The sequence below is a fragment of the Streptomyces sp. NPDC042346 genome (assembly GCF_055581845.1).
The window spans coordinates 1-55,325 of record NZ_JBVJEH010000013.1 but is presented as its reverse complement, the minus strand read 5'-3'; the positions used below and the strand labels follow the sequence as shown (position 1 = coordinate 55,325).

General features: G+C 72.9%; 56 protein-coding genes, 1 tRNA gene and 1 pseudogene (1 of these 58 running past the window's edge). 10 read left to right on the top strand and 48 right to left on the bottom strand.

Features of this window, described 5'->3' with window-relative positions; genetic code table 11:
* Together ACZ6K0_RS37285 and ACZ6K0_RS37280 are read right to left on the bottom strand one after the other, a co-directional pair.
* Positions 1-183, bottom strand: the start of a protein-coding gene (locus tag ACZ6K0_RS37285) for a hypothetical protein (protein WP_469577854.1). The gene continues 681 nt to the left of window position 1, outside the view; the window shows 183 of its 864 coding nt (coding positions 1-183); the start codon lies at positions 181-183; its stop codon lies off the left edge, out of view.
* Between the two features lie 78 nt (positions 184-261).
* A complete protein-coding gene (locus tag ACZ6K0_RS37280) occupies positions 262-534 on the bottom strand; it encodes a hypothetical protein (protein WP_469577852.1) in 273 nt (90 codons plus the stop codon).
* Positions 535-946: 412 nt separating this feature from the next.
* Here ACZ6K0_RS37280 and ACZ6K0_RS37275 point away from each other — a divergent pair, with 412 nt between their 5' ends.
* Positions 947-2,959, top strand: coding sequence for a hypothetical protein (locus tag ACZ6K0_RS37275; protein WP_469577850.1), 2,013 nt, complete (start codon positions 947-949; stop codon positions 2,957-2,959).
* A gap of 149 nt (positions 2,960-3,108) precedes the next feature.
* Here ACZ6K0_RS37275 and ACZ6K0_RS37270 read toward each other — a convergent pair whose 3' ends face one another.
* The 17 genes from ACZ6K0_RS37270 to ACZ6K0_RS37190 all read right to left on the bottom strand — a co-directional run bounded on the left by ACZ6K0_RS37270 (position 3,109) and on the right by ACZ6K0_RS37190 (position 18,725).
* Positions 3,109-5,640 (bottom strand): hypothetical protein, encoded by a 2,532-nt coding sequence (locus tag ACZ6K0_RS37270; RefSeq protein ID WP_469577849.1) that lies wholly within the window; start codon positions 5,638-5,640, stop codon positions 3,109-3,111.
* A gap of 289 nt (positions 5,641-5,929) precedes the next feature.
* On the bottom strand, positions 5,930-6,160 hold the full coding sequence (locus ACZ6K0_RS37265; RefSeq protein WP_469577847.1) for a hypothetical protein: 231 nt from the start codon (positions 6,158-6,160) through the stop codon (positions 5,930-5,932).
* A 158-nt stretch (positions 6,161-6,318) separates the two neighbouring features.
* Positions 6,319-6,618, bottom strand: a complete 300-nt coding sequence (locus ACZ6K0_RS37260) for a hypothetical protein (protein ID WP_469577845.1) — start codon at positions 6,616-6,618, stop codon at positions 6,319-6,321.
* 58 nt (positions 6,619-6,676) lie between these two features.
* Positions 6,677-6,850, bottom strand: coding sequence for a hypothetical protein (locus tag ACZ6K0_RS37255; protein ID WP_362486457.1), 174 nt, complete (start codon positions 6,848-6,850; stop codon positions 6,677-6,679).
* Positions 6,851-6,942: 92 nt separating this feature from the next.
* A complete protein-coding gene (locus ACZ6K0_RS37250) occupies positions 6,943-7,257 on the bottom strand; it encodes a hypothetical protein (protein WP_386119274.1) in 315 nt (104 codons plus the stop codon).
* Positions 7,258-7,358: 101 nt separating this feature from the next.
* Positions 7,359-7,832 carry a hypothetical protein gene (locus ACZ6K0_RS37245; protein WP_469577843.1) on the bottom strand — a complete coding sequence of 158 codons (474 nt, stop codon included), beginning with the start codon at positions 7,830-7,832 and terminating at the stop codon, positions 7,359-7,361.
* A gap of 99 nt (positions 7,833-7,931) precedes the next feature.
* Positions 7,932-8,387: a hypothetical protein gene (locus ACZ6K0_RS37240; protein ID WP_469577841.1), complete on the bottom strand. Its 456-nt coding sequence runs from the start codon at positions 8,385-8,387 to the stop codon at positions 7,932-7,934.
* A 555-nt stretch (positions 8,388-8,942) separates the two neighbouring features.
* Positions 8,943-10,238, bottom strand: coding sequence for an ADP-ribosyltransferase (locus ACZ6K0_RS37235; RefSeq protein WP_469577839.1), 1,296 nt, complete (start codon positions 10,236-10,238; stop codon positions 8,943-8,945).
* A 509-nt stretch (positions 10,239-10,747) separates the two neighbouring features.
* The gene (locus ACZ6K0_RS37230) at positions 10,748-12,076 is read right to left on the bottom strand and encodes an ATP-grasp domain-containing protein (RefSeq protein WP_469577837.1); all 1,329 of its coding nucleotides are present in this window, start codon (positions 12,074-12,076) and stop codon (positions 10,748-10,750) included.
* Between the two features lie 301 nt (positions 12,077-12,377).
* Complete coding sequence (locus ACZ6K0_RS37225; protein WP_469577835.1) at positions 12,378-12,671, bottom strand: hypothetical protein; 294 nt, start codon at positions 12,669-12,671, stop codon at positions 12,378-12,380.
* A gap of 80 nt (positions 12,672-12,751) precedes the next feature.
* Entirely contained in the window at positions 12,752-13,570 is an 819-nt protein-coding gene (locus ACZ6K0_RS37220) for a toxin glutamine deamidase domain-containing protein (RefSeq protein ID WP_469577833.1), read from the bottom strand.
* Between the two features lie 172 nt (positions 13,571-13,742).
* Positions 13,743-15,791: an NAD-dependent DNA ligase LigA gene (ligA, locus tag ACZ6K0_RS37215; protein ID WP_469577831.1), complete on the bottom strand. Its 2,049-nt coding sequence runs from the start codon at positions 15,789-15,791 to the stop codon at positions 13,743-13,745.
* Between the two features lie 38 nt (positions 15,792-15,829).
* On the bottom strand, positions 15,830-16,213 hold the full coding sequence (locus ACZ6K0_RS37210; protein WP_469577829.1) for a hypothetical protein: 384 nt from the start codon (positions 16,211-16,213) through the stop codon (positions 15,830-15,832).
* 121 nt (positions 16,214-16,334) lie between these two features.
* Positions 16,335-16,787: a hypothetical protein gene (locus tag ACZ6K0_RS37205; RefSeq protein WP_469577827.1), complete on the bottom strand. Its 453-nt coding sequence runs from the start codon at positions 16,785-16,787 to the stop codon at positions 16,335-16,337.
* Positions 16,788-17,007: 220 nt separating this feature from the next.
* A complete protein-coding gene (locus ACZ6K0_RS37200; RefSeq protein WP_469577825.1) occupies positions 17,008-17,247 on the bottom strand; it encodes a hypothetical protein in 240 nt (79 codons plus the stop codon).
* Positions 17,248-17,281: 34 nt separating this feature from the next.
* The gene (locus ACZ6K0_RS37195; protein ID WP_469577823.1) at positions 17,282-17,611 is read right to left on the bottom strand and encodes a hypothetical protein; all 330 of its coding nucleotides are present in this window, start codon (positions 17,609-17,611) and stop codon (positions 17,282-17,284) included.
* Between the two features lie 94 nt (positions 17,612-17,705).
* Positions 17,706-18,725: a DUF932 domain-containing protein gene (locus ACZ6K0_RS37190; RefSeq protein ID WP_469577821.1), complete on the bottom strand. Its 1,020-nt coding sequence runs from the start codon at positions 18,723-18,725 to the stop codon at positions 17,706-17,708.
* A 278-nt stretch (positions 18,726-19,003) separates the two neighbouring features.
* On the opposite strand from ACZ6K0_RS37190, the gene ACZ6K0_RS37185 reads away from it, so the two are divergent.
* The gene (locus ACZ6K0_RS37185) at positions 19,004-19,192 is read left to right on the top strand and encodes a hypothetical protein (protein WP_469577818.1); all 189 of its coding nucleotides are present in this window, start codon (positions 19,004-19,006) and stop codon (positions 19,190-19,192) included.
* A 551-nt stretch (positions 19,193-19,743) separates the two neighbouring features.
* On the opposite strand, the gene ACZ6K0_RS37180 is transcribed toward ACZ6K0_RS37185, so the two are convergent.
* From ACZ6K0_RS37180 to ACZ6K0_RS37055, 26 genes are all read right to left on the bottom strand, one after another.
* On the bottom strand, positions 19,744-20,058 hold the full coding sequence (locus ACZ6K0_RS37180) for a hypothetical protein (protein ID WP_469577816.1): 315 nt from the start codon (positions 20,056-20,058) through the stop codon (positions 19,744-19,746).
* Positions 20,059-20,131: 73 nt separating this feature from the next.
* Entirely contained in the window at positions 20,132-21,118 is a 987-nt protein-coding gene (locus tag ACZ6K0_RS37175) for a hypothetical protein (RefSeq protein ID WP_469577814.1), read from the bottom strand.
* A gap of 421 nt (positions 21,119-21,539) precedes the next feature.
* Positions 21,540-22,109 (bottom strand): hypothetical protein, encoded by a 570-nt coding sequence (locus ACZ6K0_RS37170; RefSeq protein WP_469577812.1) that lies wholly within the window; start codon positions 22,107-22,109, stop codon positions 21,540-21,542.
* Positions 22,110-22,195: 86 nt separating this feature from the next.
* Positions 22,196-22,702 carry a hypothetical protein gene (locus tag ACZ6K0_RS37165; RefSeq protein ID WP_469577811.1) on the bottom strand — a complete coding sequence of 169 codons (507 nt, stop codon included), beginning with the start codon at positions 22,700-22,702 and terminating at the stop codon, positions 22,196-22,198.
* A 108-nt stretch (positions 22,703-22,810) separates the two neighbouring features.
* Complete coding sequence (locus ACZ6K0_RS37160) at positions 22,811-23,149, bottom strand: hypothetical protein (protein ID WP_469577809.1); 339 nt, start codon at positions 23,147-23,149, stop codon at positions 22,811-22,813.
* Positions 23,150-23,345: 196 nt separating this feature from the next.
* Complete coding sequence (locus ACZ6K0_RS37155) at positions 23,346-24,530, bottom strand: hypothetical protein (RefSeq protein WP_469577807.1); 1,185 nt, start codon at positions 24,528-24,530, stop codon at positions 23,346-23,348.
* Between the two features lie 67 nt (positions 24,531-24,597).
* Positions 24,598-25,254: a hypothetical protein gene (locus ACZ6K0_RS37150; RefSeq protein ID WP_469577806.1), complete on the bottom strand. Its 657-nt coding sequence runs from the start codon at positions 25,252-25,254 to the stop codon at positions 24,598-24,600.
* Positions 25,255-25,315: 61 nt separating this feature from the next.
* On the bottom strand, positions 25,316-25,636 hold the full coding sequence (locus ACZ6K0_RS37145; RefSeq protein ID WP_469577804.1) for a hypothetical protein: 321 nt from the start codon (positions 25,634-25,636) through the stop codon (positions 25,316-25,318).
* A gap of 664 nt (positions 25,637-26,300) precedes the next feature.
* On the bottom strand, positions 26,301-26,999 hold the full coding sequence (locus ACZ6K0_RS37140; protein WP_469577802.1) for a hypothetical protein: 699 nt from the start codon (positions 26,997-26,999) through the stop codon (positions 26,301-26,303).
* 247 nt (positions 27,000-27,246) lie between these two features.
* Positions 27,247-28,254: a hypothetical protein gene (locus ACZ6K0_RS37135; protein ID WP_469577801.1), complete on the bottom strand. Its 1,008-nt coding sequence runs from the start codon at positions 28,252-28,254 to the stop codon at positions 27,247-27,249.
* A gap of 89 nt (positions 28,255-28,343) precedes the next feature.
* The gene (locus ACZ6K0_RS37130) at positions 28,344-28,550 is read right to left on the bottom strand and encodes a hypothetical protein (RefSeq protein ID WP_210977327.1); all 207 of its coding nucleotides are present in this window, start codon (positions 28,548-28,550) and stop codon (positions 28,344-28,346) included.
* Positions 28,551-29,157: 607 nt separating this feature from the next.
* Positions 29,158-29,754 carry an LPD29 domain-containing protein gene (locus ACZ6K0_RS37125; protein ID WP_362487809.1) on the bottom strand — a complete coding sequence of 199 codons (597 nt, stop codon included), beginning with the start codon at positions 29,752-29,754 and terminating at the stop codon, positions 29,158-29,160.
* Between the two features lie 173 nt (positions 29,755-29,927).
* Complete coding sequence (locus ACZ6K0_RS37120) at positions 29,928-30,341, bottom strand: hypothetical protein (RefSeq protein ID WP_469577798.1); 414 nt, start codon at positions 30,339-30,341, stop codon at positions 29,928-29,930.
* 179 nt (positions 30,342-30,520) lie between these two features.
* The gene (locus ACZ6K0_RS37115) at positions 30,521-31,048 is read right to left on the bottom strand and encodes a hypothetical protein (protein WP_362487815.1); all 528 of its coding nucleotides are present in this window, start codon (positions 31,046-31,048) and stop codon (positions 30,521-30,523) included.
* A 297-nt stretch (positions 31,049-31,345) separates the two neighbouring features.
* Complete coding sequence (locus ACZ6K0_RS37110) at positions 31,346-31,753, bottom strand: hypothetical protein (protein ID WP_362487818.1); 408 nt, start codon at positions 31,751-31,753, stop codon at positions 31,346-31,348.
* A 61-nt stretch (positions 31,754-31,814) separates the two neighbouring features.
* On the bottom strand, positions 31,815-32,117 hold the full coding sequence (locus ACZ6K0_RS37105) for a hypothetical protein (protein WP_362487821.1): 303 nt from the start codon (positions 32,115-32,117) through the stop codon (positions 31,815-31,817).
* A gap of 307 nt (positions 32,118-32,424) precedes the next feature.
* A complete protein-coding gene (locus ACZ6K0_RS37100) occupies positions 32,425-32,907 on the bottom strand; it encodes a hypothetical protein (RefSeq protein WP_469577796.1) in 483 nt (160 codons plus the stop codon).
* Between the two features lie 134 nt (positions 32,908-33,041).
* Positions 33,042-33,533, bottom strand: coding sequence for a hypothetical protein (locus ACZ6K0_RS37095; protein ID WP_469577794.1), 492 nt, complete (start codon positions 33,531-33,533; stop codon positions 33,042-33,044).
* Between the two features lie 71 nt (positions 33,534-33,604).
* On the bottom strand, positions 33,605-33,817 hold the full coding sequence (locus ACZ6K0_RS37090) for a hypothetical protein (protein ID WP_362487907.1): 213 nt from the start codon (positions 33,815-33,817) through the stop codon (positions 33,605-33,607).
* A gap of 76 nt (positions 33,818-33,893) precedes the next feature.
* On the bottom strand, positions 33,894-34,085 hold the full coding sequence (locus tag ACZ6K0_RS37085; RefSeq protein ID WP_210977318.1) for a hypothetical protein: 192 nt from the start codon (positions 34,083-34,085) through the stop codon (positions 33,894-33,896).
* Between the two features lie 215 nt (positions 34,086-34,300).
* Entirely contained in the window at positions 34,301-34,870 is a 570-nt protein-coding gene (locus ACZ6K0_RS37080) for an LPD29 domain-containing protein (RefSeq protein WP_469577791.1), read from the bottom strand.
* Positions 34,871-34,954: 84 nt separating this feature from the next.
* Entirely contained in the window at positions 34,955-35,251 is a 297-nt protein-coding gene (locus ACZ6K0_RS37075; RefSeq protein WP_469577789.1) for a hypothetical protein, read from the bottom strand.
* 64 nt (positions 35,252-35,315) lie between these two features.
* The gene (locus ACZ6K0_RS37070) at positions 35,316-35,570 is read right to left on the bottom strand and encodes a hypothetical protein (RefSeq protein WP_469577787.1); all 255 of its coding nucleotides are present in this window, start codon (positions 35,568-35,570) and stop codon (positions 35,316-35,318) included.
* A gap of 534 nt (positions 35,571-36,104) precedes the next feature.
* The gene (locus ACZ6K0_RS37065) at positions 36,105-36,278 is read right to left on the bottom strand and encodes a hypothetical protein (protein WP_469577785.1); all 174 of its coding nucleotides are present in this window, start codon (positions 36,276-36,278) and stop codon (positions 36,105-36,107) included.
* Positions 36,279-36,326: 48 nt separating this feature from the next.
* Positions 36,327-36,500: a hypothetical protein gene (locus ACZ6K0_RS37060; RefSeq protein ID WP_469577783.1), complete on the bottom strand. Its 174-nt coding sequence runs from the start codon at positions 36,498-36,500 to the stop codon at positions 36,327-36,329.
* A gap of 325 nt (positions 36,501-36,825) precedes the next feature.
* The gene (locus ACZ6K0_RS37055; protein WP_469577781.1) at positions 36,826-37,212 is read right to left on the bottom strand and encodes a hypothetical protein; all 387 of its coding nucleotides are present in this window, start codon (positions 37,210-37,212) and stop codon (positions 36,826-36,828) included.
* A gap of 209 nt (positions 37,213-37,421) precedes the next feature.
* Here ACZ6K0_RS37055 and ACZ6K0_RS37050 point away from each other — a divergent pair, with 209 nt between their 5' ends.
* From ACZ6K0_RS37050 to ACZ6K0_RS37035, 4 genes are all read left to right on the top strand, one after another.
* On the top strand, positions 37,422-37,685 hold the full coding sequence (locus ACZ6K0_RS37050) for a hypothetical protein (RefSeq protein WP_469577779.1): 264 nt from the start codon (positions 37,422-37,424) through the stop codon (positions 37,683-37,685).
* 562 nt (positions 37,686-38,247) lie between these two features.
* Positions 38,248-38,323: transfer RNA gene (locus tag ACZ6K0_RS37045), tRNA-Glu, on the top strand.
* A gap of 222 nt (positions 38,324-38,545) precedes the next feature.
* Positions 38,546-38,842 carry a hypothetical protein gene (locus ACZ6K0_RS37040; RefSeq protein WP_469577777.1) on the top strand — a complete coding sequence of 99 codons (297 nt, stop codon included), beginning with the start codon at positions 38,546-38,548 and terminating at the stop codon, positions 38,840-38,842.
* Between the two features lie 87 nt (positions 38,843-38,929).
* Positions 38,930-39,298, top strand: a complete 369-nt coding sequence (locus ACZ6K0_RS37035; RefSeq protein WP_469577775.1) for a hypothetical protein — start codon at positions 38,930-38,932, stop codon at positions 39,296-39,298.
* A 2,424-nt stretch (positions 39,299-41,722) separates the two neighbouring features.
* Here the strand turns inward: ACZ6K0_RS37035 and ACZ6K0_RS37030 are convergent.
* On the bottom strand, positions 41,723-42,235 hold the full coding sequence (locus tag ACZ6K0_RS37030) for a DUF6283 family protein (RefSeq protein ID WP_469577773.1): 513 nt from the start codon (positions 42,233-42,235) through the stop codon (positions 41,723-41,725).
* Between the two features lie 326 nt (positions 42,236-42,561).
* On the opposite strand from ACZ6K0_RS37030, the gene ACZ6K0_RS37025 reads away from it, so the two are divergent.
* Positions 42,562-46,245, top strand: coding sequence for a hypothetical protein (locus tag ACZ6K0_RS37025; RefSeq protein WP_469577771.1), 3,684 nt, complete (start codon positions 42,562-42,564; stop codon positions 46,243-46,245).
* Between the two features lie 2,743 nt (positions 46,246-48,988).
* On the opposite strand, the gene ACZ6K0_RS37020 is transcribed toward ACZ6K0_RS37025, so the two are convergent.
* The gene (locus ACZ6K0_RS37020) at positions 48,989-49,471 is read right to left on the bottom strand and encodes a hypothetical protein (protein WP_469577769.1); all 483 of its coding nucleotides are present in this window, start codon (positions 49,469-49,471) and stop codon (positions 48,989-48,991) included.
* Between the two features lie 213 nt (positions 49,472-49,684).
* Positions 49,685-49,987: a hypothetical protein gene (locus ACZ6K0_RS37015; RefSeq protein ID WP_469577767.1), complete on the bottom strand. Its 303-nt coding sequence runs from the start codon at positions 49,985-49,987 to the stop codon at positions 49,685-49,687.
* Between the two features lie 106 nt (positions 49,988-50,093).
* On the opposite strand from ACZ6K0_RS37015, the gene ACZ6K0_RS37010 reads away from it, so the two are divergent.
* From ACZ6K0_RS37010 to ACZ6K0_RS37000, 3 genes and pseudogenes are all read left to right on the top strand, one after another.
* Positions 50,094-53,807: a hypothetical protein gene (locus tag ACZ6K0_RS37010; RefSeq protein ID WP_469577766.1), complete on the top strand. Its 3,714-nt coding sequence runs from the start codon at positions 50,094-50,096 to the stop codon at positions 53,805-53,807.
* Positions 53,808-53,851: 44 nt separating this feature from the next.
* Positions 53,852-54,061: a helix-turn-helix domain-containing protein gene (locus ACZ6K0_RS37005; RefSeq protein WP_469577764.1), complete on the top strand. Its 210-nt coding sequence runs from the start codon at positions 53,852-53,854 to the stop codon at positions 54,059-54,061.
* Between the two features lie 93 nt (positions 54,062-54,154).
* Positions 54,155-55,325 (top strand): annotated as a pseudogene (locus tag ACZ6K0_RS37000) (hypothetical protein); the annotation flags it as partial.

Sequence of the window (55,325 nt, the reverse complement as noted above, 5' to 3'; positions counted from 1 at the left end):
GCCGGCGTCGACGGGGCTGTCCGCCTCAAGGAACAGGCGAACGGTCAGGCCGCCGGCGGGGGAGGAGCCGACGGAGGCGTCGTAGCGGGCCAGGTCCTCGTGGATGGTGGTGATGACGGTGTCGGGCGGAGTCTCGCGCACGCCGGCGAATTCAGCGCGCACGTTGTACATGGTCTGGCTCATGGCTTCCTCGTCTGGGGGGCAGGGCGGTGACGGCGCGGTCGGCCGGGCGCCGGGAGTGTCCCCGGCGCCCCCGGCCGGTCAGTGAGTGCGCTGGGGCTTGGGCTTGCCCTTGCGTTCGGTCTCGTAGACGAACCCGAAGCGCTTGAGAGCCGCCCTCGCGTTCTTCAGGCCGCGGTACTCACTTGGGGTGCTGGGCATCGACGTGACGAACTTCAGCACCTCCTCCTCGGTCTCGGTGGCCTCGGAGACGACGAGGAACACCATGTAGTGGCTGCTCTTGGCTTCGACGAACCGGAACCCCTGCTTCTCCGCCTTCTTTCGGAGCTGGGCCAGATCTTTCTTCGCAGACATGTTCTCCCCTAACGCTTAACGCCGTCAAGAAATATGATCTCACACATCGCTAAACATCGTCAATCAATACGAAAAAGAGGCGGGTTCGGTGGGGGAGAACGACCAACCGAGGCCGTCACACGGCCGTGTCGTGGCCTCGCGTACCGCCCTGGACCCGGCAGGATGCGCCACTCCCGAACACGCCGCTCCGCGAGGCGTGCCGGCCGCCGGTTGGCCGGATCGGCACAAGCACGCCGGAGCAGCCGCTATGGTGTCCCCGGGCAGAGACTGCTGCCTTCGTCCGCACCCAGTGGCCCGGACCTACCGGTGCACCAGCGGCGAGAAGAGACGAATCGTCACGTCAGTTGCACAGCCTTCACTGCGTCTGCCGGTACGCCGGTCCGGGGAGTCGTGCCGCGGAACGGATGCCCTTATGTCCAGGGACAGCAGCAACATCCTGCTGCGACAGCAGTACACCGGCGAGCCCCGCCAGGCCGCCCACGCCTTCTACCAGGCCCGGGGCCTGTACTTCGGCCTCGTACCCGACACCACCGACCCTGCCCAGCAGCTCCTTGAAGCCGTCCTCGTGAGGACTCTGGCCCGGCCCCACCCGCAGGTCCCCGTGCCCGCCGACGCCGGCACCTTCTTCGGGCTGCGCGGGGTCTCCCCGGACCTCGACACGCTCGTGCTGTGGCCCCACCCCGACCATCTGCCCCAGCTGCTCGGCTGCATCCTGCCGGTCCGTACCGACAGCGGGATCGCTGGCGTCCCGGGACTGCGGGCCCGCCGCCACCCCAGCCGCACCGACACGCTGCTCCTGGCCCGCCCCGGGCATCGCGCCCACCTCATCCTTCGCGCCCGGCCGGCGACCTTGCAGCAGGCCGAGGAGCACATCCTGGCCGCCGGCCTCGAACCGCTGTGGTCTGCACGCACTCCGCAGCCCGGCGAGCGGCAGGCATGGGACCGCCTGGCCGGCACCCTGCCGCCCGAGGAGACGGCATTGTGGAGCCGCGCTCTGCGCCGGGCCGGCCTGCACACCGCCCAGACTCCGGACTGGTCCCGGACCGCGCCCGAGCCCGGGCAACTGGACGGGCCCAAGCCCCAGCGCATCGCCGCCCGCCCTGTCGGCCCGGCTGGCGGCCCGGCCCGCGGCATCATCGCCGTGACCAGCTCCCGCGGGCAGGGCGGACTCGGCTGCACCACCACCGCGCTCACCCTCGCCGGCGCCCTGGCACGCACCGGCGCCACGGTCGCCTTCCTCGGCGCCGACGACCCCAACGGCCTGCACCGGACTCTGGGTTCGGCGACGCTGCAGCCGGGACAGTGGCACGACCTGCTGCCCGACCTGCCCGGGCCGGGCGCCCTGCGCGGCATGATCCTCTCCCCGAGCGCGCCCGACGCCCCAGCACTGCTCGCCGACGCCGCCCGCCGGCACGACACCGTCGTTCTCGACGCCGGCAACGTCTACCAGCTGCGGCACCTGGCAGGACAGGCCGACGCAGCCGTCGTCCTCACCGACCTCGACCCCGCGGTGTGGGGAAGGACCGAGACCCTCGACCGGCGCCCCGCCTGGGTGCAGATGTGGGACTGGCTCAACGCCCGCTACCTCACCGCCCGCGCGCGGGCCCGCGACCCGCACTCCCAGCTCCTGGGCTTCCTGGACGAAACGTTCGAGACCTACGTCTGGGACCGGCTCTCCGACGGCAACCCCGACGTCTACGACGCCGACGACCCCGCGGACACCGCCGCCTGGTGGGATGACTTCCAGCCCGACTTCGAAGACGAGGACGACGAGCCCCTGCTGATGCCGCAGGACATCGACGCCGACATCCTGGACCTCTGGCGGCAGGACTTCCTGGCCTTCCTCGCCCGCGAAGGGGCCGCCCGCCACCCGGACACCTGGGACGCCGTTGCCGCCGTGTGGATCAACCACAACCGCAATCTCGATCTCCCGGGCGGCGGGGACGACGAAGCCCTCACCGACACGGTCCTGCGCGAGGCAGCCGCTGCCGCCGCCGCCCGCTGGGGCGAGCAGACGTGGCAGGAACACCACCCCCGGTGGGCGGCGGCCGACGGCCGCACCCGCAAGGACTGCCTCGTCCCCTGGCGGCACCTGATCGAGGAGGCGATCCAGCCCGCCGACCCGGCCGCCACGGCCCGGTTCCTGCTCGCCCACCTGGACGCGCCCGAGGACACCCCCATCGCGGTCGCGATCGCCCACGTCGACAACACCCTCGCCGACGAGCAACACCACCTCGCCGACGTCCGCGACGCCCTGCGCGCCGAGGGCATCGGCGCGCTCACCGTCCTGCCGGACCTGCCCGCACCCGCCGAACGAGAAGACGACCTGCAGGCCCTGACACGCCCCTCGGCTCAGGAAGCCGCCGCCGCCAACCATCTGGCCCTGGTGGTGGCCGACCTCCTCGCGGCCCGGACACCCTCCTGAGCCCGCATCGCGCCCCCGCCGGGCCTGTCCGGCGGGGACGCGGCTGCATACCTCCGACTGACTGACCCGAACACTCCCACGGCGTACGCCGTCGGACGACCGGGGGACGTCCTGGGAACCCTCCACGGCGTCCCGGCCGAAGTTCGGCGTCAGCCTCGCCCGGACGCCGCCTTCCGGGCATCCTTCAGCGCGGTGCTCACCACCACGCCGAGCTCCTCCTGGACCGGCCTGACCCGCTCGTCGTTCCATGTCGAGGGTGAGAACAGGAGCTCCTCGAAGGCCTGGCGCTGGGGCACCGTGCACAGGGCGACCACGCCGTGGCCGCGCAGAGCGGCAGCCGTCTCGGCGACCGCTTCCGGGCCGCCCATGGGCCGGTACATATTGGTGATCATGACCACGGGCATCTGCGGGGCGAGGCCCAGGGCACGCACGCTACGCAGGAGGGCGGTGGCGGTCTCCTTGCCGGTGCCGGGCCGCTGGCGGTTCTCGATGAGGTTGTCGAAGGCACGGACCCGCGCGGCGTCGCTGCGCTTCCCGGTCACCCACCGGCCGATGAGCGAGTCCCAGTCCACCCCGTCGGTCCTGGCCGGGGCGAGGGCGGCGGCGAACTGCTGTCGCAGTACGGGAAGATTGTCCTCAGCGGGCGCGAACGGTGCACGTTCATCCTGCTCCAGGCGGCGGTGGTGCTCCACCCAGTGCGCGCGGACCTCGGACCACACCTCGCCGTGGCGCCGGGCTCCCTCGTCCTCGACCGCCGCGAGGAAGACGGCCCATCCGTGTTCGCGGACGTCCGCGTTGTCGTCAGGGCCGGGCGGGAGCGGGAAGGAGGAGTCGTTCAGGGCCCGGGTGGCCGCGGCCGCATCCCACCAGTCGTCGCTCGTCGCCTCATCAGCCAGTGCTGCGAATCCCTCGGCGTGGTGCGGTCCGTACGCGAGGAAGCGGGCATCCAGAACCGCCATCACCGTCTCCGCCGCTGACCGGGGCAGGTGCGCGGCATCGTGGCGCAGGTGTGCGTTGAACTGGGCGTCGAACCACTGCATCAGCTTCGCGGTGCGCCAGATCTCCTGCTCCTCCGTGGTAGAGGCACGCGGCTGTGAGCCGTGCTCGGTCGCCGCGGTGGCGAGGAATTCCGAGGTCCGTACGGCCAGGTCCTCGATGGGGTCCCCGTCGGCGCTGAGGCGCCGCAGGTTACGCAGCCGGTTGTGCGCGATCCAGGAGTCGCGCACCTCGTCCCAGCTGTCCGGGTGCCGGCGCTGCCCCTCGGGGGTGATGAAGTCCAGGAAATGGCGACGCCACAGGTCCAGAGGTGCCCCGTCCTCGGGGGACAGGACGTCGTCGGGGTGGCCGGCCGACCCGTCGGCACCCAGGTCCCACCACTCCTCGACCTCCTCGGCGTCGTCGACGTCGTACACGTCGACCTCGTCAGGGGCCTCCAGCCTGAGCATGGCGTAGTAGAAGAACTCCCGGTCCAGTGCCGTACGCAGCCGGTCGGCGTCGGCCTGTTCCGTCAAGGGGCGCCACCACCGGGCGAAGTGCTCGTCGAGCGCGGCGAAGACACGAACCTGCTCGGGCCTGCGGTCGATGACGTCGACCCGGACCCAGTCCCGGGCGCGGTAGTTGTCCGCCACCACGGTCAGGTCGGCGGCCGGGAGACCGGCGAGCTCAGCGGGCGGGCGACCACCCACATCCAGGACCACGACCTCACCGCGGCTCGTCGCCTCCGCGGCGCGCACGTCCAGGTGCTCCCCGTAGTAGCCGTGCGAGGCGGCCAGCAGCTGGCCGCCGCCGACCGGGGCGAACGGCTCGTGCCACAGCGCCGTGTCGTCGGCCGCGTCCTTGGCCACATGGCGCAGCATCGCGTCGTCGGTCACCAGGGCAACGGTGCGCCCGGCGCGGGTCAGCCCGTAGGCGATCTGGACGCTCAGGGTGCTGCAGCCGGTGCCGCCGCGCGTGGAGCGGACGTGCACGATCTGCGGGCGCCGGGAGGCCGGCCAGTGCGGCCGCGGCATCAGCGCGGAGGCGTCACCGGCCAGCTCGGCGAGCGTGGGCTCCCGCGAGGTCCAGTGTGAGGCGGCCTCGCGCGCGAGGAGCGGGCGGCGCAGCGCGCGGCTCCAGGCGGGCGCCGACTCGGCGAGGGAGATGTCGATGACGCGGCGCGGAGTGTCCTCGAGCGTCGTGTCGGCCTGATCCCACAACGGCAGCAGACCCGCCTCCGAGGACAGGCGGCCGGCTCCCCGGACGTCGCGGGGCTGCGCGGCGAGCAGGACCTGTTCCGAGGCGCCCACCCTGCTCAGGGCCAGGTACTTGCCGTCGCGGACCCACCGCAGCCCGGCAACACCGGAGACTGTCGGGACGGTGTCGCTCGTACGGCTGGGCAGCAGGCGGACCAGGACCTCGGCCTCGGAGCCGGTCACCGGCCACAGCCTCAGCTCGTCGCCGGGCCCCGGGCTCGCCTTGGCGACGCCGAACAGGCTCCCGCTCAGGGGAAGGGGATGCAGACCCCCGATCGGCCGGGTGAGCGCGAAGAGCAGCGCCGCCTCCAGAGCCTGCTGCTCGGCGGACGCGGCGTCGGGGGCCAGACCGTGAAGGAGACCGTGCGCGCGGATCCAGGACAGAGCCTGGGCATGGTTCTCGCCGGTGACAGCGGCGCGGGCGGCGGTGTTGCGGTCGGCTTTCGCCATGATGTCCCGATTCTCGGCGTGGCTCCCGGACCGGCACGCCGCGAATGGGCGCAGCAGAAAGTCAGTTCACTGCGGGGATCTCCCCCTTAGCGCCTGGGATGCACGCGGGTCCGGGCCGCAGTGCGAGGCGGGCGGCAGCAGGTCTGCCTGCCCGTCATCGTAGCGGCGGCAGACCGTGCGCACAGGCAGACCCCCACGCTCGGGCGCGGAGACGGAAGGGATGCGTCGACGAAGATCAGCCGAGTCCGCGCGGAATGCGGGAGCCGCAGAGCCGGGCGCTGTGCAGGGGTCATGAACGGGCGGTGTCGCGCTCCGCCTTCTTCGCCTGTGCGGCCTCTTCGGTCGGGGCCCAGTTGCCGGCGGCGTCCTGGATCGACAGGTCCAGGTACAGGCGCGCCAGCGCGATGTACTCGGCACGCTGCCGGGAGCTGATGTTCTCCCACGACGCCTGCGCGGCGTACGCCTGGGCCTTGTCCCGGTTGGTCGTGTAGTAGTCGAAGTTCGGCTTCATGTGCCGCATGACGCATGTTCCTTCCGGATGGGCCGCGCTCGGCGGCCGAGGTAGACGGTGGGATCCTGGTGCCGCGCGCCGTCGCACAGTCGTTGCGCGTGGGGGAGCGGGCTCCCTGGGGGCTGTGCGCGGGCGAACGGGCCGCGCGCGGGCCCGACGGGGGCAGGTCAGCCGTGGGTGACGCGCACAGCGTGGCCCGCGCCGAGTGCGGCTTCCGGAGACGAGCAGTCCAGGGCGGCGCTGTCGGGGGTCAAGGCCAGGGCGTATCCGGCTGCGTGGAGCGCCTGCGCCAGATGCACGGGAACGGCTGCTGCTCCCTGGCGTTCCTCCGGGGCCACGGTGACCTTGCAGAGCACCTCGTCGCCGGAGTTGATCCACACTTCCGCGTCGGACACGTGGCGCAGGCCGGCCGCTTCAAGGGCCCGCCGGACATCGCGGAGCAGGTCGGGCGCGCTGGTCTTGCTCATGGGGAGGATTCGTCCTTCAGGTAGAGGTGCCGGGGCCGGTGACCTGACCGAGACCGGCTTATCGCGCTTCCACCCAGCCGCTGGCAGTTCGCTGAACCAGGTAGCTGCGAGTGAAGGGCGTCTGCCGAAGGGCATCGAGCGCCGCCGCGTAGTCGTAGGTGCGGTCCACGACATGCTCGTCGGCGAACTCGTCCTCCTGAACCGCGACGCCGTACTCAACTGTGCTGATCATGGCTTCCTCCTGGCCTGACCGTACGACTTTCATCGGTTCGGCGTCCTGCGCTTCTCCATCGCTCTTCGGAGCTGGCCGATGCGGCCTGCAACTCAGAGGTTGATCAGGTCGCGGATTGCGTCAGGCAGCTGGGCGATCTGGTCGGGGCGGTCGAAGTAGTAGTCGCGGATGCGGCCGGCGAGCTCGGCGTCTACGGTCACCTGCTGCGGCGCCGCCGGCAGCCCGAGCGCGTCGCGTGCGGCGTCGTCCAGGTGCGCGGCGAGCGGCTGGTAGTTCCGCCCGTCGGCCTGTGCCACCAGCTCGTCGAAGCTGGGGCGGGGGCCGACCTTCGGGAGCGGTCCGACCGGGCGGAGTGCCGGCTGGTCCGCCAGTCGCGAGTCGCGGGGGGTGGGCTGCTGGTCTGTCATGTCGTCCTCCGGAGCCTGGTGGGGAGTTTCGGATGCTCCTCACCCTGAAATACATCCTACACGCATCATTAAACTTTGTCAAGCGATATGAAAAACTAGCGTCAGTGGCGGGGAACCTCGTTCATGTCGACGAGCTGGACCACGACGCACTTGCGGCCCCGGATCGTCACGTTCTCCTGGATGCCCACGGACACCCAGTTCGAGCCACTCTCCTGCAGCCGCTCCCGCTCCAGATTCCCGTACTGCGACACATGCGCCACCGCGGCCCCGCGGCGCGAGACCATCTCGAACACCACAGCATGGTCGGCCTCGCCGTAGCGGCCGTCCTCCTCCCAGTCGGTCCGCGCGAAGTACGGGTCGGCCGCCACGTTCGGGCAGTGCGACGAGGAGAGGAACGACGGGCTGTGATACCGGCTGCCGGCCGGGAAATTCTCCCGCGCCCACTGCGCGACCCGGTTCTCCTTGCGGACCTCCAGCGGGGAAGTGAACCCCCGGACGGTGTGGTGCGGGACCTCGGCCGTGCCTGCCGAGCGGATCGCCGAGTTGATGTTCTCGGTGACCACCCGCATCGACACGTCCATCTTCTCCGCCGGCTCATCGAGGCTGCGCCCGTTGTAGAGGTGGGCGTTGATCTGCCGGTACCTCGAGCCGGTGTAGGTGCGGACCCAGTGGTTCTACTCGGAGCTGAGGCTGGAGGCCCACGCGTTCGACTCGGGCTCCAGATCACCGGCCCGGTGCTCCTCCAGCTGGTCCCGGTACGGGTCGCGGCCCAGGCCGTGCCGCTCCCAGGGCCGGGCCGCCTGCCGGCTGCGCGCCGCGGCGATGATCTGCTCGGCGTGATCGGCGGGAACACGGTCGTAGATGACCTGCCCGTTCTCGACCCGGTAGGGCCACGGGGAGTCGGCCAGCGCCTGGTAGCGGCCCTGATCGAGCCGGTTGAACACGACCCGGGCGTGCGGCGGCTCCTCCCCGTCGGCCGGATACACAGTCGCGGAGCCGGCGAAGTCGTCGCCGCGCCAGGCCACCGTCTGCCCGCCGTCGGCGCGCGGCACGAACGTCGCGGCCCCGCCCGCCCCGCTGGCCCGCGCGAACGCGTCGGCGGCACGGACGTGCTCGGGGTACTCCGGCATCTGCGCCGCGCCCCAGCCGTCCTCGGCCGGCTCGGGCTCCCGCGCGGGCCGCCCATGCGACGCGGGGGTCGGCGGCGGCGTTGGGGTAGCGGGGGGTCTGCTTGCGATTGCCCAGCATGGTGCGCGTCGCGGCCGCGGACGCCTTCGCGTTGTCCGCGTACAGCTTGGCCTGCTCGTCCTGACCGTTCTCAACGGCCTGACGGGTCTTGGCCTCCCACATCTGGGCCGTGGCGTACGCGCCGAGCGCAGGGTGCCCGGCGCCGGCCAGGGCGACCTCCTTGCGAAGCGCGGTCGAGGCAGCACGACGTGCCGCCCGAACGGCCGGGTGAGACGAGCCGCACCTGCGCCCGCCTTTCGATTGCGACCTGCACACCGGAGGAGCCCTCCCTTCCTCGCCCGCGACCCGCGGGGCTGCCCCGGCAGGCAGCAACGCGAGCTTGGAAGGGGCGGCCTGTGGACAGAGGCCGGGGACCGGCGCAGCTCAGAGCAGCGGATGCGTGAGAGGTCCAGCACAGGCCGGTGCCTCCCACGCATCCGCACGCATCGCATCCGGGCTCAGTACCGCTTGGACTCGTTCACGTCGGCCAACTGCACGACCACGCAGGGCTTGCCGGCCACGTTCACGTTCTCGTGCACGCCGACCACGACGAACTCCGACCCCCGCGGCATCAGCCGCTCCCTCTCGGCGTTGTCGAACTCTGAGATGTGCGCGACCGCGGCGCCGCGCCGGGAGACCGTCTCGAAGACCACACCGTGGTCGGCGGTGCCCCACTGGCCGTCGGACGACCAGCTGCGTTCGGTGAACCCGGCAGCCACCGCCGGACAGTGGGAGACCGACATGTACGAGTCGTCCCGGTAGCGGCTGCCGACGACGAAGTTCTCCCGGGCCCAGGACGCGACCCGGTTCTCCTTGCGGACCTCGAGCGGCGGGGTGTATCCGCGGAAGCACCGGTGCGGCTCCTGGGACTGGCCAGCGGCCGCGATCGCCGAGTCGATGTTCCCCGTCACCACCCGCATCGACGTGTGCATGCCGTCGGCCGGCTGGTCGAGGTCCCGGCCCATGTAGAGGTGCTCGTTGATCTCGCTGTACGAGTGGCCGGTGTACGTCGTGACCCACTGACGCTGGCCCTCGTCGAGACCGGACGCCCAATGCTCGGACTCCGGCACCAGACGATCGGCCGTCACCTCGTCGAGAGGCTCCCGATGCCCCGCATCGCTCAGCCCGTGCCGCTCCCACGGCTTGGCCGGACGGCGGGAGGCGGCCGCATGGATGATCTGCTCGGCGTGGTCGACCGGGACGCGGTCGTAGATGACCTGCCCGCCCTCGGTCCGGTAGGGCCAGGGCGAGTCGGCGAGCGCCTGGTAGCGGCCGCGGTCGAGGCGGCTGAACACGACCCGCGCGTGCGGAGGTTCGTCGCCCTCGCCCTGGTACACGGTGGCGGCGCCGCCAAAGCCCTGGTCGTTCCACGCGGTCGTCTGCCCGCCGTCAGCCCGCGGCGGCAGCACCCGGGCCCGCCCGCCGATGCCGGCCGCACCGGCCAGCGCGCGCGCCGCGCGGGTCTGCTCGGGCGGCGGCGGGGGCGGCGCCGCGCTCAGAGCTGCCGGATCATCGGCATCCGGGTAAGGCTTCTTCGGCTGCTTGCCGCGGACGTAGGCGCGGGCCGCAGCCGCGCACCTCTTCGCGTTGTCCGCGTACATCCGCGCCCGGTCGTCGTCCCCGGCCTCCAGAGCCTCCTTCGTGCGCACCGCCCATGCCTGCGCGTTCGCGTACGCGCTCTGGGCGTCCGGGTCTCCGGTCGCGGCGACGGTCTCGCCCAGCTGGGCCGAGGCCGCGCGCCGTGCCGAGCGCATGGCCGGCTGAGACGAAGTGCACCGCCGGCCCCCTTTTGCTACGGGCCTGCACATGCCCGCTCCTCTCTGTCGCTTGCCGCGCGGACACCCATCCGTGCGGTTGGGTGATCTTGCGGAAGCGGACCTGTGCACAGAGGCCGGCGGTCGGCGAAGGCGAGGCGGGGCGCTGGTCGAGCGGATCGTGACTGGCCACGGCTGTTCGCAAGAGCCCCGGACTGGGGAGCCGTTGAGACGCTCTCGTGGACCGCCACTCAGATGGCGGGAGGGCCGCGCCCGGAGCGGCAGTCTGCCGTGGCCGGCTCTCGCCGACCGTGACGGTCAGAGGCTGCGTGACCAGCTGGGGCGCGCTGTCCAGGGGTACCGGTGCGAGCTCTCACGCCGGGTGTGCGCCTGCCGGGATGACCGGCCCGCACCGACTGGTGAACATGTGCCCAGCAGTCACCTGAACCGGGTCTTCCGCAGCCCGTACGGGCGACCACCGTGTACAGACCGGCCCCGTTCCCGACTTCCTACGTCAGATCACGCGAGGCACACGGCCACGCGGCGGGAGCGGGAGCGAGCACGGGGGTGTTGCGCGTGGCGGTCGCTTCCGGTTCCGGGGCCGGCCGGACACCGAGCTCGGTGTGCGCGAGGATCTCCGCCGCCCGCTCGCGGGCTTCCTCCTCGGTGGCACCGGTGACGATCGCGAAGCCGATCCTGGCATCGTCCAGGTCGCCTTCAGGGGGAACGGCAACCGGGTCACCGACCACCTTGAACCATCCAGTCTGGTGCAGCCAGGGCGCGCCGTGCTCGACGGCGGGCGGCAGCTGCCGCGCGGTGAGGGTGCCGGTGGCCGGCGGGTACAGGATGGTGATCGCGGCGGCCGAGTTGCGCGTGGGCGTCAGATCGGGGCGCCTGCCGGCGGCGACGTCCGCGGCCGCGCGCGGCAGGTCGATGCCCGTGCCCAGCAGGACCAGCTTCCCGATGTGGTCACCGCCGATCCGTCCGTTGACCTCGATGATGGCGGGCCCGGCGGGGGTGAGGCGCATCTCGACGTGCTGGACGCCGTTGGTCACGCCGAGAGCGCGTACTGCCTGCGCGGCGATGGGGGCGACCGTCTGCAGGAGGGGATCCTGCGCGGTGACGGTGTGACCGATCTCCTCGAAGAGGGGTGCGAAGCCGAGCGTCTTGTGCGTGACGGCCACGGCGCGGGTGTCCCCCTGGTAGGTGACGCACTCGACGCTGATCTCGGGGCCCGTCAGGTACTCCTCGACGAGGACGCCGGTGCCCTCCGGCCCCTGTTCGCTCGCGCCCGCCGTCGTGAACTTCCAGGCAGCGGCGAGCTCCTCGGCGAAGTCGACGCGGATCACACCGATTGACGCGGCGTGGCTGGCCGGCTTGAGCACGACGGGATAGCCGATCTCCTCTGCTGCGGCTGCGGCCTCGTCGAAGGTCGTCACGGAGGAGAAGCGGGCGGAGGGCACCGCGTGTGCGGCCATCAGGCTCCGGCTGGTGGCCTTGTCCCGGCAGGCGGCCGCGGCGGCCGGGCTGTTGCCGGGAAGGCCGAGGTCCTCGGCTATCCGCGCGGTCGGGACGAGTGCGTACTCGTCCCAGGTGAAGACCCCGGTGACGTGGTTGCGCAGGGCCAGGGCCCGCGCGGCATCGCGCAGCGACTGGAGGCTGTCCATGTCGGCGGCTTCGTGGTCGACCACGTGCGGGGCCTCCCAGGTGAGCGGCCCGGGGGTGATCACGGCCACGGCGTGTCCGGAAGCGGCCTGTTCGAGGCAGTACCCCCGGTAGACCTCGTCGCCAGGGCTGACGATGATCACAGTGGGCGGAGCGGCGATGTGCTGGTTCATGCGGTTCGGCGTCCTTCGTGAATACGGATGGGCCTTGCCGGGGTGGGAGCCGCAGGAGCCGGCGTGGCAGAGTCACGTCCGCTGGGCCCCACGGCCCGTGTGCCCGGTGTCCGTTCATCCTCAGAGGGAGCACCTGTGGACAGAGGTCGTCGATCACCGGGGAGGGCGGAGCGGCGCTGGGTGGAGCGACTGCTACCTGTAGCAGACGCAAAGAGGCGGGGCGGCCCTATGGGCCGCCCCGCCTCAGCGGGCCAGGGTTGGAGAGATGGAGGAGTCCTCGAAGCCGGAGCAGGGGCTTACGTCAGCTGAAGATCGACGTCGGGTTGGCACGCCGCTGAAGGGACTCGTCGAGCGCCACCTGCACGGACGGGAGGCTGTCGACGCGGCCGTCCTTCTTGTAGACCACGGTCACGCCGCCCACGATCTCGAAGGCAGGATCACGGTCCTTGAGGAACTCGCGCGCGCCGACCTCGAAGACGTACATCTCGTCGTTCTCCACGATCGTCCGGTCGTCGATCGTGAACGTTCCGGTGCTCCAGGTCGGCTCAAGCTCCGCCCGTACGCGGTCGCGTGCCTGCTCGTACGTGATGGTCATGTCGGCATCCAATCTCAGAACCTGAATCTCTAATGTACCTCAAATAGGGGTGCACGTCAAGTCAATTGCTGGGGCGGCGGTCAGTCCGCGATGAAGGACTTGAGGGCCTTCTTGGACGGGGTGGGCTTGTCGTCGAGCCGCAGGTACCCGGACTCCGTGGCCAGGGAGAAGTAGTGCGAGGCGTCGGTCACCGGGGGAGTCGGCTGCGCGTCGATGAACCGGACCTTGCCGCCGACGTTCTCGACGTTGAAGGCGTGGCCACCTCCGTTCTTCCACCGCACCCTGACGATGCCCCGCGAGCCGGGCTCCGCGAAGGCACGCTCGATCTGCGAGCGGCCGACGTCCGGAGACGAGCTGCAGTGCGTGAACTTCTGCCAGCCGCCCCACGGCTCGCTGTACTCGACGTACGTACGGCCGCCCGTGGTGTCCGGCGCCGCCTGCACGTCAAGTCCGCGCCGGCGCAGCTCATAAGCCTGTGAGACGTGGGTGCAGTTGTGCGAGTAGGCCCGCACGCCGGCCTGGTACTTCGGGTTGGCGCCGGCCAGCGCCTTGTCCACCTGCTTCGCTGTCCGCCGTGTCTCCGCGGCTCGGGCCACACGTCCCTGGGCGTGGTAGCGGGCAAGGTAGGCCGCGTGGTTCATCTGGTTCTTGGCGTCGAGCGCGGCACGCTCCGCCGCCTCGTGGTCGCCGGCGGCCGCAGCAGCGCGGGCACGGTCCGCGCTGCTCTGGGCGCGTTCGTGCGCCCGCCAGGCGCTGCCACCGTAGTCGACGCCGCCGTCGTCGAGGGCCTGCCGATACGCCTTCGCCGCCGCGGACGTGACCGTGGCGTACCGGGCGCGCCGCACCGCCAGACTGCTCCCCCGGCAGCGCCGGCCGCCCTGGGCGAGTGATCTGCACACGTCTGCTCCCCTGCTCCGGGCCAGTTGCCTGGCCGTTCACGCAGCAGGCTGGAGCCCGTGGCCTGTGGACAGAGGACGCGCTCCCGCCGGAGGCTGGCGGGCAGGAATCCCGGCACGACGAAGGCGGGGCGACCGGTCAGGGCCGCCCCGCCTTCCGGTAGGGGATGTGAGGTCAGGCGAGGTGTCCGGCGAGCAGGTCCGCGAACTCCTGCTCGCTGAGGACCTTCGTGCCAAGTTCCTGGGCCTTGGCCAGCTTGGACCCGGCCCCCTCACCCGCCACCAGCATCGTGGTCTTCTTCGAGACGCTGCTGGAGGTCTTGCCACCCGCGTTCTCGATCAGCTCGTTCATCTGATTGCGGTTGCGTCCGGCCAGCGGCCCGTGCATCCCGCCCGTGACCACGACCACCTCGCCCGACAGCGGCTTGCTGCCAGGGGTGTTGCTGCTGTCGGCCGACGGCTCGACCATGTTCACTCCGGCCTTGGCGAGCTTGTCGATGACCGGGCCCATCGCGGCGATGTGCGCGGCGATCTTCGGCGCGTTCGCGCCCGGGAGCTTGTTGACCTCGGCGAGCGCCTCCGGGGTGGCGGCGCGGATCTTGTCCATCGTGCCGAAGTGGCGGGCGATCTCCCGGGAGAGGGTGCGGCCGGTCCGCACGATGCCCAGGGCGCAGAACACCCGGTTCAGGGGCTGCTGCTTGGCCTTGTCGAGCTGGGCCAGCAGCGAGTCGGCCCGCTTCTCACTGCCGGTCGCCTGCGCCAGCTGGTCGCGGGTGAGGAAGAACAGGTCGCCCGGGTCGTTGACGAATCCCGCCTCGACGAGCGCCTCCAGGTAGGTCACGCCCAGGCCGTCGATGTCGAGCTGGTCGCGGCCGACGGCGTACTTCAGGGACGGCAGCAGGCCGCAAGGGCCGTTCACGCCGCCCGCGCACTCCCACCGCTCGCCCGACTTGTCGATGTCGCCGCCGCACTTCGGGCAGGCCTCGGGCAGAGCGATGTCGGTCTCGGCACCCGTGCGCAGCGCGGCCACGGGGGACTCGATCCGGGGGATGATGTCGCCGGCCTTCCAGACCTTGACGGTGTCGCCGATCTTGAGGCCGCTGTTCCGGATGAACGCCGGGTTGTGGAGCGTGGCGTAGGTGACAACGCTGCCGTCGACCTCCACCGGCTCAAGCACAGCCCGCGGCGCGATGTGCCCGGTCCGGCCGACCTTCCACTCCACCGCGATCAGCCTCGTCTGGGCCTCGACGGCCGCCAGCTTGTACGCGATCGCCCAGTGGGGGTGGCGCGTGGCGAACCCGGCGGCCTTCTGCTCGGCGAAGCCGTTGGCCTTGATCACCACGCCGTCGATCCCGAACGGCAGCTCGGGCCGCAGCTTCTGGATCTCCTCGACGCGGGCCTGGACCTCCGTCAGCGTGGTGCACACCCGCAGTCCGACCTCGGTGCTGCTGGTGGTCTGCACGCCCAGGGCGGCGACCTGGGCCATGACTGCCTCGTGCGAGTCCCCGTCCAGGACGTCGACCCCGTCCAGGCCCACCGCGCCGTAGGCGAAGAACGTGGTCTCGATGACGTAGGGCCGGTCCTTCGCACGCAGCGTGCCAGCGGTGCCGTTGCGCGGGTTGGAGAACATCTTCGCCTTGTGCGCGAGGCGGATCTCGTTGGCCTTCTCGAACTGGGCCTGCGTCAGCAGGACCTCGCCGCGGATCTCCACGGTCACGCCGTCCGGCAGCTGCATGGGCAGCCCGACGATCGTTCCGATGGCGTGGGAGAGATCCTCGCCGCGCGCGCCGTCACCGCGGCCGACGAGCTGTACCAGCTTGCCGTCCCGGTAGCGGGCCGCGATCGCCGCTCCGTCCAGCTTCGGTTCCACCGCGTATCCGCCGGTCACCGGACCACCGATCCGGCGGGCCAGGGAGGCGCCCCACTTCTCCAGGCCGGTCGCGTCGAAGACGTTGTCCAGGGAGAGCATCGGCACGGTGTGCGCGACATCGCCGCTGGGAGCCGTGCCGCCGCCTACCTTCCCGGTGGGGGAGTCGGACCGCTTGTGGTCGGGGTGCTCGCGTTCGTAGGCGGCGATCCCGCGGGCCAGGGCGTCGTACGAGGCGTCGTCGAGGGTGGTGTCCCCGTCCCCGTAGTAGGCCGCGCTGGCGGCGAGGGCCTGGTCGACCGCCGTGTCGTAGGCGGTGCGGTCGGTCAGGAGGGCAGCGGGTGCAGCAGTCGTCATGCAGTGATCCTTTCGCGGGGGTCTGACAACCGGTGGGGCTAGGACAGGCGGAGGTGGGCGTCGCACACCCAGGACTGGACCCAGCCCTCCGTGACCCGGTCGATCAGGACGTCGTGGGTGTTGGTGCCGGGCTCGCACAGGCCGCAGGTGACCTTGTCGGTACGCAGCAGCCGGCGCGGCGTGAAGCGGGTGGTGTCGGGCACGGTCCACCGTTCGGTGCGGACGGTGTCGTTGTCGTACGGGCGGTAGCTGACGGGAATCCGGGTGATACCCGGGACGTCGTGGGGATCGGTGCCGGTCACGGTGACCGCGGTCCCGTTCACGTCGAGGAGGTCGTCCTCGCGCAGTTCGCGGGCCTCCACGGCGGTGACGACGGAACCCGTCAGGATGACGGCTCCCGCAGGCAGGTCAGCAAGGCGCATCAAAGGCATCCGTTCATGGGGCGGTGGGGGCAGGGCGGCGGCCGGCCTGATCCGGCCAGGAGCGCAGGGCGCGGGCCAGGCTGCGGGGCGGGCAGGGGAACCGCCCCGCGGTGCCTGCGGACTATGCCGCTGCGGTGAAGGCGGTGCGGATAGTCTTGAGCGCCTGCTCGGCCTTCCTGAGGCGCGGCTTCAGCTCCCCCAGTTCGCGCTGGGCCTTCGACAGCTTCTTGAGGGCGGCGTCGCGGTCCGAGTGGTACCGGGTGGCGTCCTGCGCGCGCTCGACGAGTTCGGCGATGGTCAGAGCGGTGACGTCGATCTCCGCGGGCGCCGGGGCCTTGCTCGGCGTGCCGGTCTGGGGCTTGTGGACCTTGGTGTGCGGCCACACCCCGCTGGTGGACGACCGTGTGAACTCGCACTCCGGCCAGACGCAGTTGTAGACGACCGAGCCGTCCTCCAGGAGGACCTCCAGGACCTCCTTGTAGTAGCGGCGGTCCCCCGGCGTGCTGCGGGGGGTCTCGGCGAAGTCGAAGGACTCGACCTTCAGGCCGTTGAGGATTCCGTTGGTAGTCGCCATAGGGACGGTTCCTTACTGTAAGGGCGGGGTGGAGGGGGAGGCCCGGGTGCCAGGGACGGGTGTGACACCCGGGACCGGTCGGTGGGTCGTACCGGCGATCAGCGGAGGAGCGGGGCAGGCAGGGCACGCCGCGCACAGCCCCCGGGGGAGCATCAGGGCCCGGATCTGCTGTGCGGACGATGCGCTGTTGCGTGGGCGCGTCCGGTCTGCCGAGCGTCGGTTACTGCGCCCGGTGGTCGTGCTCGATCTCGTGCGCCTCGTACTGGGCGATGTACTCGCCGCCCCAGGTGACGGTGCACCGCCACACGGTGGGGGCGTACTCCAGGGTCGACCACCCCTGCACGACGCCGTCGGGGGGCAGGGTGTGTCCGCCGACGCGCTTGACGCGGTCGCCCTTGGTGAATCCCTCGCGGCTGTCGGCGGTCTCCACGTGGGGCACGTCGAGCAGGACGAGCATCATTCGGTTTCCTGTTCTTCCGAGGTAGCGGGCGAGGTCAGGCCGTGTGGCCGGGCCCGGGGGCGGCGGTGGGTCGGAGCCGTGTGTGACGGGCGGTGATGTCGGCGCTGCTGAGACGGCAGATCCCGCACGGGCGGGGGCGGCCCTCGGCGGGCGGGCCGGACTTCCAGGTCAGGCCACGGCCGCAGCGCGCCCACACGGACGCCATCCAGTAACTGAGGCGGTCCTCGGGCCAGAGGCTGTCGGGGTTGCCTGCCCAGTACCGGACCGTCCAGGGGCCGGCCGCGATGTGGACGAGGACGCCGTCCTCGTGGTCGCTGACGCCGTGCCCGTAGAGGGAGGCATCGTGTTCGGCATCGGGTGACACAGGACTCTCCGCGCTTCGGTCGCTTCGGTAGCTGGGGAGGGGGCCGCCGGGAGCGGGTGGGGTGAGGCTCCCGGCGGCCGGTCTGAGGGGCCGGTCAGGCGGCCAGGGCGAGGAGCTGGCGGTGAGCGGCGGTCTTCTTCTTGGTGACCGCGCCGACGTCGGACAGCGACCGCGCCGCGCGCACCGAGAGGGAGTTCGCCTTGGCGTAGTGGTCGAGGTACTCGCCGATCGCGTTCCAGCCCGCCCACGCGGTGCCCCGGATGGACTCCTGGGTGTCCGCGTTCTCGAACAGGCTGCGCAGGGTGTCCATGCGCGCCTCGTAGTTCTTGCGCGTGCGGGTGGTGGGGCTGGTCGGGATGGGCCACAGGTCGCGGCTGGTGACGAGCTGCTCGAACTGGCCGAGGCTCAGCGGGGTGTTGAGCATCCGCTCGGCCTCGCGCTCGAAGGCGTCCTGCCAGTCGAAGAGGACGGCCAGCTCGCTCTCCAGGCTGACGAGCTTGTCCAGGGCGGAGGCGGTGTGCGGGACCGAGACCTTGTGCTTGGCGCCCGCGATGATGATCCGCTGCATGTTGCCGCAGTCCAGGCGGGTCGGGCCGATGTGCAGGGAGTTGGCCGAGGAGCCGTCGTGGCTGCCGAAGAGCGTCAGGTGCATGTTGTGCTCGTCGACCCCGCCGATGCTCACGATGCCCGGCAGGCTCATCGAGATGAAGAACTTCTTGCCGCCGTCGTACGCGCCCGCCTTGTGGAAGACGGCGCCGCTCTCGCGGCGGGCCAGGTCCAGCACGTTCTCATACGCCTCGATCTGGACCGGGGTGTACTTGCGGCCCACAGCGCTGAGGTACTCGGTCCCGCCGGTGCGCGGGTTGGTGCGGACGGTGGCGCGGGTGTCGGGCATCTTCACCTCGGTGGCGGTGACACCGTCCTCGTGGATCGTGACCTCGGATGCGGTGACGTTGCCCATGAGGCGGACGTCCCAGTCGCGAAGGTCGGCCATCTCCAGGGCCTCGCGGGCGGTGTTCGCCTCGCTGACGTCGGCGCCCAGGATGGTCCAGGCGTCCTTGCGGCCCGGGGCGCGAAGGGCAGTTCCGGTGGTGGGGATCTCAAGCACAGTCACAGCGATAGCTCCTCAGTCGACTGGGAGTCCCATCCGAACCCCCTGACTCTTATAATTTAACTCACGGGGTACACTTGAGTCAAGTTAAAAGGGTCAAGCAATCTGCGGGGCCGCCCTCGCCGCACAAACACGGGGGCAAGAGGCCCGACGGTGGGCAAGTCGTCGACCGTCGGACGGCGGGAAACAGGGTGCGGCACACTCACCCGTGGCGCAGGACAGTCTTCGGAGGTATCGACATGGTGGGGCGTACGGAGGGGCCGGCGAGGAGCCAGGCGGCCGTGAGCGTGGTTGTGGTCGCCGGCGTGCTGGCCTTCGCGGTGGCGCTGGTCGCCAACGCGGCCCAGCAGGCCGCGGTGACGTGGACGGCCGTCGTGGTGGTCATCGCCTGCACGGCGTGGCTGGCCTGGGACGGCTGGCGCCGCCGGCAGCGTGCGCAGGAGGACCGGCGCGCAGAATCGGCCGAGTAGCAGCAAAGGGCCGCATCGGAGCGGCGACAAGAAGCGGGGCCGGACGACAGACCGAAGTCTCCCCCTCCGGTGAAGGAGAGGGTTTGCAAGGCCGTCCGGCCCCTAGCCACGTTCACGCCGCCCAGTCGTTGAAGCGAGCGGGAAAGGTGAGCGCAGGCCTACTGTAGCGGCCCCGCACCACGCCCAGGCCCTGTTCCTGCCGGGACGGGCCTTCGCTGTTCCGGCAGGCGGGGAAACGTGGTGTCCCCGGCGTCGCCTGCCGCAACACCCCCAAAGTGTTCAGCCGGTACCGGACCGGAGTCGACCCGAGCCGGCCTTGGCGGCCAGGCCCTGGGGTGCGACCCGGCTCCGCCGGCTTCCGCTGCTCGATCTGGTCTGTTCTGGCTCGGCGGCATTCCGAGAGCGTCCGGCGTGGGTGCGAGCGTGCTGCCGGCCGGGCTCTGGCCGCGTCGTGCTCTTCGGGGCGTTCAGGGGGCGCCCAGCCTCACGGCCGGCCACCGTACAAATGCCCCCGGCCGCGGGCCGGGGGCAGGTAGGGGTGATGAGAGAGGTCAGGCGGCGGCCTGGCGGATGACGCGTTCGGTCTCCTCCGGGCCGGCCTGTACGACCAGGTAGGCCACCTGCCGGTCCAGGCCGCCGTTGTTGATGGCTGCGGCCTGACGCCCGGCTTCGTCGTGCAGTTCGTCGCCCACGTCGCCCTCGTCGGTGGAGTTGTACGCGGCACTGGCGTACTGCGAGGCGGCGTCGTGCACGGCTTCGTCCAGGTCGGTGGGGTCGACCCCGTGGGAGCGTGCGAGAGCCAGGAGCCGGTCGGTGTGCGCGGCGTCGGCGGGGCTGAGCGGGGCGTCGGCTTCGATGTCGAGCAAGGTGTGCCCTTCTTCGTTCGGGTGCCCAGCAGGGCGAGCGCGGTCGGGCGGTGTGGGACATCGCCCCGAGCGGTCAGGCGTCGGCCGCTGCCCCTTCGGGCTCGGCGGGGCGGAGCTTGCGGTTGCGGACCAGCCAGTCCCGGACCTCGGCGACGTCGCGGGTGCTGCGGCCGTCCTTGGCGGGGAAGGGGTCGTCGACCTTCTCCGGGGTGTAGGCGCGCGCGTAGTGCTTGATCGTCTCCTTGTTGAAGCCGAACTCGCGGGCGAGGGCGGTCAGGCCGAGCCGGCGCGATTCCTCAGCAGTGGCGGGGGCCTGGGGGCGCAGGGCAACGTGTCCGGTGTCCATCAGGTCGAGGAGCTCGGCCAGCCACTCCGCCTGGCCCGGCTCCTCCAGGTGGAGTACCTCTGCCAGCCACTCCACGGGCACGCTCGTGTCGGCCGCACGCGCGAGCCGGGCCCGCTCGACGACGTCACGCTGGCCGACGGTCAGCCCCAGTTCGTCCAGGTAGACCCGCCCGTCGACAGGCTCCGACCCGTCGGTGGCCCGCTTCAGCAGCCACACGCGTACGTCCGCCCAGTCCCGCGCACCGCCCTCGCCCGCTGCCGGGATCGGGTCGTTCTTGCGCAGGAACCATGCCTGGACCTGGCTCCAGGAGCGCTTTCCGTCGGCGTCGGCTGGCGGGAAGGGGTCCTGGGCCTCGGACGCCGGGTAGCGTTCGGTGTACTTGTTCACCGCGCGCCGCGTCAGGCCCAGCAGGTCGGCCAGCTCGCTGGTGTCCAGCAGCACCTGCGTGGGCTGGGCGGATACGACCTTCGCTTCCAGGTCGCGGGGGCCGGAGCGGTTGGGCCGGGCGAAGGGCTGGTCGGCGTACCACTCCCAGACGTCGTCACGGTCGCGGTAGATCGTGCGCCCTCCGTGGTCCTTCTCGCCGTCGGGGAACGAGGGGTCCTTCACCCAGTTGTGGATGTGGGCGCGGCCGGTGGCCTCGGCGATCTGCGTGGCGGTGACGCGCTCGGGCAGCTTCGCGAAGGCCCTCTTGACCTCGGTGATGTTCTTCATGGGGGGACTCCGGGTGGGCGTATGGGCAGTTCGGGAAGGTACTTGGTAGTCCCTCCACTCCTCTGGGGATTCTCTAATGTTCTCAGCAGGGGGGGTCTGTGTCAAGTTTGCGGGTCACTCGTGAGTGGTGGAAGCGGACGACCGGGGCCCTCCGCGCGCAGTGGTCCGCCGGCCGTGTTCACGGCGCTGCGCCCGGAGGCGGTCAGCCGGAGCAGGTGAGGGTGCCCGCGGTGTTCGCCAGCGGGGTCGGCTGCGCCCAGGAGGTGGCCGCAGGAATCGAGGAAGCCGGCGAGACCGAGCTCTTCCAGCGCGCGGACGTCGGCCTCCCTGACGAGCATCGGGTGGATGCTGCCCGAGGGCCGGACGGCGGCATCGCGGAGTGCCGTGAGCCGGCGGGGCGTCAGGCGGGGAGGCATGCCGGTCAGCCCCAGGCCACGTCGCGGCCACGATCGACGCACCACTGGGCAAGGTCGTGCAGCTCCGCCAGGCGCAGCTGGAGGTAGCCGGCACGGCGGCCGCCCATGTGAAGGCGACCGTTCCAGTAGCCGTCGACACCTTCGTCCTCGGGTGTGAGGGCGAGCGCGACCAGGACGCGGCCGAGGAAGTCCTCGGCCGGGAGCTGCCCCGCGTCGTCCGCCGGTCCGCCGCCGTCACGGGCGGAGCGCGGCAGCGTCTGTGCCGCATCGATCGCCTCCGGCGCGGTGAGGCCGAGCAGGCCCGCCAGGAGCGCCGCGTGGCGCTGGGATACGTTCACCTCCGGAGTGAACTCGCCGTGCGGGTCGACGTCGTGGACGTACAGCGGGTACTCGGGGCAGATCTCGGGCATCGCGCACCCGGGCAGCGCACGCCGGGCGGGGCCGGTGCTGAGGGCGGCGACGCTGGCCTCCTCGTACGTGTCGTGCCGCACGGCGAGCGCCGTGGCCCGCTCGCAGCCGCAGGTGACGGCGAACTGGGTGGCCGGCCGCCAGTCGGCGGTGAAGGTCACGGACACGAATGCCTCTCCTTGTTCTGGTGCTGCGGGTCCAATGTCGTGGCGTGGGGCGGGTGTTGCGGTGTCCGCAACACCCCACCCGGCGGTCAGTAGCGTGCGGCGACCGGGCCGATCGTGTGGAGCGGTGAGGTGAAAGGGCTCTCCATGCCGGGGTCCGTGCCGAACAGCATCCGGTGGATCGCGCGGGCATACAGCCACTCCTCGTCCCAGTCGCCGTCGCTGTCGATCGCGAAGCAGTCGGGGGCGAGCGTGTGGGCGCGCAGCATGACGGCGGTGACCGCCATGTCATAGGGCTTGGGCCGGACACCTCCGGTCTTGCAGAAGGAGTAGGTGAAGCCCCGCTCGTCCTCGAACTCCGGCTCCAGCTCGATCGCGAAGGTCTCGTAGTCCTCGTCCGCGGCCATCAGGCCGTTGAAGACGATGGCGTCCTCGTCGATGCGCGGTGCTCCGGTGCCCGCCCCGCCCGCGAGGGCGATGCCCTGGGTCTGCTCGACGAGGTCCAGGATCGCTGCCGCGTCGAGGCGCAGTTGCAGCCAGATGGACAGGAAGTTCTGCGCCTTGGGCGTGTACGCGAAGTAGTTGGTGTGTCCCATGGCGGAGCTCCTTGCGTCGAGTGCGTGGTCGTGGCCACCGAGCGGGCGCTTGCATCGCCCGCTCAGGTATTTACTAATGTACTCCAAATGGGGGGTTACGTCAACTCTTTACACTTCGACGTCGGGGCTCATGAGGGTGCCGCCGTCGGCTGCGGTGGCGGGGCGTGCCGTCACCGTTTCCGTTCGGCCCTTGATCGAGGGCTTGTCCTCGGCGTCTCCCGTGGAAAGGGGCCAGAGGTCGCAGTAGTCGAGCACGGGGCGCCGCGGGCGAGTGCCGAGGAGGAGCTCGATCGTGACGCCCGCCTCGTCGGCGATGCAGGCCAGGTCTACGGTGGACGGCGCAAAGGAGCCGTCCAGGAGTCGAGGGAGCTCCTCGCACTGCAGCGGGCGGCCCTTTGCCTCAAGGCGTGCGGCGAGGGCTCGGATGCGATCGATGGCAGGATCCACGGGGTCTCCAGGGGGTGATGGGTCTCAAGGCGCGGCGGCCCCGAGTGCGGCTCTCGATGGCGGTCCTGGCCGGGGCTCGCCGACTTTGAGGCGGAACGCCTTGACCAGTAAACTCTAATGTACTCCAAAATGGGGGTATGGTCAATGTGATTACGTCACTGTGGGGTTGGGTCTGGGAGCGAAGCCGGGCAGTAGATCAGCCCCTGCCTCGCCGGCGCTCGGCCGCTGCCAGCGCGAGGTGGGCGAGGATCAGGGCCGCGGCCGCGCCCTCGCAGGAGTTGAACGGCTCAGCAAGGCCCGGACCGGTCCACATTCCATCGGAGGTGCGACGTACTGGCCCGAGCTCCGTGCGGTCCACGCGGACCGACTGCTCGCCGGCGGCGGTGAGCGCACCGAGCCGGGCACGGGCGAGCGCGTCGTTGATGATGCGGACGGTGCCCAGCCGACCGGTGTCGTCGAGCACCCGGGCGGTGGCTTCCAGCCGCTCCCCGGTCTCGGCGGCCAGAGCGGACAGTTCGCGGACCAGGACGTCCCGAGCCCCGTCCGCACCGGTCGCTGCGATCCCGTCGGCCGCGGCGCGGACCTGCGCGAGGCGGGCGGCCGTCGAGCGGCAGCTCGTCGAGGACTGCGCGTAATTCCCGCCGGGGAGTGAGGCCATGGCCGCGTCGATCGCGGAGAGTTCGGAAGGCACCGAGCAGGCCGATTGGAGGTCACGCCAGATCCGGTGGAGGGTGTCCAGGTCCGCATCCGCGCCGTGGCGTGAGGTGTACCGGCCGAGGAGATCGGCGGTCGGCTGCTCGGCCGTCGCCTCCAAACGCACGCGCGCCTGGAGGCAGAACGTCAGAAGCCGCGCCAGCGGCAGCGCAAGCCATTCGCGGGTGTCGCACCTCGATTCGTCCAGGAGCGCCTGGGCCGGCTCCTGGACCAGACGAAGCAGCCGAGCGACGCGCCGGCACCCGGTGCGGCTGTGTACGGCGTCCCGCTCGGCCCCCACGATCTCGAGGCCGCTGAGGATCGCGGCGACGTGCGGCTGGCGCAACGCGTAGAAGGTGAAGGCCCGCGCCGTCGTGTCGACGACCTCCTGGCGCTGAAGCGGGACGAGACTGACGGCGACGCGCGCCTCGGGTACGCCCGAGTACGCGGCGGCCGGCTCGTCGGGAAGGCCGTGGCCAGCCACGTGCAGCATGGCGGCGTCCCCGCCCGCAGCCTGCAGGCTCTCCCGGCGCGGGCCCCTGTCGGCGCCGACCCGGGCGAAGTGTCCGCCGCCTGCCGGCAGGACCTGGCCAACGCGACGACCGTCGCCGGCAAGGACATCGTGCGCCCCCGCGCCGTCCGAGCGCAGTCGGAACGTGGGGAAGGCGTCGAGGGCTTCTGTGTCCATGATCTGTGGCTCCTGGTGGGAAGAGGGGGATCCGGTGCGCCACCGACCGGCTTGGCGCGACCGGGGATCAGTCAGCGATGGCGACGGGGGCGACGGGGGCGCGCCGGGTGGTGCCGAACCAGTTGGTCTCGTACTGGAAGTCGCAGAAGGGTCCGGTGAGTTGCATGCCCCATCGCACGAGATTGGCGGTGAGACGTGGGTCCGACTCGGCTGCCTCGAAGGTGGTCACGTCGTAGAACAGGCGGCGGGGCTCGTGGGAGCAGCCGCATGCGCACACGAGCCGCACTGCGATCGTGCCGTCGGTGCCGTACCGGGCGAGCTCGATGCAGACGAACCCCGTGGCGCACTGCTCGGCGCGCTGGGCCTCCCACGCGTCGCGGGAGTCGTAGAGCGCGCTCCGCGTGTCCTGGACCATCTTCTCGGTGATGCCGGCCTCGGCGTAGTCGCCCCAGGTTTTGCGTCCGTCGCTGACCTCGTGGACCAGGTTGGACAGGGCGACCGCCACGCAGGTCAGCTCGAAGCCCAGGTTGAAGCCGTCGCCGTACCCGGCGCCGGTCTCCCGTACGGGGCGGTGACACAGGAGGTAGGTGTTCTCTCCCGCTACGGGCTTGGCGTCCTGGAGGACCGCCCGGACGATCGGGTAGTCGCCGGACGGGCAGTACTGGGCGATGTCGTGCGCGTACAGCTCGGCAGGGATCCTGAGGGCGCCGGCGGGTGTGGACATGACGACCTCTTCTTGTCAGGTAGGGAGCGGGCCCACCGGCCGGCGGGCCCGCTCAGGGCGGTCAGGCGATGCGGAGCAGCAGCCGCAGCGCCTCGGGGCGAACCTCGTCGTCCCGCACGACGGAGCCGTCCGCGGCCGTCCAGTACGCCTCGGTGCCGCTGTCGCGGACGACGACGGTGCGCAGCAGGGTGCGGGAGCCGTCGGTGACGACGTCGCCGCAGCGGAAGAGGCCGGCGATGACTTCGACTTCCAGGTCGTCCTCGGACTCGAACTCGATGTAGGTGCGGGGGGAGAGCTCGAGGTATCCCGGGCCCGACCGTACGGCGGTCGCGGAGATGGTGACGCGGACGCGGTCGCCGGGGGACAGGCGGGGGATCGGCACGAAGCCTCCTGGTGGTTGGTGGACAGTTGGAGGGCCGGTGCGCAGAACGCGGGCCGGCCTGCGGCGGGGGAGTGCTGCCCCCGGGCCACTTAACTCAAATGTACCCTACGCGGGGGTGTGAGGCAACCGATAAGGGTCATGATGTGTGTGGGACCGTGCGCAGCCGAGAGCGCCACCGCGCGCTGCGTAAGGCCGGGCCCGTGCCAGGGCCCTTGGCGCCCGCGCACGCTCGACCGGCTCGCGAGCGACCGACGAAGGTCCTGTCGCCAATACGTCGAGACGACCCCTGGGGGTGGCCCACCCCCAGGAACAAGCACGTCTTACGGCGGCGGGCGGCAACCTACCTGGCAGTCCGCGGCGGACGGAGAGCTGCGACGAACTCCTCGACGAAGGCGGCGGCGCGCGCCTAGTCCGTAGTGCAGTCGGGCCAGCCGTGCACGGTCGGTGCGCTGAAGAGCGGGCCGCCCACGGCCTCTGCCGGGCTGTCATGGCGGAAGACGGCCCAGACGCAGTGGGCCGTAGGCATGTGCCCCCTCGAACCGGTCCGCGATGGACAGGTGGACGCTGGAGCACACCCTCTTCAACAGCAGGTAGGGCGCCAGGGGGACGGCATGGGCGTTGTCCCAGACGGCCGGAGTGACGCCGTGCTCGGCGAGCGCACCAGCTAGGCGCCCGCCGTGGGCTTCGGCTCGGCGAACCACTGGGCCACGGCCTGCGCACCGCGGTCGACCGCGTCCGCGCCGGGCAGCCCACGGGACTCGAAAACGGAGGCCACCTCCTGGAAGTCCACTCCGTCGTCAGGCTTGCAGGCCACGGCGCTGAACCCGTCCGGCCAGCCGTCAGAGGCCGTGAACACCTGCAGCAGCACATGGGGTTCCTTCAGCGCGCGGTCCTGCGGGACATGGGCCGGGTGCGCGATCACCACGCCCTCCTCCGCGTCGTAGAAGCCGGCCACCCTCGCCCGCTGGAGCGCGTCAAGAAGCCGCTGCGCGGGACCGGGAACGGGATCGGGCGCGCGGCCGGCGAAGTAGCGGGCCGCGTAGTCGACGATCGCGGCTGCGCAGCGCCGGGCGTCCTCGCTGATGCTGTGCGCCGGATCGCCGGCGAACAGGGTGTCGACGAACTCGTGGTCTGCCTCGAAGAGAAAAGCCGACCACGGCTCATCGTGCTCGGCAACGGGCCGGTCGGCCCGCTCCCCGGAAGCGATGAGCACATGCGGGTGGCTCTGGACGTCGTCGTCGCAGACGGTGGGATTCAGGGGCACGGCGAGCGCGGTGATGCCGCCCTCCTCGTAGAGGTAGGCGGGGTAGCCGTGAGCACGCAGGGCGGCTGACATGACGTCGGCTTCCGTGAGGTGAGCCATCGAGCAGGGTTCCTTCCGAGAGGCGGCGGCAGGGGGCGGAAGGGCGGCCCCGCCCCACCGGGGGATCAGGGGGAGTGGAAGACGAGATGCGTGCGGGGATCGCCGGTGCGGAACACCCGCGTTCCCGCCGGGTACTGCAGCACGGACTCGGCCTGACGGCGTCGCCGACACGGCGCGGGGGAGCCGGGCGGAGCGCCAGCCGCTGTCATCGCCGTCGGCTCGGCGCCCGGCCCGGCCCGGTGAGGCGTCAACGGGTGCCCTCACCGGACGCGTGGCAGACCGGCGGGGCGATGCGGACGCAGCCGGACAGGGCACGACGGAAGTACCGGCCGTCCGGACCCGAGAGGAGGACCAGCGGCACGCCGGTCACCAAGTCGTTTCCGGGGGCGGCACTGATGACCTTGGCGCGGGCGGTGGCACCGGCGTTGTCCCGACTGCCGTCGGCGGGGAACTCCACGATGTCCCCGTCGCCGATGCCGGACTCATCCCGTGACGGCGGAGTGATGGTGCCCATCAGCAGATGCCGCTCGTAGGCCGCCGCCGCGTCCAGTTCGTACTCCCAGTCGCTGGGCAGGCCGTCGAGGACGACGTCCCGGTAGGTGCGCTCGACGACGATCTCCATCGGCATCAGGTCGAACGGGGAGCGGGCGCAGCTCAGGCAGTCGTAGATGTCTCCGCCGGCGGGGAGCCGCTTTCCCATGTCCCAGTCGGTGGGGCCGTGATCATGCCGGTGTACCTGGGAAAGGCGGGCCAGTTCGCGGCGCACGGCGTCCCCGGTCGCCAGCACGGCGGGGCCCTGGCGGCGGAGCCGGTAGAAGCGTGAGCTGTCAGGGTTGGGTGGTGCCGGCGTGGGCGCGCCCAGGCCGGGCAGCTCGTCCAGCCCGAGCGGCCGGTACGTGAGGACCGTGTGCTCCTCGACGAGGCGCTCCACCACGTTCCACTTCTGCCGGAACGCCCAGTGACCGCGCAGCGCGTAGGGGACGGCGATGCGAGCGCGGTCCTGGATGGCGCGGGCGTTGCGGTGCCTGGAGTGGATGATCCACGCGACGCTGTGAACGCGGGCCAGCGTGAACTCGTGGTCGGGTTCGACTACGAGGTAGCGCCCCGGCCGCTGCTGCTCGGTCGCCTCGAACGAGACGCCCACAGCCATACCGTCCGGCGACACCTGGCGGTGCAAGGACTCCACCGTCTCCAGATGAGTGCCGCTCAGGACGACGGCCCCGACGTGCAGATCCTTCGCTGCGATGCTGAGCATGTGCTCCTTCAGTTCATGGGGTTCGGCACCTGTGTGAGGTCTTTGCGCGTCGGCGGGGGCTGCAGCCGGGACGCCCGGGTGTCGCTCGGTCAGCCCGTAGGGGCCGTGACCGTTCCTGCGACAGCCGCGTCGAAGACCAGGTCCCGGGCCTCGTGGGCATCGAGCAGGGCCGAGATGCGCAGCTCCTGGATCATCTCGGGCATGTCCCACGGGCCGAACGTACGTCCGGGAAGGGCGGAGAACTGCGCGGTGTAGCGGCCGCGGACGGCACGAACGGTGACGGTCTGAGCTGACATGCGGGGAGCCTTCGTTCGAGTTCTTCAAGGCGGGGAGGGGCAGACGCGGGACGCGCCGGGGCCGGCCGACCGCTGGATGAGGGTCAAGTGCCTGGTCAGGGAGCGATCTGGAGGTGGTGTCCCCTGCGCCCGAAGGTCCCGGTAAGGGTTCCGCGCGGGACCATCGCCCCTCGTTCACTAATTTACCATCCCTGACCATGTAGTCAAGGTTATTGCGTCAACTGTCGGGGTGGGGCTCCCGGCGCGGCGCGAGCGCAGTCGAAGCCGGCGCCGTGCGGGCCCGAAGTATGCGGTACGCGGCGGTCGGGCTGTCTGCTTCCGCGCGCGGGAATCTGTGCGGCGACGAACCGTTGCCGTACGGAGGCTTCTCGACTCCCGAGCTCCAGTTGCAAGCGGTGTTGCCGGCTCGTGGACGGCGCCGTGCGTCCCCCGCTCCATCAAGCCGGCCCGGGGCTCCGGCGAAACCGAGTGTCGAGAGCCTCGCGCCGAACAGCGTGGGCGCGGGGCGTACGGGCCGACCCAACGCCCGATCGTCTCGGCAGGCCGGGGCCCCGGACCCTTGCGATGGGTGATGGCGGGAAGGCCCCGGCCTGTGGCCGGGGCGGGTTCAGGCTGCCGTGCGGTTCAGGTGGATGGCGAGGGCGCTGGGCTCGCCGTAGTGGCGGCGGCCCTCGACGGTGACGGAGACCCAGGCCGGGCGGCACTCCTCGGGACTGCCATAGCTGGCGAGCAGCGGGGCGGTGACGGTGGCGACGGCGGTGCGGTTCGGGCCGCCGCTCCAGGTGACGGTGATCTCGTAGCGCTCCAGGTAGCGCTCCTTCGCGCGCTTGGGGCCGCAGCGAACGGAGAACTTCACGCCGGGGAAGGTGCGGCGCAGCAGCTGGCGCAGGTAGACCGCGGTGGCCTTAGTCGACAGGCGCATCGCGGCGTAGTTCCGCTCCTCCTCGGTGGGCTCGGGGATGACAGAGGTGTGGCGGACGTGGGAGACGCCGGTCGGCAGCCCCTCCGTGGTCCGCAGTTCGTAGCGGGTGGCCGGGATGCCGAGCAGGACATCGGCGGCGCAGATGCCGCAGGCGCACGGCTGGACCGTTGCCGGGCCGTGCGCGCGGGTCTCGGTGCCGACGTAGCGGACCTTGGCGCCGGGGGTCAGGCGCAGGGCGAGGTAGGCAGCGGCGAGGCGACGGCGAGCGGTGGCGGAGGTCATGGCGCACGTCCTTCGGTCGGGGCGTTCGTGGCGGCCGGTTCGGCGCTTGCATCGCCATCCCGGTAATCACTAATGTACCCAAAGGGGGGGGTATGGTCAAGTCTTAATGTTCCCCGTCCCGGCGTCGAGGACGGGGAGCGCCGCCCCCGCCCTGCGCGCGCCGTCGTCCGGCCTCACTCGTACGCCGTCGCCCAGTCCTCCGGGCTCGGGTACTGGTGTGCGTTCTCGCCGCCGTGGTCACGGACGAGCTCCCGCAGGCGGGCCGCCGGGACCGTTCCGTACCAGGTGGCGGCCGCGGTGTCGTAAGGGTCCTGGCGGGGGTGCGCGGGAAGCGGGTCGGGCCAGCCCTCGGGCGCGGTGAGTGGCGGGACCAGTCCCACCTGGAGCGCCTCGTACGGGCCTGCGAAGTCGGCGGGCGCGCTCGCGGGCAAGTCCCACCAGGAGGGGAGCGGAGAGGCCGGCCGGGGGCTGCACTGGCTGGTGTGGCCGGTCATGATCTGAACCTCGAACCAGTCCGCCAGGCGCACCCGCAGGACTGCGCCGGCGGTCCCTCCTGTGATGGCGGCATCAGTGATGTCGGTGCGCATCTGCTACTTCCTGTCGGCTCGGGTTGGGGCTCGTGACGGTCGCGCGGGGGCGGGCTGGAGGGTGTCACGCCAGGTGTCACGCCGGGTGTCACGGTGTGAGCGTGGCAGCCTGTGAACTGCAGAAACGCTCCCGGGAGGCCGATTCTCCGGCCTCCCGGGCAGAGCGTGACACGGGCTTCTCAGACCTCGCGGGCGAAGGGGCGCAGCGCAGCGGGCGGCACCGGGTATGCGGAGCAGCCGGGGTGGAGCTCGCGGTCGGCCTGGGGCTGCTCGAACTCGGCTGCGTCGTAGAGCCAGGGGCGGCGGCGGCCGTCCAGCGTGCGGTCGTAGTCGCGGGCGATCCAGCTGAGGGTCACGTCGCGGGGGCCGAAGGCGTAGTCGTGCGAGTTGGCCCATGCGCCCTCGGTGTCGCTGCCGCTCAGGTGGCTCAGGCAGGTCCAGGCGAGTTCGGTGTAGCGGCGGCGCAGCGGGTGCTTCACCTTGTCCCAGTCGTTCTCGGCCGCCCAGATCTCCGCGTCCAGGGACTTGAGCTGGTTGATGCTCGCGCCGAAGTGATGCAGGAGCGTGGCGTTCAGCTCGACGGGCTTGCCGTGGTAGACGAACAGCCGGTGCTCCGGGTGGCCCTCGTTGGCGCGCAGCGGGTTCTCGTCGAGCAGCTTGTGCAGGGCGAGGTGGAGGTCGGTGGTGGTGATGCGGCTGCGCGCCATGTGGTGCTCCTCGGGCGGTCGGTTCGTGGCGTTGTCGGGGCGCTTGCATCCCCCCGATATTCACTAATGTACTCCAGGGAGGGGATTAGTGTCAATCTGTAAGCGGCCGACCGGGAGGGGGCGCTCGCCGTCAGCCTCCGCCGAGCGCCCGGCTCCGGCGCTCATCCGCCTCGCTGTGCGCGGCAGCGGACCGGGCGGCGAACAGGCGCCGGTACCGGTCGAGGTCACAGTCCTTGAGTGCCTGCGCCATGGCGGCGCTGTATGCCTCCCGGGAAGGGTGCGGCAGCCCGGACGCCGTCACCGGCCGACCGTCTCGTCGGCGTACTGCGTGGCGAAGGACAAGGACCCCGGCTCGTCCACCCAGGCGAGCACGCGACGCGCGCGCCCCCGCCACCCCGGTGCGGCCTTCACCCGGTCACCCCACCGGCTCCTGCCCTCCGCGCACGTCGTGCAGAGCAGCCGGCCGTGGACCTCCCACACCTCCGGATCGACGGTGAAGCACACGGGGCAACACCCCTCGGACCAGGCCGGAGGATGACGAGGTGCGCTCACCAGGGCCGTGATGATCACGTGGCCGCAGCGCGAGCACTCGATCCCGAACAGCGCGTTCCGCTCGCAGCGCGGACAGAACTTGCCGGAGAGCGCCTGCGCCTGGTCCTCGGCGGGGGCGATGACGCTGGCGCTGCTGCGGGGCGTGAGGGACATTCCGGGCTCCTCGGTGTGCGGGGTGGAGGTGGTGTGCCGGGTCGAGGCCGGCGGGCCGGGTTCAGCGGAGCTGGCGCCGGGTGGCGACGGAGTAGCGGGTGAGGCTGATCCAGGCGCAGCCGCCGTGGACGTACAGGTCGCAGGTGGCGGGATCCCCGCCGGACCGGTCGACGTCGAGGCTGTAGTAGCGGGCGAGATCGCGCACGAGGTCGAGGAAGTCGTCGGCCGCCAGATCCCGGTCGGTGTAGACGCCCCTGATCGAGCCGCCCTCGTAGTCCTCGCCGGACTCGAGAATCCACACGCTCGGCTCCAGCTCGATGGCGGGGGACTGCGTGGTGGTGGCGAGCTCGGTCACAGGCGTCACTTCTCCTCGGGGTGGGTTCGTGGTGGCCGAGGAGGGCTACCCCCTCGACCTATTCACTAATGTACTCCAAATCTGCATTTACGTCAACGCTAAAGGGTCAATGTTGGGGCGGGGGTGCGCATTCCTTAGGGGCACCGGGGGAGCCTTCGGGGTGACTCTGTTGTCCGCAGCGGCGCTCGCTGGGGCCGACCCCGCGCGCCGGCCAGAGGGGCGGGGTGGGTGCCGACGGCAATGTGGTGTCCCCTGCGCCGGCCGGAACGCAGAGAGGGAGGGCGGGGCGCCGGTGCGCCCCGCCCCTCCCTGGTAGTCACCTGCGGTGCTCAGCCATGTCGCCGTGCTCCCAGATGAAGCTCTCGCCCAGCCAGTCGTCGTCCTCGGCATCGGCGGCCGCGACGGGCTCGGTGGGGACAGTGGCCCGGCGGTGGGCGACGTGGCGCAGGGCGAGGAGCGCGCCGACAGCGCCGATCGCGGTGAACGCACCCAGGCCGGGTGCGGGGACGGCGGCGTGGCTGCGGTCGACCGCGAGCGTTGCCATGAAGGCGCAGGTTGCGAGCAGGGCCAGGAAGTCGGCGGCGATGGCGAGCGCGGCCCACGCCGGGCGCAGGGTCAGCGACCGGTGGTCCCACGGGCGGCGCGGGTCGGCGGGGTCGAGCGCGTGGGCCAGGAGGACCACGCCGAGCTGGACGCCGCCGAGAAGCGCCAGGAGCGCCGCCGTGGACGCGCCTCCGTAGACGACGGCGGTCAGCAGGCTGGGCAGCAGCATGACCAGGACGAGGTGATGCAGGAGCACGCACTGACGGTGAGGGCAGGAGCGCGTGGGCAGGTGGCCGTGGACGTTGTTCAACGCGGGATCTCCCGGGCGACGTGGAAGGTGGCAGCCGAGGGCCGGGACCGGGCGCGGACGCCCGGTCCCGGCGGGCGGGCTCAGTACCGGCGGGCGCGGCGGTGGGAACGCCGGTGCGCGAAGTGGTGCACGGTGCACAGGCCGAGGAAGGCCGCCATCGTGACCATGCCGCCGGAGGAGAGCGACGCGCCGGAGCCCCCGCCCAACTGGGCGCCAGCCAGGAGACCGGCCGCAATCAGCAGCACCAGGACGTCCGTGACGAGCGCCACGGTCGCGCGGGCCCGGCCGATGGAGTGCTTCGGGGCGCGCCGGGCGGCGCGGCGCGCGCCGACCACCATGAGCAAGCCGAGCGCAGCGAGCGCGATGAGCGTGAAGACCGCCAGGGTGGGACCGCCGCCGAACAGAGCGGGGACCATGCCCGCGAGGAGGACCGTGCGGCCGACCAGGGTGCACCAGCGGTGCGGGAAGGACTGGACGATGCCGTACTGGGCGGGGCAGCTCATCAGGAGTGACTCCTCGTCATGGGTGATCGTGGCGTCCGGCCCGGGTGCTTGCTTCACCCGCTCCGACATTCACTAATGCACCTCACATGAGGGCTAGTGGCAACCTATAAGGGTCGACGAGGGTCGTGGGAGTGCCCGCCTTAGCGGCGGCCGGCCCTGCGCCGCGCGTGCCGCCGCGCCAGCGCCGCCTCCATCGGGCGTGCCACGACTACCGCTGCGACGATCCCGCAGATGCGCGCCCACCACGGCGGCGCGGTCTGGGACGTCGCGAGACACCAGCCGACCCCGAAGAGGAAGTTCAGCGCGAACAGGAGGAGTACATGGGCGACGCTGAAGGAGCGTTCGTAGAGCACGGCATGCCTTTCTGGCGGGCGGTGGAGTCGGATCGGTGCCCGGAGGGCGGCCCCGGCGGGGCCGCCCTCCGGGGAGTCAGCAGGGGGCCTCGGTGTGGCAGGTGTGGCAGCAGCGCCCGCAGCTCGCCTCGCAGTTGACCTGGACCCGTTCGCCGCAGCCCTCGCACGGGATGTAGGCGTCATCGGGAGCGAAGAAGCCGCCCGCGCCGGTTCCGTCGCAGGTGCACGAGCCGGGGGCGGGCTGAAGGGTGACGGTGGTGAGCGGCATCTCGACTCCTCGTGGTGGCGTGGCCCGTGGCGACCGGCCGGGCGCTTGCATCGCCCTTTCGGTAATCACTAATGTACTCGATATAGGGGGAGGAGTCAATCTTTAGTTGTCGTGCGGGGGTGGGGAGGCTGAGGGGCTTGATCAGGAGTGCGTCTCGGGAGCCGGCGTCCCGTCCCGGAGTCGGTGGGCGGGCGGCCAGCGGGCGCAGGAGTCGGTCAGCGGCGGCGCAGCGCGATCGCGTCCACGAGCGGCGTTCCGTGCGTCGCGCGTCCGAACCGGGTCACCGTGACCGGCTGCGCCCGGCGCCGCTCCGGCGCGGTGTAGTCGGCGAGCAGCGGCGCGGCGACCGTCGCCACCTCGACCTGAGAGGGACCGCCGCTCCAGCTCACGGTGAGCCTCCAGCCGTGCTTGCGGCGGACCGAGAGCCGGACGCCGGGGAAGGACTGCCGCAGCATCCGTCGCAGGTGGGCCGCCGTCTGCGGCAGCGTCAACGGAGGGGCGTAAGTCTGGAACAGCTCGTCCGGTCGGAGTTGGGGGACAACCGACGTGTGGCAGACGTGGATGAGAGGCGCCTCCGCCTCGTCGTACGTGCGCAGTTCGTAGTAGGAAGCGGGCGCGCCGAGCAGTGTCGCGGACATGCAGAGCGAGCACACGCAGGGCAGCGTGATCCAGGTACGCGGGGCCTCGTTGTCCACGTGGCGGACCCACGTCCCGGAGGGCAGCCGCAGGGCCAGGTAGCCAGCCGTGTGCGGGTCCGAAGCCGGTGAAGTCGTCGTCACGGTCATGCTCGTGTCCTCTGTTCAGGCGGGGGGTGAGTGCGTTGGCGGTCCGGCAAGTTCACGGCCGGCATTCGGTCCTGGTGGTTCCGGCTAGGAGGGGGAGCCACCGAAGCCGGGGCGGCCTTCCGTGCCCGTCGGTCGCAGGGCCCGGACCAGCGACTCGTCCAGGTCGTTGCCGACTGCCTCCCGCGCCGCGTACTCGGCGTCGACGATCTCGCGCGGGAGGTCCATGCCGTAGCCGTAGGAGGTGACGTCCGGTCCGGCCTGCGCCGAGGCGGTCACGTCCAGGAGGCCTTGGAGAGCGGCCCTGGCCTGCTCCAGGGTGAGCGCGTCGCTGTCGATGAGCGCGCGGATCTCAGCCTGGCGCTGCTCGGCTCGCTGGTCCATGAGTACCTCCTCGGAGGGGATTGGGGGATCGGGGCGGCTGGTCGGCCGCCCCGACCGGGGTGGTTCAGGCGACTCGCATCCCGAACAGGCGGGGCGTGGTGTCGCGGACGCCGCACCACTCGTCGGCGCAGTCGGGGCACATCTGGTGGGGGCAGCCGCAGTCGTCGAGGTCGTCGCCCGCGTCGGTGCCCTCGTCCGCGTCGTCGAGGAAGGGGGAGAGCTTGCCGCACTGGCCGCACTCGATGCGGTCGAAGTCGATGACCTCCAGGACCTCGGTGCCGATGAGGCGGAAGGTGGTCTCGGTGAGCATGGCGGTCATGGCGCACTCCCTGCGGCGGTGGTTCGTGGCGGCCGGTCCGGGTGCTTGGTCACCCGCCCCAGTAATCTCTAATGTACTCCATCGGGGTGGAGGCGTCAAATTAAAATGGTCGCGCTGGGCGGGGTGAGCCTGGGTGGAGCGGGGAAGCGGTGCGCCCTCGGCGGTGGCCCGCCGTTGGCCGCCGCCCTGCTGTGACGCTTCAGTTCGGGAGACCGGCTGCGCGCAGGACCGAGACGGCGCCGGCCCACAGGCCGTAGATGGACGTGTCGCGGGGGGCGGATGCGGTGCGCAGGAGGGCAGCGAGCCCTGCGGGGTCCCGCTTCCAGTGGTCATGGATGGAGGTGGAGGCGAGCTGCTCGCGCAGCGTCGCGGCGTCGGCGGTGGTCAGGTGGTCGACGGCGCGCGTGATCGTCGCGAGTTGTTCCGAGCGGACCTGTTCCGGGGTCTTCGAGGGGTCATGGGTTCTCCGGGCTGCGAGGGCGGGTCGGGGCTGGTGAGGTCGGCGGGCTGGAGTGGCCCCGCCGTCTGCGGCGATCAGCGGGTGGGGAGCAGGCGCAGTGCAGCGGCGGCGTGCTCGATGTAACCCAAGGTGAACAGGTGGAGGTGGTCGCCGATCCAGACCGCCGGGTCGGTGTGAGGGAGCTCGAAACGGTCGTAGAGGGAAGCGAGGGCTGTGGGGGTGTTGGTGGTGGTGATGTCGTGGGTCATGGCCGCTCCTGGCGTCGCGCTGGAAGGTTCGTGGTGGCCGGTTTGGTCTTACCCGCCGCCGCGGGCGCAGCTGTAGCCCGATTCCGTATGACGCAACGGGGCGCCGCAGTCGAAGGTGGCGGGGCCGTCCTCGTCGTAGCCGCTGACAAGGTCGTGGCACTGCTCGTGGGTCTCGGCCTGGTCGTCGTCCGGGCGGCTTTCGGGCGGCGGTGCGGAGGACATGTGGCACTCCTTACGGTGGGGCGGGAGCCAGGCGGGGAAGTTCGCGGCATGGCCGCTTGAGGTCGGTCTGAACCGGATAAAGGTGCTGAGCCAGCGAGGTAGACCCGTGGTTGAGCGCTCGTCAGGCGCTGTGGGCTATGCCAGCGGCCGACGATTCGGACACGGCGAGGGGGGTGAATCGAAGGGCAATTCCCTCGGCCCGCGTTTCGGCGATGAGCACGCCGCTGGTGTGCACGGAGACGTCGCTGCCGATCCGCAGCACGTCGTTGGTGAGCGTGCGGACCTCGGTTGCGGACGCCTTGTCCTTGAGGCTGTCCCTCGTGGTTCAGGTGCCCCGTCCGGCGTGCGTCGACTCGACGCCGTAGCGGGCAGCGAGTGTGTGGGCGGGAGTCAGCCGCTCCCAGCCGTCGACCGGCGTGAACCGAAAGCTGACGTTGTCGGCGAAGAGCGTCAGAAGGCCGTTCTCCAGGGTGGCCATGCTGTCCTTCCTGTGGAGCAACACGGCGCCGACGAGCTCGACGCTCGCGCCCGCGAGCGTGCCGTCGGGCATCGTGTAGCGGTCCATCGTCCGCCAGGCGCCCTCGGTGGTGTCCCTGCGCTCGAACGAGTAACGCGCGGCGAGGCGCGGGATGGACAGGTGGCCGTGGGAGTTGAGGGAGATGAGAGCGGTCAGTGTGAGCTCCAGGTGAGTGAGGGGGCTACCGCCTGCCAACTGATACTAATGTACCCGATGGGTGCCTATGGGTAAAAAGTAAAGGGTCACAGAACGGCGGCGATCCGCAGTGACTCAATAAACTTGACTCAAAGGAGTGTGGATACATTAGTGAATACGGGCGGAAGTAAGCGCCCCGCCCAACCCCCCAGGAGCTGCACATGCCGTTGTCCCGGATCGACTTCAGGCTCTCGATGAGGATCAGCCCCATGAGGCCGAACCACCCCGACGGGGAAGGGCTCCGGAGCCTGCTTGTGCACCGGCTGCGCGGCGCCGCCAAGGCGGTCGCCCGCATCCCGTTGAAGACCAACATCGCGACGGCGGGACTCAAGAAGCACTCGGTGCACTGCGAGCCGTGCCGCGCCTGGTTCAACCTGCCGGAATGGGGTGAGGAAGTGACATGCCTGAGGTGCCGGCGCCTGTACGTCCTGGAGCTCGCCGTGTTCTCTGCCGTCCCTGACGCCACGGACTGAACGCCAACGGGGGAGAGGCCGATTGACCCTTAAAGGTTGACCGCTAGCTCACCTTGTGTTAAAGTAAAAGAGTCAACGGGGGTGGTCAACCCCGCTGGACGCCGACCGGGCGGAGCGGCCGACCCGATTGGCAGGTCCGCAGCTACCGGAAGCTGGCCCTTGAGGCATCGAGGGCAGGGGTCCAAGTCCCATCGGATCGCGGAGCGCACGCGCCCCCTCCAGAGGGGACATCCCCGTTGAGAGGGTGCGTGACAGCACAGCAAGCGAACTCGCCCGGTTGATCCCCGGTGTGAGTTGAAGGAGGGAAAGCGCGCCCTCTGGGACTCGGGTGTCAGCAGCACACCCCCGTGTGGGGGAGGAGCGGGAGCAGTGCCCGCAGAGTTCACGACGTGACAGCGGGAAGGCGAGGCACCCCAGCCGAGCCGGACCTCTCGACACGCACCGCACGCGGCTCCTGGGGAGGAACCGCGTACGGCCCGACCGTCGGCCGGAGAAGGTGAAGAGCAAGCCCGTACGGGCCCTACCTGATCCGATCACCGGCCGACGGCGGGAAACCACCCACACCCTCGTGGAGTAGTCAGGCCGATCTCGCCCCCCTTTCAAGGGGGAGACCGCGGGTTCAAATCCCGCCGAGGGTACTGGTGGCGCCCCCATCCCCCAGGGGCGTCGCCGCAGACCATCCTCCCCTGCCGCGCCCTCCCCTCCGGTGCGCAGCGGCGATGGCTCCGCCCCCCGGAGCGCGATCGCCCGGCGTCGCCGCTGCCCCGAACAATCCGGGCAGCGGCGACGCCCTTCCCCCCCCCACGCGTGCCCGCCAAGCACTCTGAGGGCTCACTCCACCGCCAGAAGGGACGCTGCACATGGGGTCCTACGACTTCATCACCGCGAGCTCTGGTAGGGACGTCGAGCAGGCGTTCGTCAACGCCAAGGAGGAAGCAGCGTGGGAGTACGGGCACCGCCCATACACCGGGACCATCGCCGAGAAGGACGAGTACGTGCTGGTCGCAGACCGGCCTATGACCGCGACCGAAGCTGAGAAGCTCGCCGCGCACCTCCTCAACACCGACGACGAGCGCATCCGCGACAAGCGCGGTCCCGCCGGTGCGATCCCTGTTGACGACGGCACATGGCTGTTCCTGGGCTACGCCGCCTCCTGAACGGGAACGGCCGGCTCCTCGATCGCTGTCCCGCGCTCTCACCGCTCGGCCCGGCCTGCCCAAGCCCCAACTTCCCGGAGAACCTGCATGGAACTGTGCCAGCTCGGAGTCCCCGCCGATCCCGGCTTCCGCCTTGACCTCGACGGCATTGCCCGCTTCTCCCACGAGGGTTACCTCGTCGTGCTCCAGGTCCGCCGCGCGACGGCCGAGGACGCCCGGTCCTACCACGACCTTCTGGAGAACGACCGCCACGACGTCCTCCTCACTGGCACCGTCACCCTGGAGGGCATCGACGTGGGCACGGCCTACGCCGTCGCGAACGAGCGCGACGGCTACAGCATGAGGCTGGCCCTCGAAGAGGTTCTGCGCGACACCGTCACCGACGTCCGCCGTACCGTCGCCGCCCTGAGCGCTCGCGTGGAGCAGATCGACCGCAAGCATCGCCCTCAGCCGTGAGACCCAGCCTCAATCCGTGGCGGCTCTTAGACCCAATAAGACCCTGAGCCCCAGTACGCACCCAGGCAGCGACGACTTACCCGGCCGTGCAGCGCAGCCGCGCAGCACGGCTTCGCCACGCCCTTCCACAGCGAGTCCACGGCACTTGCTGCTGCGAGCAGCACGCTGCCCGCCGTGCAGCCCCCGGACCATCGGTCCATGTCCTCGCGGACAGGCTGCTGCACGAGCACGTGCAGCACCCGGTGCTGCACCCCCACCCGGGACACTCCGGCTGCTCGTCACCCCGTAGGTCCCGGGTCGGTTGCGCGGAGCCAGCTAGAGCAAGCGGACTCGTCACTCACGGCGTAACGTCCGCCCCTGTCCCGGGGAGCCCAGGGGGATCATCCGCTGCTGACCGGCCACCAGCTTGGCCTCCTGCTCATCCGCCCCAGGTTGTGTCACGTCGGGTGTCACGTCGGGTGTCACGGCCGGTGTCACGCCCGACGCGTACACGCTCTGACCTGCGTAGAAGCCAGCATCACGGTGTTCGCTGGTATGAGCGTGACAGCGTGACAGTCGGACCCAACACCATCCTCGGCGCCGAGGCGCCCTGCCGAGTGCGCGAGGGAACCATGACCGGGGACGAGCTTCGGTGACGCCTGCCGGAAGTCAGCGAGGCGGTCGCCTGGTGCCGAGCGCGCGGATCGGCATCCCGGACCTGTGCAGCGTGCAGCGCCAGTACCTCCGGCCGCCGACTGCGTCACGGTGGCCGATGCCTGCCGCCCGTCGTTCTTGCCGCCGTCCCGTCCCGTCCCGTTGCCGGGCCCGGGCCCCGAGCACCGGGTCCGGCGTCCGGGGCGGTTCCGCCTGGCGAGGACCCAGACCCCGGAGCGGGGCCGAGACTGCCGACATCGCGGGGTCGTATCCGCGCCGCCCCTGCGTACCCCGGAACCCGCCGTCGTCCCCCGGAAGTCCTCCGCCCCGCACACCGATGCCACAGGCCCGAACGGCGCAGGGCCCCGAGCCCGGGCCTGGGGATGCGGCCGAGGCGCTCCCCGCGGAACGGCCGGGCGGCTACCCACCAGGCCCCGGGCCGCAGGGGATCGCCGAGCGCCCGACGGACGTCGAGCCCGACGCCGCCCGGGAGGAGACCCGGGCGCGTGGGCCGATCCGTACGGCAAGGCTTCGGCGGCGGAGCCGGCCCGCCGCGGCCCCGCGTCCCAGCGCCCGGCGGCGCCGACTCGGGATCGCGCCTCGACCTCGACGACGCCGGCCGCCCCGACGTGTCGGACGGCCGAGGTTCCCCGCCGTCCCACCGCCCGCGGCGCGCGTGCAGCACGGCCGGGCAGCACAACCCCGCCGCCCCCGTGCTGCAGCGAGCCACCTCCGCCCCGCCTCCGCCGCTGCTGCAAGCCGGCAGCACGTGTCACCGCTGCACGCCCCCCGGGATCAGGACGCTGCACGGGAAGGTGTAGCACCCCGGGCTGCTGCGCACCCTCCGTGCAGCACCACAGCCGTCCCGCTGTACCCGCTTGTTCGCCACCCCCCGGCCCATCGGCCTCCATGCGCGGAGCCGGCCCCGCGCCGGATGGCACCCGGAGCCTCCGAGGCGCCGGTCCGGCGCCTCCCGGCCAGGTCGCCGGCTCCAGCACCAGACCCGCGGACCCACCCGCCGCCGCCCGGTTCCCGAGCAGGACCCCGCAAGCCTGCTGCCGCTGACCCGGCTCCGCGTCACGACGGGCGTCACGGGCGCCGTCACGGCCACCTGTCACGCTCCCCGGAAACACGCTCTGACCTGTGCAAATACCTGCACTGCGGTCCCGTCGAGGAGAGCGTGACAGCGTGACAGGCAGGCCCGCCACACGCCGCCGGCACCGAAACGGCCCTGCCCCGCCGAGCGAGACCGCCGACGGCACGCCCCGCAGAGCCCGACCGCCCACCGTCCGGCCGCGCAGGGCCCACCGCCGCCCACCGGAAGCCGGCGAGGCGACCGCCCGACCGCGCGCCCCACACGAGACTGCAGCGCCGGCGCGCACCCGACGCCGGCCTGCGGCACGGGGCCGGCGCAGCACGGGCGCGGCTGCACACCCGGCTGCACTCGCGCTGCTCCCCGCCCCCGCTGCACCGTCCCCCCTGCTGCACGCCGGAGTGAAGCGCTGCTGCTCCCCGCCGCCTGCAGCACGGTGCCCAGGCGGTGCTGCCCCGCCGCCCCGCTGCATCTGCTGCCCGCGCCACCGGCCCGCCGCTGCAAGCCGTGCTGCCGACGGGCATCCTCCGCCCCAGCCGCTGCGCAGCACCGTCGGCGCGGTTCGTCCGGACACCCGTCGGCCCCTTTGCCCCGGGCGATGGACGGCGCCCGAAAGACGGAGGGGCCGCGCAAGCCCTGACGCCGGTGTCCAAGACCCGCGCCCGCGGCCTGGCCTGGGAAGTCCGCGGTGTCCCCCATCAGCCCGCCGGGCACGCGGGCCGGCGGGCCGCCCGGTGGAGGCCGAGCGCCCCACCCTGGCGGGAGAAGCCCCGGGGCGCGGTCAGCCGCGAGCGGGCAGCCCCAGCTGCTCGGCACGGGCGGCCAGGAGGGCGGCCAGGAGGGCGGCCAGGAGGGCGTCCAGGAGGGCGTCCAGGCCGGCATACAGGCGCGGCCAGCCGGATCGCCAAGTGGTACTCGCCCACCGTGGCAAGCCAGCCCGCACACCAGCGGTACGCGTGGGCCGTGCCCGGCTGGTCGAGGTGGCAGGCGACCACCGGAGCACCGACCGGGGCCTCCGCCCCCGGCCTCCCGTCGGCCCGCCGCAGCATGTCCATGTCCTGCTCCGAGAACGCCGTCAGGTCGGCATCCGTACGCCACGGGCACCGTGTGCACGGCCAGTCGCGGAACTCGTGCTCGGCGCCCGGTGTCAGATGCCACGCCGCGGCCCGGCTGCCCTCCCGGGTCTCGCTCGCCCCACAGATCTCCTCCACCAGCCCCCTCCGCACTGTTCGCCCGGCGCCCGATTATCCCGACGAGCGCAGCGGCCGAAGCCTCAAAGGCGTCACGCCCGGTGTCACGCTCTCGTGTCACGTTCCCTGAGAATATGCTCTGACCTGGGGAAACGCGTGCTTCTTGGCCTGGCGGCGCAGGCGTGACAGCGTGACAGCCGCGCCGGGTGTCCGGCATCGCGGCCCGCGGAGACCGGGCTGTCGGACCGGCTGGCACTACCCCTTCACGAGCTCGTCCGCCTCGTCCCCGCAGGGCAGGCTGTCCGGTTCCGGCCCGTGTACTGGTGCGCCGGATCTACGGTGCACCGGTGAGCGAGGAGACGATGCGCCCGGACAGCGGGGGCGAACTGCCGACGGTCGACGAGGTCCTGGCCGCCGCGCTGCGCGCGCAGGGCGAGCCGGGGGCGCGGGCGCTGGACCTTCTGCAGGACGCGCGCCGGATCCTGGCCGGCGGTCTTCTCCGCCGGCCGGCCGAGGTCGCGGAGTCGTGCCTGCGCGGCGCCGCCGATGCGCTGCTGAGCCTGCCGGGCGCCCCGGAAGCGGCCGGCCTGAAGAACGCGGCCACTGCTCTGCTCGCCGCGGTCGACGCCCGCCCCGGTCCCTCCGGGAGTCCGACCGCGGTGCCACGCGACGAGCCCGCCGCCCCGAGCCGCCCGGCGGCGGGGCAGAGCGGCGGTGCCGGCCGTGTCCCGGCCGCCGGGCCCCCACAACCCGCCGCCGTACCGCGGCAGCACGCCGGCCCGCCCGCGGACACCTCCGCCGCCGGCACCGAGGAACAACTCCGGCTGCGCCAGGCGGCCGACACCCTGCGCGCGGAACTGAACCGACCGGGCGGCTACCACCGCACCCGGGCCGCGGGGATCGCCGAGCACCTGATGGGCGTCCGACTCGGCGCCGCCCAGCAGGAGGCCCTCGGCGTGTGGGGCGAGGTCTACGGGAAGACCTCGGGCACCCTGCACGGGGGTAGCGCCGACCCGGCGCGGGCCGCCGCCCTCTACCGGCGGGTCCTGGCCGCCGCCCGTGAGCTGCTGGTGCCGCTGCCCGGCCGCGCCGCCCGGGTCCTGCACCTGGCCGCCCTCGAGAGCCCGGGCCCCGAGCACGCGCGGGAGCTGGCCGGCTGGGCGGACCCGCGTGCCACCGCCTTCTTCTTCCGCTCCGGCCCGGCTCCGGCCTGGCTCGCGGTCCTTCACGAACACGCGCCGCACCTGCTCCTGGCCGACGAGACGAGCGGCATGTGGCCGGCCGCCCCGTTCCTTCAGCACCTCGCCGCCACGGCCCCGGACACCGCCCGGCCGTGGCTGGCCGACCACACCGTCTCCCTCGCCGCGGCCGGCCCCGGCGTGCTGACCGCGCTGCTGCACCCGACCCTGGCCCGGGCCCTCACCCCCGCCGCCGTCCGCTCCCTGCTCCCCGCCGTCCTCGCGCCCGCCCCGCCCGGCCCGCCGGCCGAACAGGCGCTCTGGCCGCGCGGCCTGACGGCCCACTGGGCGGGCACCCTCCCACCGGCCGACCGCGACGGCGACTGGCTACTCGTCGTCGAGGGGCTGCTGAAGGACGCGGTGGACGCAGGTCTCCAGGCTTTCCACGCCTTCCTGGAGCTCCACCCCACCGCGCCGGAGCGGGCCCCGGCCGGCGCCGCCCGCCCGGCGCCGCCCACCGGCCCGCAAGCCCGCGAGGCGATCGAGCGGATCCGGGCCGTCCTCCTGCCCGAGCGGGACGTCATCGCCCTGCTGCGGGAGCTGGTGGCCACCGTCCACCCGGCCGGCGACGAGCCGTCTCGCTGGGCCCGCCCGGTCCGGGGCGCGCTGGCGGGCCTGCTGCGCCGCAACGTCGAGACGGCCAGGGACAGCGCCTTCACCTACACCGACCTGGACACCGACCTGGACGAGGTCCGCCTCCGGGACGAGGACGTCCCCTTCCTGGGCATGGTCCTGGGCCCGTTCCTCGGCCCGTTCCTGGCCCGGGCGGTCCTCGACCTCGCCGCGGCGGACGCCGCAGCCGGCGTTCCGCTCGCCGAGCGGCTGCGGGCCTGGCCGCGGATCGCCGCCGCGGACGAGCACCTGCATGACCGGCTGCTCGCCGCCCACCTGACCGCCCACCCGCCCCGCACCGCGGCTGCGGACCCCGCCGCCGCGGCGGCCGCGTCGGCCGCGGGGGAGTGGTGGGACCGGGCGGCCGACGTCACCGTCCGGCTGCTGGCCGGACGCCCGACACCAGAAGGCGCCCGGCTGGCCGCCCTGGTCTGGGACACCTGCCCGCCCGAGCAGGCCGCCGGCCTGCAGCAGCGGGCACGCGCGGCACTCGGCCCCGCACCGTCCGCCCACGAGGTCGCCCACGTCCTGCCCACGGCCGGCCGGACCGACGGCACCGCCCGCCTGCCCGCACCCTGGCAGCGGGTGTGGGCCTGGTCCCCGGTGCTCCCCGCCCCGCTGCTCGCCTGCTTCGGCCCGCTGCTGGCCGCGCTGCGCCGCCGGGAGCCGACCGGGCCGCCCGACCCGCGCGCCGCCGCCCGCCCGCGGCCGCGCCACCACGTCACCCGCGCGACGCAGGACCTGCTGAAACTGGCCGCCGCAGCCGGCCCACTCCCTGCCGCCGCCGCGCTCGCCCAGGCCCCGGACGCGGGCGCCGACGGCTACGCCCGCGTGCTGCAGCGCCTCGTCGGCGCGGACCCGGCCGCCTGGACCGCCGACGTCCCCCGCGTCCTTGCCGCCCTGGCCCGGCCGGACCTCGGCGCGTTCTACCTCGCCGCCACCCAGGCCGCCGCGCGCTGCCGCGGCGCCTTCCCCGACGGCCCAGCCCCGGCCGCCCTCGCCGCCCTCGCCCTGCGCCACACCCTGCCCGCGGCCGGCGGCCCGCCCTCCACCGCGGTCGACTCCGCCGACCAGGCGCTGTTCGGCCTGCTGAACATCGTGTGGCGCACCGGTACCGCCCTCGGCGCGGACCTGCCGGCCGTCCTGGCCCATCTGCACACCCTCGCCGAGCCCCTCACCCACCCCGCCCCCGCCGGCGAGGAACAGCAGCCCGCCGCAGGCCTGCCGCAAACACCCCCGGCGGTCCGCGCGCTCGCCTGCCTGCTCGAGTACGCCGCCAGCCACGCCCACGCGGACGGCACGATGCCCGGCGACGTCCTCCACCTGCTCGCCGACGTCCTCGCCGCCCGCCCGGGCGACGAGAACGTCGCCACCGCCACCGGCGTGCACCTGCCCGTCCTGCACTACCGCGCCACCGCCTTCACCGCCGCCCACCCCGAGCTGTACGACCTCACCCCCAGCCGGCCCTCGCCGGCCGCTGCGTGGCTGAGCTCGTGCCACCCCGACCCCGCGCTGCTCGCCGCACTGGACCGCGGCCAGCTCCTGGCCGCCGTACGCGAGGACCGCCCAGGCGCCGCCCTCCACACCGCGCACGCACTGCTCGCCGGCCACCGCGCCCCGCTCGGTGACCCCGTGGCTGCCTGGCGCGAGCTGACCGCCGGCCCGGGCGGCGCCGCGGCGGCCTCTCATCTCCTCATGCCGCTCGCCCTCCTTACCCAGGCCCGCCCGCGCCCCGGTACCGGCGAGCCGGCTCCGGCCGCCCGCACCGGCGCGGAGACCGCGCTCGTGTGGTGGACAGCCGCCCTCGACGCTGGCCTTCCACCCGGCGCGCTCGCCGGCGCCGGCTACTTCGCCGGCACCTTTCCCGACGAGGTGTGGCTGCCCCTGGCCCGGCGCAGCGCCGCCCACACCCCCGCCCAGACCGACGCCGACAAGGTCGCCGAACGCGCCGCCGCCCACCCCCGCAGCCCCGATGCCCTGCTCCTGGCCGCGCACCTGCTCACCCGCCCCGCCCCCGAACCCGCGTACGACACCGACGTCCGCCGTCACGCTCGGGCCCTGCTCCAGGCCGCCGCCACGCTGCCCGAGGCCGAGCGGCCCGCCGAGGCGGAACAGCTGCGCCGGGCCCTGGTCGAAGCCGGCGAGGTGGACCTCGCCCGGCCGGCTTCGGCGGCTGGCTGACCGCCGGACAGGGACAGCGCGGCCGCATCGGCGGGAGCCGACCGGCACGCCGCCTCCGAGCGCGGGGCGCCGGTGCTCGCGTGGTGTTCCCTCCTGCCCTGCGGCAATCACGGGTGTCACGCCCGGCGTCACGCTCTCGTGTCACGCCCCACTCACATGCCCCTCTGAGCTGCACCGATGCCCGCCGAGTGGAAGCGGGCGGTGAAGCGTGACACAGGCCTTCCCCCACGGCGCCAATGGCCAAGCCGTCCGCCTGGCCCTTCTTGGTCCCGTGCGGGGCCGGGCGCTGTCCCGGCCCCGCCCGGCCCGCTGTCGTGCCGCTGCCGCCGCCCCGGAGGGGTGCTCGCTGCCCGGTGCCTCGTCGGTCGTGCTGCTGGCCGCCCGCCGCGCCCCTGCCGTGGGCCGGCTGCTGGGCGATGTTCCGGCCTGCGTCGCCTGCGTGCCGGTCAGCCTGTTCCGGCGCCCGCGCCGACCTCGTCCGCCGTCGCGCCGCTTGTGCCTCCCCGGCTGCCCTCCGCTCACCGCGTCCCCAGGGACCCGCGGCCCGCCTGCTACTGCTCGCCTGGTGGTGCTCCGCTGCTCGGCGGCCTGGTCGAGGAGGTGTCCGTCGGGTGTTGGTGGCCGCTCGCGCCGATCCCGTCCGCCGCCTCCCCGGCTGCCGTCAACTCGCTGCGACGCCCGGGGACCCGCGGCCTCCGGGGATCCGCCGCCCGCCGGGCCGCTGCTGCTCGGGGTGGTGCCGCTCGCCGTCCCCGTGCCCCGGCGGCGCCCGGTGTCCGGCCCGTACGTCGCTGTTCCGTTGCTCCTCGCCCGACCTTCTCCCGCTGCCTGCTTGCCACTCCGCCTCCCGCTCGCCCGGCCGCCTTCTTCGGACGCTGTCGAACCGGGACCTCCGCCGCGCCGGCGCGCCGACGGTTAGGGTCCCGCCCGGTCCCGCCCGGCCCCGCGCCGTCTCCGGCTGCCGCCCGTGCTCCGCCGGGTTCGTCCGGCCCGTACGCCGCTGTTCCCCGTACCCCTGCTCGCCGCCCGGTCAGGCTGTCGCCCGCGTCCGTGCCGGCCGCCGCACCAGGGGCCGGTCCGCCGGGGCCCCGCCGGCGAACTGCCCCGGCGCCGGGCGCCGTGCCATGCCATGCCGGGCCCGTCTCGTCCCCGGCGGTTGTGGACGCGCTGTCCGGGCCGCCCCGCCACCGTTCCCCGTCCGGCCGTCGCCCGCCCGCCGCAGCCCGCTGCCGTCCGACGTGGGCCGGCGTGGGTTGCTGGTCGTTGCCCGGGCCGTGTCCGTCGTGCCGTCCCGGACCGCGCGCTCGTCGTTCGCGCTCCGCCCGGCTCGTACGCCGCCCGCCGCGGCCCTCCGCCGTTGCGTCGGGCCCGCCCGCCGACGCACGCCCGCGTCGGCCATCACGGTCCCGTCCGCCGTGCCGGTCCGCCCTCGCCCTCTCCGTGGTGTCCCCATCAGCCCGGCATCCGCCGGGTACACGGGCCGGTGGCCCACCCGGTGGATACCGAGGGCCCCCTGGCGGGAGCGGTCCCGGCCCGCGGTCAATCGCGCGCGGGTAGCCCCAGCTGCTCGGCGCTGCGGGTGGGTGCCCAGAGCCTGCGGGTACCGGCCTGAGTCAGTCTGGAAGCTGCATGTTCCTGACGTCGTCGGGAGTCCAGAAGTATCGGGAGCGGGATGGCTGCGGTGTTTTGCCCTCGCGTACGAGGGTTCTCCAGGCGTTGGGGGAAATGCCCCAGTGATCGGCACACTGTTTCGCGTTCCAGAGGGGTTCGACCTCCTCACTGGCAGAACGCTCTGGGAAGTGCACGTGCCGTACTGCCTCCTGCCGCCAGACGGGGCGTTTGTCCACCTTGCGAACCGGGCGGGGAGCCTTACCCGTACGTACGCTGCCCAGCCAGGTGTTGATGTCGATACCGTGGTGATCGGCGCACTGCTGCGACAGCCACTCATCTGGCCTCACCCAGCGACGCACGTCGGCCGCATTCCAGAGCTGTATCCCGCCTTCACTCAAGGCGACTTGAGGTTCTAGGCCCTCCTGCACGTCGCGCAACCACTGTTCTCGAGAAACCTCGCGAAAGGCAGCGCTCTGCGAGGCCGTCCAGTGCTTGGGCCTTAGGGAAGACACGATCGGTCCTTCGTGGAAGGTGCGGGCAGGGAGTGCAGACCGCGGTGTCCGTAGAGCTGGCGGTCGGTTTCATACTGCAGGATGAGGGCCTGGTCGGCCGAGCCGAGCAGGGAGAACGCCCACCGGCGGTCCAGTCTCGCCCACTGCGTGGCCCGGCCCCGCTGCCCATCCCGTGCTTTGCTCGGCCGCGTCGGTCCGCTGTGTGCTGTGCGGTTCCGTCGCTGGCCGTTCCGTGCTGTCTGCTCGTGCCGGCTCCCGCGTGCTCGCCTCGTCCGCCGTCCCAGGCCGCCTCGCCCCGTCCCGTGTCCCCTTTGCCACGCCCGCGCGGACGGCACGATGCCCGGCTGCGGGGCGGGTCGGTGTCGACGAGGAGGGGGCGCCGCGCGCCGGCTTCGGCAGGAGCCGGGCCATCGCGCGTGCGTCCGTACGGGTCTGGCCCTCGCTCCCGCGCTGGATGAGCTTCTCGTCGAGCACCTGCCGCGCCAAGCCCGCGGCCTCGTCGACGACGAGGATCTGGCCGGGGGCGAGGGCCCGGGCCTGTGCGGGGGTCATGCCGGTGGGGGCCCGGACGCGTACGTCGCCGGGACGCGGCTGCCGGCCCGTGAGGAGGAGTTCGCCGATCAGGTGGCGGGCGTGGCCCTGACGATGCGTACGGGTTCGCCGTCGAGCAGCACCTCGTCGATGAAGTCGTCGGTGATCTGGGTGTCCTCTTCCGTGGGGAAGTCGCGGGTGAGCGCCAGGGTGAGGTGGGAGTCGCGGAGCGCGGCGCGGATCTGCCCCGGCAGGTCGGCGTAGTCGGGGGTCTCGGCGGGGTCCACGGCGATGTTCAGGGTCGCCTCGCGAGGGGCGTCGATTCCGGTGACGCGGGTGTCTGCGGCCGCGCCGAGGCCCGCCCTCTTCAGGGCGCTGCGGGCGGAATCGTGCAGGGCGACCGCGCCCAGGTACTGGACGACCTGGTCCCGGCTGAAGGCCGGTGCGAAGGAGTTGGAGAGCGCCCTTGCGGAGGTGCCGCTGCGGAACTCCCTGGTGAGGATGTCGATGAGCGCGTTCCTGCTGGAGGTGAAGTTGTCGAGCTCGGTGCGCAGTTCACTCCTGAATTCCATGGGACCAGCCTTGCGGGTGTACTGAATTCAGTACACCCGTAATTCAGTACACCCGTAATTCAGTGCAGAGGTGGAGCGGTGCCCAGTGGGACTCCCGGACACCACCGTTCTGGAGACGCTCCGTGCGTCGCCCCGCCGCCGGGGCCCGGGTCCGTCGGGGCGCTCTGTCGGCCGGTCGACGTCGTGACCGCCCCGCGCGCGACGCGGCCGGGTTTACCCGGTCCAGGGGAGGTCGTCGTCGCCGGTGCCCTCGAACAGGCGGTGGAACAGGTCCATGCGGCCCGCGGCGTGCTTGGCAGTCCCGTAGGCCTCCGTCGCGACACCGATCCGGCGCATGGCGTCGTCGTCGACGAGGGCGTCGGTGAAGGCCGGGCCGGGCGGGAAGATCCGGTCGGCGTCCTCGTCCTCCCGGCGCAGCCGGGCGAGGTTGGCGTCCTGGACGCGGGCGACGGCCGCTTCGTGTGTCAGCGCGGCGGCGTCCCGCGCGGGATCGTACCGGCCGTCGGAGGTGTTCACCCGGTCACGGTAGCGGCCGGCCTCGGAAGTGCTCACCACGCGCCCGACGGGGAGGAGCCACCCGGTTCGCCCGCGGGTACCGGCTCGTTCGCTCTACGGTGCACCGGTGGACACCGAGATGCCGCCGACCGGCGGCCGACCAGCCCTGCCGCACGCCGACGACTTGCTGGCTGCGGCCCTGAAGGCCCAGGGCGAGCCGGGGGTGCGGGCGTTGGGGCTGCTGCAGGACGCGCACCGGGCCCTGACCGGGGCGGGGCTGGTGCGGCCGGCGGAGGTCGCCGCGGCGTGTGTGCGGTCCGCGGCGGACACGCTGCTGAAACTGCCCGGCGCCCCACAGAGCGTGGGCCTGCAGGCCGCGGCGCAGGACCTGCTGGACGCGGTGGACGCCCTCCGTCCGTCGGCCACCAGCGCCGACGACAACTCCAGTGCTCCGCCGGGCGCGGCGCCGACGGGCCCGGCGTGGGACCGGGTGACGGGGGCGGCAACGGTGCTGCGCGACGAGCTGAAGCGCCCGGGCGGCTACCACCGGGGCCGGGCCCGCGGCGTCATCGAGCGGCTGACGGGCGTGACGCTGGGCGCGGCCCAGGAGAGGGCACTGGACGTGTGGGGAGTCGTCTACGGGCTGGCGTCGGGCATCCTGCACGGCCGCGCGGCCGGCCCCGACGACGCCGTCCTGCTCTACACCGAACTCCTGCACGCGGCCCGGGAACTGCTGGTCCCGCTGCCCGAGCGCGCCGCCCGGGTCCTTGAGCTCTGCGCCCTGACGCAGCCGGGCGCGGACGAGGCGGCCGAGCTCGCCCGCTGGGCGGACCCGCGCGCCACCGACTACTTCTTCCGCTCCGGCCCCGCGCCGGTGTGGTGGGGCGTCCTGGCCGAGCACGCCCCGCACCTGCTGATGCCAGATGCCGCGGCCGGCGGGCGGTGGCCGGCCGCGCCGTTCCTCGAGCACGTCGCCGGTACCGACCCGGACACCGTCCGGGCGTGGCTGGCCGCTCCGGACGACCAGGAACCGGCGCTCACCCGGGCGCAGCAGGTGGCCGCGGCCGGCCGCCCGGCCCTGGATGCGCTGCTGGGCCTCGCGCTGCGCCACGGCGACGTCGTCGGCGCCGCCATGGTCCGTGCCGTCCTGGCCGACGCCGCGGCGGTGCGCGCCGGCGGGGGAGCGGCGGCGGGGACGACGCTGCGCCTGGCGGCCCGCTGGGCCCGTACGGTCCCGCGGGCGGGACGGACACGGGACTGGATCATCGCGGTGGAGGGGATGCTGGCCGGCGCGGTCGAGGACGAGCACGCCGGCCACCTGTCGCTGCGAGCCGCCGCCGAGCGGGTGGCCGTCGCCGAGACCGCCGTCAAGGAGCAGGCGGCGTCCGGGGATCAGGCCGCCGCCCAAGCGGCGATGGCGGCCGCGCTGGCCCACGAGGAGAAGCTGCGGGAGCAGATCACCGAGGACGCCGCCGCCCGGCTGCCCGGCTCCGAGGCGGCGGTGCTGCTGCGTGAGCTCGCGGTGACGGCCTACCCGGCCGGCCGCGGCAACCCCGCGCACGGGGACGTCGCGATGATCCGGGCGGTGCTGGCCGGCCTGCTCGCCCGCGACGTCGCCCTGCTGCCGGCCGCGTCCCGGCCGCTGGTCTTCGGCGGCGACCTCGCCCTGGTGCACGCCGGTGATCCGGCCGCGTACGGCGGACCTCGGCTGGCGCGCACCCTGCTCGACCTGGCCGCGGCCGACGCGGACTCCGGCGTCGCCCTGGGCGTGCGCACACGCGCCGTCCGCCGGCTGGCCGGCGTCGACGCCCCGCTGCACGACCGCCTGATGGCCGCCCACCTCGCCGCCCGGCCGCCCACACCCGCAGCCGCTCTGTCTCCGGCGCCCGCCGGCGCTGGAGACGGTGCCGGGGAGGTGAACGAGTGGTGGGAGCAGGCGATCGAGCTCATACCGCGCCTGGTGGCAGCCGGGGCCGCACCGGAGCCGGCCCGCCTGGCCGCTCTGGTCTTCGGCGCCTGCCCGCCCGAGCGCGCCGGGGAGCTGGAGACGCGGGTGCGCACCGCGCTCGGCGCGCCTCCTGCGGCCGCCGAGCTGGAGAAGGTCCTTCCCGCCGGCGCCGGCCAGGTGGACGGCACCCGGGAGCCGCTCGCCTCGTGGCTGCGGGTGTGGGACTGGTCGCCGCTCCTGCCCGCGCGCGTGCTGGCCGGCTGGGAGCCGGTGCTGGAGCGGCTGCGCCGGCTGAAGCCCGCTGGCCCTGCGGACCCGCGCACCGTCCCCGCGCCGGTGCCGGTCACGGCGACCACCGCCCTGACCGCCGAGGACCTGTCCGAGCCGGCCGAAGCCCGCGGGCCGGCGGCGGCCGCCGCCGAGCTGGCCGCGGCACCGGACGCCGGCGACGGCGGCTACGCGATGGTCCTGCACCACCTCGTCGCCGCCGACCCGGCCGCCTGGACTGCCGACGTGCCCGCCATCCTGAACGCCCTCAAGCTGCCGGAGCTCGGAGCGTTCTACCTCGCCGCGGCCGCCGGCCACGCCGACCGCCCTGGCGCCTTCCCCGGCGGAGCACTCGCCGGCGCCGTCACCGCGGCCCTCGGCCTCGTCCGGACCTTCGACCACCCGGCGACCGCGGGCCGGGCCGACGGGCGGCTCTTCGCCGACCAGGCCCTGTTCGACCTGCTCACCACCGCGTGGCGCACGGACACCGCCCTGCAGGCGGGCCAGGAACAGGAGGCCCTGGCCCGCTTGCACGCCCTGGCGGCCGCCCTGGCCCGGCCCGCACCCGACAGCACCGGACAGGCCGGGGCCGACCCGGTCCCTGTCGACGACCCCGCCGACCCGATCCCCGTCGGCCCGGACCCGGTGGTCGGGAACCCGGGGGGACCGGCGTTGCTGGGGTCGGATCCGCGGGTGCGGGCGCTGGGGTGCCTGCTCGAGTACGCCGTCCACCAGGTGCGCGCTCGCGGGCGGATGCCGGCCGAGGTGCTCCGGGCGGTGGCCGGCGCGCTGCCCGCGGCCGCTGCCCAGGACGCGGTGGCCACCGCGATCGGCGTACGCCTGCCGGCCCTGCACCACTACGCCCCCGACTTCACCGCCGTCCACCGCACCGCCCTGTACCGGATCCTCTCGTCCGGGCCCTCGCCGGCCGCGTCGTGGCTGCGCTGGGGACCGCCCAGCCCGCCGCTGCTCGCCGCCCTGGACCGGGCCGACCTGATCGGCGCGCTGCGCGGCGCCCACGGCCTGGCGCGCGAGGCCGCCGGCCACACCGCGGCCGCGCTGCTGACCGATCCGGCCCTCCTGGGCGAACCCGCCGCCTGGTGGACGCAGTTGGCCGGAGCCGACGGGGACGGGGCGGCCGCGGTCTCAGGCCTGCTGGAGACGATCGCCCTCTCCACGCCGCGCACCGGCGCCGCGCGTCCGCTCCCGCCGGCCGGGCAGGCGCGGGTGCGGGCTGCTGTGGACCTGTGGCGTGCCGCGCTGGCCGCCGGCCTGCCCGCCGGCGCGCTGGCCGGGGCGGGCGCGTTCGCCGACGCGGCCGTCGACGAGCCGGTGTGGCTGGAGCTGACGCGCTCCAGCGCCGAGCACTCCCCGGCCCTGAGCCACGCCGACCTCGTCGCCGAACGCGCCGCCGCCCACCCCGGCAGCCACGACGCCCTGCTGCTCGCCGAGTTGCTGGTCACCCACGCGCCCGGGACATGGACGGACCCGGCTGTACGCGGGCACGCCCGCGCCCTGCTGGACGCGGCGGCCGCCCTGCCCGCGGCCGAACGCCCGGCCGCGTGGCAGGGGTTGAGGAGGGCGCTGGTCAACGCCGGCGACGTCGACGCCGCCCGCCATCAGTAGCCGTCCCTCCCGGACACCGAGGAGAGGGAGAGAAGGGAGTCGCCATGCTGGGGCGCCGCGTTCACGTCACCGGGCCGGCCCGGCTCAAGCTCGGGGCCGAGCTGAAGAAGGCGTACACCGCGGGGGCCTCGATCCGCGCCCTCGCGCACGGCTGCGGGCGCTCGTACGGGTTCGTCCACCGCCTGCTCTCCGAGGCCGGCACCACCCTGCGCACCCGCGGCGGCCCGGGCACCGGCCGCCGCCCCGCACGCTGACGGCCGCGACGGCCGGCGCCCGCCCCGGCCGCGGGCCGGCCGGTTCGCGCCCATGCTCTGCCCGGCGGGCTCTACGGTGCACCGGTGAGCACCATGATGCCGCCGGTGGGCGGTGAACTGCCCGCGGCGCGACTGCCGGTGGTCGATGAGGTCCTGGCCGCGGCCCTGACCGCGCAGGGCGCCGCCGGCGTGCGGGCGCTGGGTCTGCTCCGGGACGCGCGCCGGGTCCTGGCCGGCACCTACCTGGAACGGCCGGCGGAGGTCGCGGAGTCGTGCCTGCGCGGTGCGGCGGACGCCCTGCTGAGCCTGCCGGGCGCCCCGGACGCGGTGGGCCTGAAGTCCGCGGCGAAGGACCTGCTCGCCGCGGTCGACACCCTCCCCGACCCGCCGGCCGCCGCCGTGCCCCCGGCCGGCGAGCCCGCCGCCGGCGGACCGCCCGAGGGTTCACCGGCGCCGCAGCGGGCCGCGAACACATCCGCCGGCCTGGGCCGCCTGCGGGTAGCCGCCGAGGTGCTGCGCGGGCAGCTGACGCGCCCGGGCGGCTTCCACCGGGCCCGGGCGGCGGGGATCGCCGAGCGGCTGATGGGCGTGGCGCTGGGCAGCTACCACGAGCAGGCCCTTGCCGGGTGGGGCGAGGTGTACGGCAGGACGTCGGGCACGCTGCACGGCGGCGAGGCCGACCTGGCCGGCGCGGCCGGCGTCTACCGGGAGGTCCTGCTGCTGGCGCGGGAGTTGCTGGTGCCGCTGCACGGCCGCGCCGCCCGGGTCCTGGAGCTGGCCGCCCTCAAGGAGCCGGGCACGGCCGAGGCGCGGGAGCTGGCCGGCTGGGCGGACCCGCGCGCCACCGCCTTTTTCTTCGGCTCCGCCCCGGCGCCGGCGTGGCTGGGGGCCCTTCAGGAGCACGCGCCGCACCTGCTGCTCGCCGACGAGAGCGCCAGCGTGTGGCCGGCGGCCCCGTTCCTGGAGCACCTGGCCGCCGCCGCCCCCGAGACCGCGGGCCGGTGGCTGGCCGGCCACGCCGCCGAGCTCGCCCCGGCCGGCCCGCACGTGCTCGGCGCGCTGCTGCGCCTGGCCGATGCCGGCGCCCTCCCCCCGGCCGGGGTGCGCCGGCTGCTCCCGCACGTCCTGGCCCCGGCCCGGGCCGGACAGCCGGCCGAGGACGCGGACGTGCCGCGCCGGCTCGTGGCCTGCTGGGCGGGCACCCTCCCGCTGCCCGCCCGGGACGGCGAGTGGGTCCTGGTCGCCGAGGAGCTGCTGAAGGACG

What these genes read in the sequence shown, in the direction of transcription:
- ACZ6K0_RS37080 (WP_469577791.1), bottom strand. Translation starts at nt 34,870, where the DNA reads ATGACCGTGACGACGACTTCACCGGCTTCGGACCCGCACACGGCTGGC.
- ACZ6K0_RS37270 (WP_469577849.1), bottom strand. Translation starts at nt 5,640, where the DNA reads ATGGCGAAAGCCGACCGCAACACCGCCGCCCGCGCCGCTGTCACCGGC.
- ACZ6K0_RS37075 (WP_469577789.1), bottom strand. Translation starts at nt 35,251, where the DNA reads ATGGACCAGCGAGCCGAGCAGCGCCAGGCTGAGATCCGCGCGCTCATC.
- ACZ6K0_RS37035 (WP_469577775.1), top strand. Translation starts at nt 38,930, where the DNA reads ATGGAACTGTGCCAGCTCGGAGTCCCCGCCGATCCCGGCTTCCGCCTT.
- ACZ6K0_RS37130 (WP_210977327.1), bottom strand. Translation starts at nt 28,550, where the DNA reads ATGTCAGCTCAGACCGTCACCGTTCGTGCCGTCCGCGGCCGCTACACC.
- ACZ6K0_RS37205 (WP_469577827.1), bottom strand. Translation starts at nt 16,787, where the DNA reads ATGGCGACTACCAACGGAATCCTCAACGGCCTGAAGGTCGAGTCCTTC.
- ACZ6K0_RS37135 (WP_469577801.1), bottom strand. Translation starts at nt 28,254, where the DNA reads ATGCTCAGCATCGCAGCGAAGGATCTGCACGTCGGGGCCGTCGTCCTG.
- ACZ6K0_RS37175 (WP_469577814.1), bottom strand. Translation starts at nt 21,118, where the DNA reads ATGAAGAACATCACCGAGGTCAAGAGGGCCTTCGCGAAGCTGCCCGAG.
- ACZ6K0_RS37120 (WP_469577798.1), bottom strand. Translation starts at nt 30,341, where the DNA reads ATGCGCACCGACATCACTGATGCCGCCATCACAGGAGGGACCGCCGGC.
- ACZ6K0_RS37085 (WP_210977318.1), bottom strand. Translation starts at nt 34,085, where the DNA reads ATGCCGCTCACCACCGTCACCCTTCAGCCCGCCCCCGGCTCGTGCACC.
- ACZ6K0_RS37060 (WP_469577783.1), bottom strand. Translation starts at nt 36,500, where the DNA reads ATGTCCTCCGCACCGCCGCCCGAAAGCCGCCCGGACGACGACCAGGCC.
- ACZ6K0_RS37225 (WP_469577835.1), bottom strand. Translation starts at nt 12,671, where the DNA reads ATGACCATCACGTACGAGCAGGCACGCGACCGCGTACGGGCGGAGCTT.
- ACZ6K0_RS37255 (WP_362486457.1), bottom strand. Translation starts at nt 6,850, where the DNA reads ATGATCAGCACAGTTGAGTACGGCGTCGCGGTTCAGGAGGACGAGTTC.
- ligA (WP_469577831.1), bottom strand. Translation starts at nt 15,791, where the DNA reads ATGACGACTGCTGCACCCGCTGCCCTCCTGACCGACCGCACCGCCTAC.
- ACZ6K0_RS37275 (WP_469577850.1), top strand. Translation starts at nt 947, where the DNA reads ATGTCCAGGGACAGCAGCAACATCCTGCTGCGACAGCAGTACACCGGC.
- ACZ6K0_RS37165 (WP_469577811.1), bottom strand. Translation starts at nt 22,702, where the DNA reads ATGGGACACACCAACTACTTCGCGTACACGCCCAAGGCGCAGAACTTC.
- ACZ6K0_RS37150 (WP_469577806.1), bottom strand. Translation starts at nt 25,254, where the DNA reads ATGTCCACACCCGCCGGCGCCCTCAGGATCCCTGCCGAGCTGTACGCG.
- ACZ6K0_RS37125 (WP_362487809.1), bottom strand. Translation starts at nt 29,754, where the DNA reads ATGACCTCCGCCACCGCTCGCCGTCGCCTCGCCGCTGCCTACCTCGCC.
- ACZ6K0_RS37240 (WP_469577841.1), bottom strand. Translation starts at nt 8,387, where the DNA reads ATGCCGGAGTACCCCGAGCACGTCCGTGCCGCCGACGCGTTCGCGCGG.
- ACZ6K0_RS37210 (WP_469577829.1), bottom strand. Translation starts at nt 16,213, where the DNA reads ATGCGCCTTGCTGACCTGCCTGCGGGAGCCGTCATCCTGACGGGTTCC.
- ACZ6K0_RS37065 (WP_469577785.1), bottom strand. Translation starts at nt 36,278, where the DNA reads ATGACCCACGACATCACCACCACCAACACCCCCACAGCCCTCGCTTCC.
- ACZ6K0_RS37200 (WP_469577825.1), bottom strand. Translation starts at nt 17,247, where the DNA reads ATGATGCTCGTCCTGCTCGACGTGCCCCACGTGGAGACCGCCGACAGC.
- ACZ6K0_RS37140 (WP_469577802.1), bottom strand. Translation starts at nt 26,999, where the DNA reads ATGGCTCACCTCACGGAAGCCGACGTCATGTCAGCCGCCCTGCGTGCT.
- ACZ6K0_RS37250 (WP_386119274.1), bottom strand. Translation starts at nt 7,257, where the DNA reads ATGACAGACCAGCAGCCCACCCCCCGCGACTCGCGACTGGCGGACCAG.
- ACZ6K0_RS37005 (WP_469577764.1), top strand. Translation starts at nt 53,852, where the DNA reads ATGCTGGGGCGCCGCGTTCACGTCACCGGGCCGGCCCGGCTCAAGCTC.
- ACZ6K0_RS37155 (WP_469577807.1), bottom strand. Translation starts at nt 24,530, where the DNA reads ATGGACACAGAAGCCCTCGACGCCTTCCCCACGTTCCGACTGCGCTCG.
- ACZ6K0_RS37280 (WP_469577852.1), bottom strand. Translation starts at nt 534, where the DNA reads ATGTCTGCGAAGAAAGATCTGGCCCAGCTCCGAAAGAAGGCGGAGAAG.
- ACZ6K0_RS37260 (WP_469577845.1), bottom strand. Translation starts at nt 6,618, where the DNA reads ATGAGCAAGACCAGCGCGCCCGACCTGCTCCGCGATGTCCGGCGGGCC.
- ACZ6K0_RS37040 (WP_469577777.1), top strand. Translation starts at nt 38,546, where the DNA reads ATGGGGTCCTACGACTTCATCACCGCGAGCTCTGGTAGGGACGTCGAG.
- ACZ6K0_RS37050 (WP_469577779.1), top strand. Translation starts at nt 37,422, where the DNA reads ATGAGGCCGAACCACCCCGACGGGGAAGGGCTCCGGAGCCTGCTTGTG.
- ACZ6K0_RS37265 (WP_469577847.1), bottom strand. Translation starts at nt 6,160, where the DNA reads ATGCGGCACATGAAGCCGAACTTCGACTACTACACGACCAACCGGGAC.
- ACZ6K0_RS37070 (WP_469577787.1), bottom strand. Translation starts at nt 35,570, where the DNA reads ATGACCGCCATGCTCACCGAGACCACCTTCCGCCTCATCGGCACCGAG.
- ACZ6K0_RS37020 (WP_469577769.1), bottom strand. Translation starts at nt 49,471, where the DNA reads ATGGAATTCAGGAGTGAACTGCGCACCGAGCTCGACAACTTCACCTCC.
- ACZ6K0_RS37115 (WP_362487815.1), bottom strand. Translation starts at nt 31,048, where the DNA reads ATGGCGCGCAGCCGCATCACCACCACCGACCTCCACCTCGCCCTGCAC.
- ACZ6K0_RS37110 (WP_362487818.1), bottom strand. Translation starts at nt 31,753, where the DNA reads ATGTCCCTCACGCCCCGCAGCAGCGCCAGCGTCATCGCCCCCGCCGAG.
- ACZ6K0_RS37095 (WP_469577794.1), bottom strand. Translation starts at nt 33,533, where the DNA reads ATGTCGGAGCGGGTGAAGCAAGCACCCGGGCCGGACGCCACGATCACC.
- ACZ6K0_RS37230 (WP_469577837.1), bottom strand. Translation starts at nt 12,076, where the DNA reads ATGAACCAGCACATCGCCGCTCCGCCCACTGTGATCATCGTCAGCCCT.
- ACZ6K0_RS37235 (WP_469577839.1), bottom strand. Translation starts at nt 10,238, where the DNA reads ATGCGCTCGGCACGGCGCGCGGCCTCGGCCCAGCTGGGCGAGACCGTC.